Annotated in this window: 52 protein-coding genes (2 of these 52 only partly in view); 12 read left to right on the forward strand and 40 right to left on the reverse strand. The window is 71.5% G+C overall.

Features of this window, described 5'->3' with window-relative positions; translation table 11 throughout:
- From B0I32_RS48710 to B0I32_RS48755, 10 genes are all read right to left on the reverse strand, one after another.
- A protein-coding gene (locus B0I32_RS48710; protein ID WP_106251430.1) for an ABC-F family ATP-binding cassette domain-containing protein crosses the window boundary here: on the reverse strand, nucleotides 1–592 show its beginning. The gene continues 1,007 nt to the left of window position 1, outside the view; the window shows 592 of its 1,599 coding nt (coding positions 1–592); its start codon is at nucleotides 590–592; the stop codon falls past the left edge of the window.
- Between the two features lie 112 nt (nucleotides 593–704).
- Nucleotides 705–3,284 (reverse strand): exo-rhamnogalacturonan lyase family protein, encoded by a 2,580-nt coding sequence (locus tag B0I32_RS48715; protein WP_106251432.1) that lies wholly within the window; start codon nucleotides 3,282–3,284, stop codon nucleotides 705–707.
- On the reverse strand, nucleotides 3,281–3,889 hold the full coding sequence (locus B0I32_RS48720) for a rhamnogalacturonan acetylesterase (protein WP_245956627.1): 609 nt from the start codon (nucleotides 3,887–3,889) through the stop codon (nucleotides 3,281–3,283). The genes B0I32_RS48715 and B0I32_RS48720 overlap by 4 nt, the downstream gene beginning before the upstream one ends.
- Nucleotides 3,890–3,891: 2 nt before the next feature.
- The gene (locus B0I32_RS48725; protein WP_245956628.1) at nucleotides 3,892–4,806 is read right to left on the reverse strand and encodes a carbohydrate ABC transporter permease; all 915 of its coding nucleotides are present in this window, start codon (nucleotides 4,804–4,806) and stop codon (nucleotides 3,892–3,894) included.
- A gap of 11 nt (nucleotides 4,807–4,817) precedes the next feature.
- Nucleotides 4,818–5,795, reverse strand: coding sequence for an ABC transporter permease (locus B0I32_RS48730; protein WP_106251435.1), 978 nt, complete (start codon nucleotides 5,793–5,795; stop codon nucleotides 4,818–4,820).
- A gap of 66 nt (nucleotides 5,796–5,861) precedes the next feature.
- Nucleotides 5,862–7,295, reverse strand: coding sequence for an extracellular solute-binding protein (locus B0I32_RS48735; protein WP_219912405.1), 1,434 nt, complete (start codon nucleotides 7,293–7,295; stop codon nucleotides 5,862–5,864).
- 119 nt (nucleotides 7,296–7,414) lie between these two features.
- The gene (locus tag B0I32_RS48740; RefSeq protein WP_106251439.1) at nucleotides 7,415–8,044 is read right to left on the reverse strand and encodes a YesL family protein; all 630 of its coding nucleotides are present in this window, start codon (nucleotides 8,042–8,044) and stop codon (nucleotides 7,415–7,417) included.
- Between the two features lie 123 nt (nucleotides 8,045–8,167).
- Nucleotides 8,168–8,824, reverse strand: coding sequence for a DUF1961 family protein (locus tag B0I32_RS48745; RefSeq protein ID WP_219912406.1), 657 nt, complete (start codon nucleotides 8,822–8,824; stop codon nucleotides 8,168–8,170).
- A gap of 1,238 nt (nucleotides 8,825–10,062) precedes the next feature.
- Entirely contained in the window at nucleotides 10,063–11,076 is a 1,014-nt protein-coding gene (locus tag B0I32_RS48750) for a LacI family DNA-binding transcriptional regulator (protein ID WP_106251440.1), read from the reverse strand.
- A gap of 164 nt (nucleotides 11,077–11,240) precedes the next feature.
- On the reverse strand, nucleotides 11,241–11,822 hold the full coding sequence (locus B0I32_RS48755; RefSeq protein ID WP_106251442.1) for a TetR/AcrR family transcriptional regulator: 582 nt from the start codon (nucleotides 11,820–11,822) through the stop codon (nucleotides 11,241–11,243).
- An 89-nt stretch (nucleotides 11,823–11,911) separates the two neighbouring features.
- Between B0I32_RS48755 and B0I32_RS48760 the strand changes: the two genes are divergently transcribed.
- Nucleotides 11,912–12,730, forward strand: coding sequence for an NmrA family NAD(P)-binding protein (locus tag B0I32_RS48760; protein WP_106251444.1), 819 nt, complete (start codon nucleotides 11,912–11,914; stop codon nucleotides 12,728–12,730).
- Between the two features lie 219 nt (nucleotides 12,731–12,949).
- On the opposite strand, the gene B0I32_RS48765 is transcribed toward B0I32_RS48760, so the two are convergent.
- The gene (locus B0I32_RS48765; RefSeq protein ID WP_245956629.1) at nucleotides 12,950–13,570 is read right to left on the reverse strand and encodes an acVLRF1 family peptidyl-tRNA hydrolase; all 621 of its coding nucleotides are present in this window, start codon (nucleotides 13,568–13,570) and stop codon (nucleotides 12,950–12,952) included.
- Between the two features lie 473 nt (nucleotides 13,571–14,043).
- Between B0I32_RS48765 and B0I32_RS48770 the strand changes: the two genes are divergently transcribed.
- The 3 genes from B0I32_RS48770 (at nucleotide 14,044) to B0I32_RS48780 (ending at nucleotide 17,227) form a co-directional block, all read left to right on the forward strand.
- Nucleotides 14,044–15,111, forward strand: a complete 1,068-nt coding sequence (locus tag B0I32_RS48770) for an EAL domain-containing protein (protein ID WP_245956630.1) — start codon at nucleotides 14,044–14,046, stop codon at nucleotides 15,109–15,111.
- Between the two features lie 77 nt (nucleotides 15,112–15,188).
- Entirely contained in the window at nucleotides 15,189–16,475 is a 1,287-nt protein-coding gene (locus B0I32_RS48775; protein ID WP_106251447.1) for an aminotransferase class V-fold PLP-dependent enzyme, read from the forward strand.
- Nucleotides 16,472–17,227, forward strand: coding sequence for an endonuclease/exonuclease/phosphatase family protein (locus B0I32_RS48780; protein WP_106251449.1), 756 nt, complete (start codon nucleotides 16,472–16,474; stop codon nucleotides 17,225–17,227). Before B0I32_RS48775 ends, B0I32_RS48780 begins: the two co-directional genes overlap by 4 nt.
- 152 nt (nucleotides 17,228–17,379) lie before the next feature.
- On the opposite strand, the gene B0I32_RS48785 is transcribed toward B0I32_RS48780, so the two are convergent.
- The 16 genes from B0I32_RS48785 to B0I32_RS48860 all read right to left on the reverse strand — a co-directional run bounded on the left by B0I32_RS48785 (nucleotide 17,380) and on the right by B0I32_RS48860 (nucleotide 32,318).
- Complete coding sequence (locus B0I32_RS48785) at nucleotides 17,380–17,985, reverse strand: response regulator transcription factor (RefSeq protein WP_106251574.1); 606 nt, start codon at nucleotides 17,983–17,985, stop codon at nucleotides 17,380–17,382.
- Nucleotides 17,986–18,022: 37 nt separating this feature from the next.
- Nucleotides 18,023–19,249, reverse strand: a complete 1,227-nt coding sequence (locus tag B0I32_RS48790) for a sensor histidine kinase (RefSeq protein WP_106251450.1) — start codon at nucleotides 19,247–19,249, stop codon at nucleotides 18,023–18,025.
- Entirely contained in the window at nucleotides 19,246–19,980 is a 735-nt protein-coding gene (locus B0I32_RS48795; RefSeq protein WP_106251452.1) for an ABC transporter permease, read from the reverse strand. Before B0I32_RS48795 ends, B0I32_RS48790 begins: the two co-directional genes overlap by 4 nt.
- Nucleotides 19,977–20,876 carry an ABC transporter ATP-binding protein gene (locus B0I32_RS48800; protein ID WP_106251454.1) on the reverse strand — a complete coding sequence of 300 codons (900 nt, stop codon included), beginning with the start codon at nucleotides 20,874–20,876 and terminating at the stop codon, nucleotides 19,977–19,979. Before B0I32_RS48800 ends, B0I32_RS48795 begins: the two co-directional genes overlap by 4 nt.
- 98 nt (nucleotides 20,877–20,974) lie before the next feature.
- Nucleotides 20,975–21,820: an ATP phosphoribosyltransferase gene (gene hisG / locus B0I32_RS48805; RefSeq protein ID WP_106251456.1), complete on the reverse strand. Its 846-nt coding sequence runs from the start codon at nucleotides 21,818–21,820 to the stop codon at nucleotides 20,975–20,977.
- Nucleotides 21,821–21,878: 58 nt separating this feature from the next.
- The gene (locus tag B0I32_RS48810; protein ID WP_020547470.1) at nucleotides 21,879–22,142 is read right to left on the reverse strand and encodes a phosphoribosyl-ATP diphosphatase; all 264 of its coding nucleotides are present in this window, start codon (nucleotides 22,140–22,142) and stop codon (nucleotides 21,879–21,881) included.
- Nucleotides 22,143–22,395: 253 nt separating this feature from the next.
- Nucleotides 22,396–24,276 carry a DEAD/DEAH box helicase gene (locus B0I32_RS48815; protein ID WP_106251576.1) on the reverse strand — a complete coding sequence of 627 codons (1,881 nt, stop codon included), beginning with the start codon at nucleotides 24,274–24,276 and terminating at the stop codon, nucleotides 22,396–22,398.
- 305 nt (nucleotides 24,277–24,581) lie between these two features.
- Nucleotides 24,582–24,941, reverse strand: a complete 360-nt coding sequence (locus B0I32_RS48820) for a metal-sulfur cluster assembly factor (protein WP_106251458.1) — start codon at nucleotides 24,939–24,941, stop codon at nucleotides 24,582–24,584.
- Nucleotides 24,938–25,378, reverse strand: coding sequence for a Fe-S cluster assembly sulfur transfer protein SufU (sufU, locus tag B0I32_RS48825; RefSeq protein ID WP_106251460.1), 441 nt, complete (start codon nucleotides 25,376–25,378; stop codon nucleotides 24,938–24,940). Before sufU ends, B0I32_RS48820 begins: the two co-directional genes overlap by 4 nt.
- Before the next feature lie 2 nt (nucleotides 25,379–25,380).
- Entirely contained in the window at nucleotides 25,381–26,637 is a 1,257-nt protein-coding gene (locus B0I32_RS48830) for a cysteine desulfurase (RefSeq protein WP_106251461.1), read from the reverse strand.
- Nucleotides 26,634–27,380 (reverse strand): Fe-S cluster assembly ATPase SufC, encoded by a 747-nt coding sequence (gene sufC / locus B0I32_RS48835; RefSeq protein ID WP_106251463.1) that lies wholly within the window; start codon nucleotides 27,378–27,380, stop codon nucleotides 26,634–26,636. The genes B0I32_RS48830 and sufC overlap by 4 nt, the downstream gene beginning before the upstream one ends.
- A 4-nt stretch (nucleotides 27,381–27,384) precedes the next feature.
- Nucleotides 27,385–27,708 carry a Rieske (2Fe-2S) protein gene (locus tag B0I32_RS48840; RefSeq protein WP_106251464.1) on the reverse strand — a complete coding sequence of 108 codons (324 nt, stop codon included), beginning with the start codon at nucleotides 27,706–27,708 and terminating at the stop codon, nucleotides 27,385–27,387.
- Nucleotides 27,705–28,874, reverse strand: coding sequence for a Fe-S cluster assembly protein SufD (sufD, locus tag B0I32_RS48845; RefSeq protein ID WP_106251466.1), 1,170 nt, complete (start codon nucleotides 28,872–28,874; stop codon nucleotides 27,705–27,707). Before sufD ends, B0I32_RS48840 begins: the two co-directional genes overlap by 4 nt.
- Nucleotides 28,874–30,286: a Fe-S cluster assembly protein SufB gene (gene sufB, locus B0I32_RS48850; protein WP_106251468.1), complete on the reverse strand. Its 1,413-nt coding sequence runs from the start codon at nucleotides 30,284–30,286 to the stop codon at nucleotides 28,874–28,876. Before sufB ends, sufD begins: the two co-directional genes overlap by 1 nt.
- Nucleotides 30,283–30,981 (reverse strand): helix-turn-helix transcriptional regulator, encoded by a 699-nt coding sequence (locus B0I32_RS48855; RefSeq protein ID WP_106251470.1) that lies wholly within the window; start codon nucleotides 30,979–30,981, stop codon nucleotides 30,283–30,285. The genes sufB and B0I32_RS48855 overlap by 4 nt, the downstream gene beginning before the upstream one ends.
- A gap of 92 nt (nucleotides 30,982–31,073) precedes the next feature.
- A complete protein-coding gene (locus tag B0I32_RS48860) occupies nucleotides 31,074–32,318 on the reverse strand; it encodes a multidrug effflux MFS transporter (protein ID WP_106251472.1) in 1,245 nt (414 codons plus the stop codon).
- Between the two features lie 190 nt (nucleotides 32,319–32,508).
- Between B0I32_RS48860 and B0I32_RS48865 the strand changes: the two genes are divergently transcribed.
- A complete protein-coding gene (locus B0I32_RS48865; protein ID WP_106251474.1) occupies nucleotides 32,509–33,417 on the forward strand; it encodes an ABC transporter ATP-binding protein in 909 nt (302 codons plus the stop codon).
- 91 nt (nucleotides 33,418–33,508) lie between these two features.
- A complete protein-coding gene (locus B0I32_RS48870) occupies nucleotides 33,509–34,276 on the forward strand; it encodes an ABC transporter permease (protein ID WP_106251475.1) in 768 nt (255 codons plus the stop codon).
- A gap of 71 nt (nucleotides 34,277–34,347) precedes the next feature.
- On the opposite strand, the gene B0I32_RS48875 is transcribed toward B0I32_RS48870, so the two are convergent.
- The gene (locus B0I32_RS48875; protein ID WP_106251477.1) at nucleotides 34,348–35,553 is read right to left on the reverse strand and encodes an MFS transporter; all 1,206 of its coding nucleotides are present in this window, start codon (nucleotides 35,551–35,553) and stop codon (nucleotides 34,348–34,350) included.
- Between the two features lie 124 nt (nucleotides 35,554–35,677).
- Between B0I32_RS48875 and B0I32_RS48880 the strand changes: the two genes are divergently transcribed.
- Nucleotides 35,678–36,598 (forward strand): EamA family transporter, encoded by a 921-nt coding sequence (locus B0I32_RS48880; protein WP_106251479.1) that lies wholly within the window; start codon nucleotides 35,678–35,680, stop codon nucleotides 36,596–36,598.
- A 304-nt stretch (nucleotides 36,599–36,902) separates the two neighbouring features.
- Here B0I32_RS48880 and B0I32_RS48885 read toward each other — a convergent pair whose 3' ends face one another.
- The 8 genes from B0I32_RS48885 to B0I32_RS48920 form a co-directional block, all read right to left on the reverse strand.
- Nucleotides 36,903–37,571, reverse strand: a complete 669-nt coding sequence (locus B0I32_RS48885; RefSeq protein ID WP_106251480.1) for a GntR family transcriptional regulator — start codon at nucleotides 37,569–37,571, stop codon at nucleotides 36,903–36,905.
- Between the two features lie 34 nt (nucleotides 37,572–37,605).
- Nucleotides 37,606–38,658 (reverse strand): ornithine cyclodeaminase family protein, encoded by a 1,053-nt coding sequence (locus B0I32_RS48890; protein ID WP_106251482.1) that lies wholly within the window; start codon nucleotides 38,656–38,658, stop codon nucleotides 37,606–37,608.
- Nucleotides 38,655–39,680 (reverse strand): proline racemase family protein, encoded by a 1,026-nt coding sequence (locus B0I32_RS48895; protein ID WP_106251483.1) that lies wholly within the window; start codon nucleotides 39,678–39,680, stop codon nucleotides 38,655–38,657. Before B0I32_RS48895 ends, B0I32_RS48890 begins: the two co-directional genes overlap by 4 nt.
- Before the next feature lie 13 nt (nucleotides 39,681–39,693).
- Nucleotides 39,694–40,695, reverse strand: a complete 1,002-nt coding sequence (locus tag B0I32_RS48900) for a proline racemase family protein (RefSeq protein ID WP_106251485.1) — start codon at nucleotides 40,693–40,695, stop codon at nucleotides 39,694–39,696.
- The gene (locus tag B0I32_RS48905; RefSeq protein ID WP_106251578.1) at nucleotides 40,692–41,585 is read right to left on the reverse strand and encodes a dihydrodipicolinate synthase family protein; all 894 of its coding nucleotides are present in this window, start codon (nucleotides 41,583–41,585) and stop codon (nucleotides 40,692–40,694) included. Before B0I32_RS48905 ends, B0I32_RS48900 begins: the two co-directional genes overlap by 4 nt.
- Nucleotides 41,586–41,610: 25 nt before the next feature.
- A complete protein-coding gene (locus B0I32_RS48910) occupies nucleotides 41,611–43,371 on the reverse strand; it encodes an FAD/NAD(P)-dependent oxidoreductase (protein ID WP_106251486.1) in 1,761 nt (586 codons plus the stop codon).
- 143 nt (nucleotides 43,372–43,514) lie between these two features.
- Nucleotides 43,515–43,757, reverse strand: coding sequence for a (2Fe-2S)-binding protein (locus B0I32_RS48915; RefSeq protein WP_219912407.1), 243 nt, complete (start codon nucleotides 43,755–43,757; stop codon nucleotides 43,515–43,517).
- Between the two features lie 88 nt (nucleotides 43,758–43,845).
- The gene (locus B0I32_RS48920) at nucleotides 43,846–45,072 is read right to left on the reverse strand and encodes an NAD(P)/FAD-dependent oxidoreductase (protein ID WP_106251490.1); all 1,227 of its coding nucleotides are present in this window, start codon (nucleotides 45,070–45,072) and stop codon (nucleotides 43,846–43,848) included.
- 97 nt (nucleotides 45,073–45,169) lie between these two features.
- On the opposite strand from B0I32_RS48920, the gene B0I32_RS48925 reads away from it, so the two are divergent.
- On the forward strand, nucleotides 45,170–46,165 hold the full coding sequence (locus tag B0I32_RS48925; RefSeq protein WP_106251580.1) for a COX15/CtaA family protein: 996 nt from the start codon (nucleotides 45,170–45,172) through the stop codon (nucleotides 46,163–46,165).
- 101 nt (nucleotides 46,166–46,266) lie between these two features.
- Here the strand turns inward: B0I32_RS48925 and B0I32_RS48930 are convergent, their stop codons facing one another.
- From B0I32_RS48930 to B0I32_RS48945, 4 genes are all read right to left on the reverse strand, one after another.
- Nucleotides 46,267–47,466 (reverse strand): PrsW family intramembrane metalloprotease, encoded by a 1,200-nt coding sequence (locus tag B0I32_RS48930; RefSeq protein WP_106251492.1) that lies wholly within the window; start codon nucleotides 47,464–47,466, stop codon nucleotides 46,267–46,269.
- A complete protein-coding gene (locus tag B0I32_RS48935; RefSeq protein ID WP_106251494.1) occupies nucleotides 47,453–48,454 on the reverse strand; it encodes a cation diffusion facilitator family transporter in 1,002 nt (333 codons plus the stop codon). The genes B0I32_RS48930 and B0I32_RS48935 overlap by 14 nt, the downstream gene beginning before the upstream one ends.
- On the reverse strand, nucleotides 48,451–48,834 hold the full coding sequence (locus tag B0I32_RS48940; protein WP_106251496.1) for an ArsR/SmtB family transcription factor: 384 nt from the start codon (nucleotides 48,832–48,834) through the stop codon (nucleotides 48,451–48,453). Before B0I32_RS48940 ends, B0I32_RS48935 begins: the two co-directional genes overlap by 4 nt.
- 64 nt (nucleotides 48,835–48,898) lie before the next feature.
- Nucleotides 48,899–49,843 carry a heme o synthase gene (locus B0I32_RS48945; RefSeq protein ID WP_106251497.1) on the reverse strand — a complete coding sequence of 315 codons (945 nt, stop codon included), beginning with the start codon at nucleotides 49,841–49,843 and terminating at the stop codon, nucleotides 48,899–48,901.
- A 384-nt stretch (nucleotides 49,844–50,227) separates the two neighbouring features.
- Here B0I32_RS48945 and tkt point away from each other — a divergent pair, with 384 nt between their 5' ends.
- From tkt to zwf, 4 genes are all read left to right on the forward strand, one after another.
- Entirely contained in the window at nucleotides 50,228–52,258 is a 2,031-nt protein-coding gene (tkt, locus tag B0I32_RS48950) for a transketolase (protein WP_245956634.1), read from the forward strand.
- A gap of 8 nt (nucleotides 52,259–52,266) precedes the next feature.
- Nucleotides 52,267–53,358, forward strand: coding sequence for a transaldolase (tal, locus tag B0I32_RS48955; protein WP_106251501.1), 1,092 nt, complete (start codon nucleotides 52,267–52,269; stop codon nucleotides 53,356–53,358).
- On the forward strand, nucleotides 53,358–54,971 hold the full coding sequence (locus B0I32_RS48960; protein ID WP_106251582.1) for a glucose-6-phosphate isomerase: 1,614 nt from the start codon (nucleotides 53,358–53,360) through the stop codon (nucleotides 54,969–54,971). Before tal ends, B0I32_RS48960 begins: the two co-directional genes overlap by 1 nt.
- Before the next feature lie 73 nt (nucleotides 54,972–55,044).
- Nucleotides 55,045–56,008 carry the 5' portion of a glucose-6-phosphate dehydrogenase gene (gene zwf, locus B0I32_RS48965; protein WP_106251583.1) on the forward strand. It continues 566 nt past the right edge of the window, so the window shows 964 of its 1,530 coding nt (coding positions 1–964); the start codon lies at nucleotides 55,045–55,047; the stop codon falls past the right edge of the window.

Here is a 56,008-nt window from a genome sequence, read left to right on the forward strand (position 1 = left end):
GAAGCCAGCCGATTGAGTCCGCATCTAGGTGGTTTGTCGGCTCGTCGAGAAGGAGAGTTTCCGCTCCGCTGAAAAGAATTCGCGCCAATTCCACGCGCCTGCGCTGACCGCCGGAAAGCGTTTGCAAGGGCTGCCCGAGCACTCGGTCGGGCAGGCCGAGACTGGAGGCGATGGAGGCCGCCTCCGACTCCGCCGCGTAGCCGCCCAGCACGTGCATCTGATCTTCGAGCCGGCCGTAGCGCCGCACGGCCTTCTCCCGGGTGCGCTCGTCGGCGGAGGACATGCCCACCTCCGCCTCGCGCAGCTTGCGGATGACCTCGTCGAGCCCGCGCGCGGACAGGATCCGGTCGCGGGCCAGCACCTGGAGGTCGCCGGTGCGCGGGTCCTGGGGCAGGTAGCCGACGCTGCCGGTGGTGGTGACGCTGCCCGCGGCGGGCAGGCCCTCGCCCGCCAGCACCTTGGTCAGCGTCGTCTTGCCCGCGCCGTTGCGGCCGACGAGCCCGATCTTGTCACCGGGGTTGACCCGGAAGGTGGCTTTCTCGATGAGCAGGCGCGCGCCCGCGCGCAGCTCGATATCATTCGCAATGATCATGGTGACCGGTACACTCCCGAGCTAGGAAACGAGGATTGGGCGTGCGACGCCGGTCAATCGGGAGCATGCATACCGATCAGTGTAGGGCCCCTGGAAGGGGCCCCACCTCTCCTTAACGTGCCGTGAGGTGCTTGCCGATCAGCACCAGGTTGTGGATGGCGGCCAGTCCGTACTGCGCGGCGCTGTTGGTGCTGACGAACGGCGCCTCGTGCACCGGGTGCGGCACCCGCGGCCCGTCCACCAGGGTCAGCTCCCAGTTCTCCTGGTGTTGCAGCGGGTTGCGGTTGAGCTGGTCGCCCTCCCCCAGGCGGAACTTGCGCCACGCCCAGGCGGCCAGCTCGGCGTCGTCGGTGCGCGCCGCCGCGTACGCCGTCAGCCGGCTGTGCGCCTGGATCAGCGAGATGCCGCTCAGCCGCCGCCCGGTCTCCGCCTCCTGCTGCTCCGGCGGGGCGAGGTAGAGGCGGCAGTACTCCAGCCAGGCCCGCTCGAACCCGGGAACGTCCAGGTCGAGCGCGATCAGCTCCGCGCACATCTCCGGCAGCCCGAACAGCGACGACAGATGCGAGATCGAGATCTGGTCACGGCTCGTGTCGAACCGGCCGGTGTCCAGATCCAGCCGCCCCTCGCCGGTGAGGAAGCGGCGCGGCATCGCCCCGATGCCGGCCATCGTGCCGAGCAGCCGGTCCCTGGCCCGCTCGTCCCCGTGCCGCTCCCACCGGGTCAGCCAGGCCGCCGCCAGCGAGCCCCAGTCGGTGCCGAGCCCGACGGACAGCGCCGAGCGGTCCGGGGTGTAGACGTCCTCGCGCACCTTGCGCAGCGGGTCGATGGCCAGGAACGTCTCCTCGGGGACGCTGAGCTCGTCCATGAGGTCGCCGGTGCGCTCGTCGGCCGTCAGGTAGTAGTAGAAGCGCCGGTAGGCGGCGTTGGAGATGCGCAGCTGCTTGCAGCTGCAGCCCCAGTGCTGCACGTTGTGCCGGCTGCCCAGGCCCTTCCACCGGCCGAGGTGATAGACGTCCACCTCGCCGGTGTGGCGGCACATGGCCTCGGCGAAGCGGAAGACGTCGGCCCGTCCCGTGCGCAGATACTGCAGCCACAGCCACAGGTCGGGCGACAGCTCCGAGTTGTCCCAGGCGTAGCCGCCGACGTCGTAACGCCAGGTGTGCCGGTCGGAGTCGTAGGTGTGCATGACGTCGCCGTAGTCCCAGAACCCGTACCAGCGGCGCTGCTCGCGTTCGCGTTCGTACAGGTCGAACAGGAAGTCCAGCCGGTCCTCGATCTCGGCGTGCGCGGGCGTGGAGCGGTCGGGCAGGCCCCACACGCCGAACACGTCCGCCTCTCGCACGCGCTCGGGGCTCGCGGCGAGCAGCGCGGGCGCGTTCACGGCGGCGGCGTGCGCGGCCAGCTCGTCCGCCGTGGGTGTGGCGTCGTGGGCGCGCAGGCTCAGCTCGTGCGTACGCGCGATGCCCCGCGGATCGCCGAACCCCGGCTCGTAGTCCTCGTACGTGATCTCCAGCCCTTCGAGCTGCTCCTCGAAGGTGTCCTGGCCCATGCCGTCGTGGTAGAAGCGCAGGTCCATGGCCGGGGCTGACGGCGACCAGAGCCAGATCGTGACGGTGGCCACGTCGGTGGCCGCGTTCCTGACGTCCAGGCGGGTGGGGTGCAGCCGCCAGAAGTCGCGCAGCCCGAAGCCGAGGCCGCCGCTGACACCGCCGACGTAGCCGTACCCGGCCGAGCGGGTGCCGGCCGGGATCGTCACCCAGCCGTGCCCCTCCTTGGTGCGCTTGCGCAGCGTGTAGCCGTCGGCGGAGCTCTGGTCGAGGGTGTAGTCGCCCCAGGTGGGGATGAGGTGCAGCCGCCTGGCGACCTCGGGGTCCAGCTCGCCGGCCGGGCGGCCCTCGACCTGGGCGCGGCGCGCGGCCTCGCCGGGGTCGCGGCGCAGGCCGGTCAGCCCGCGTACGGCCTCGGTCAGGAAGCCGTCGCTCCCGGCCAGGCGCACGTGCCGGTCGTGCGGCTCGTCGCGCATGACGACGTCCGCGCTGAGGCCGAGCCCGGCCAGGAAGTCGCGCTCGGGGTCGCCGTCCCAGACGAAGGTGTGCAGGATCCGCACCTGTTCGGCGCCGGCGTAGAAGTAGAGCCGGACGGTGAAGGGCAGCCAGTCGCCGTGCCGGCCCTCCAGCCGGACCACGGCGCGCAGCGGGCCGTCCTGCTCGACGGTGACGCTCTCGACGACGCCGGCGGACCGTTCCCTGGCGACGTGGCCGTCCTCCTCGGGGGTGGGCTCACTCTGGCGCAGGCTGACCAGGCGCACGTTCCTGGCGATCTCGCGGCTCCCGCGCGAGATCGAGCGGGCGACCGTGCCGCCGCCGATCGTCCAGGTGACGACGCCGGTGCCGACGATCAGGTCGCCGTCCCGCCGGGTCACGGTGACGGCGTTCTCGCCAAGATCAGCGGCCTGTGCGGCGGGTTCAAGCCGGTAGTGCTCGGAGTGCGGTCCCGCGCCGGCGGCGTGGGCGGACCACTTGACCGAGCCGTCGGGCCAGGTGGCGGTGACCCAGCTCTGCACGGGCACCGGGCGCCCCTCGGCGTCCGACAGCGCGAACGGCGTGTCCCGCTCGACCGCGCCGCGTGGCCACGGGACGCCCCAGGTCACTCCTTGGTCTCCGGGACGGTCCAGCCAGCGCAGTACGGTCATGCGAGTTCCTTCAATCGCTCGGCGACGATCGCGGCCACCTCGTCGGCGCCGCGGAAGCAGAAGTGGGTGTCGTCGGCCACGCCCTCGGGGTAGAGCGGGTGCGCCCCCGGCGGGAAGTGGGTGAACAGGGCCTTCGAGCCCTCGGGGCCGAGCCGTTCGTACAGCTCGGTGGTGGCGGCGGTCAGGTCGATCAGCGGCACGCCCCCGGCGGCGGCCAGCGCGCGCACCTGATCCGGGTAGCCGCCGTGCGTCGGGACCAGCCGCGCGCCGTCGAACCTGCGCCGCTGCACCGGCGTGCACAGCACCGCGAGCGCGCCCGCCGCGCGCGCCTCCCCGACGAAGGCGCGCAGGTTGTCGCGGTAGGGCAGCTCCGGCTCCTTCTGGTCGTTGTGCCCGAACTGGAGCACGACGACGTCGCCGGGGACGATCTCGCGCACGAGCGCCGCCCAGAGCCCCTCCGCCCGGTGGCTTGCCGTGGTGGCGCCGCCCTTGGCGAAGTTGCGGACGGGAACGCCGACGTACGCCCCGAGCTGCGCGCCCCACCCGGACATCGGCGCCTCGTGCGCCGGGCAGGACGCGACCGTCGAGTCCCCGGCCAGCAGCACGGTCACTCCTTGACGCCCCCGATCAGCACGCCCTTGGCGAAGTGCTTCTGCAGGAACGGGTAGAAGAACAGGATCGGCAGCGTCGCGATGACGACGACCGCGAACTTCAGTCCCTGCTCGGGCGGCACCCAGGTCCGGTCCATCTGGGAGAGCGCCGCCGCGGCGTCGGTGTTGGTGAGCTGGCGGACGAGGATCTGCAGCGTCCACTTGTTCGGGTCGCTGAGGTAGAGCAGCGGCGACATGTAGTCGTTCCAGATCGCCACCGCGTAGAACAGCGAGAACGTCGCGATGATCGGCTTCGACAGCGGCAGCACGATCTTGAAGAAGACGCCCATCTCGTTGCAGCCGTCGATCCGCGCCGCCTCCTCCAGCGCCTGCGGCAGCTCCTGGAAGAAGCTCTTGACGATGATCAGGTAGAACGGGTTGATCGCCAGCGGCAGGATCAGCGCCCAGTAGCTGTCGAGCAGCCCGAGGTCGCGCACCACCAGGTAGGTGGGGATCATGCCGCCGGAGAAGACCATCGTGAAGATGACCAGGTTGAGCACCAGCGTGCGGCCCGGCAGGTACCGCTTGGCCAGGGGGTAGGCCATGGTGAAGGTCAGCAGCACCTGCACCACCATGCCGACCGCCGTCACGACCACGGTCGTGACCAGGGCGCGGACGAAGGTGGGGGTGGCGAAGATGTACTCGTACGCCTCCGTGACGATCTTGTGCGGCCACAGGAAGAACGGCCGGGTGGAGATCTCGGCCTCGTTGGCGAGCGAGCCGGCCAGCACGTACAGCAGGGGCAGCACCGTGATCAGCGCCAGCGCGACGAGCACGATGACGTTGAGCGCGTCGAACACGCGGCTGCCGAGCGAGCCGTTGTTGTCGACCTTGAGCTTGGCCGGCTTCTTGGTCTCGGTCATGGTGGACATGTCCGGCCTCCTCAGAACAGTCCCCGCTGGCCGAGACGCTTGGCCAGCCAGTTGGAGCCGAAGATCAGGATGACGCCGGCCACGCCCTTGAACAGGCCGACGGCGGTGGAGTAGCTGATCGCGCCGTTCTGGATGCCGGCGTAGTAGACGTAGGTGTCGAACACGTCGGCCACCGAGCGGTTCAGCGACGTGGTCATCAGCCAGATCTGCTCGAAGCCGGTGTCCAGCAGGTTGCCCGAGGCCAGGATCGCCATGACGACGACCGTCGGGCGGATCGCGGGCAGCGTCACGTGCCAGAGCTGGCGGAAGCGGCCCGCGCCGTCCATGCGGGCGGCCTCGTACAGGTTGGGGTCGACCCCGGCCAGCGCGGCCAGGTAGATGATCGTGCCCCAGCCGGTCATCTTCCACAGCTGCTGCAGGATGATCAGCGGCCGGAACCACTCCTCCTGCGCCATGTAGTCGATCTTCGCGGTGTCGCCCAGGAGGTCGCGCATCCAGCCGGACAGCACGCCGAAGTCCGCCGCGAACAGCACGTACGTCAGCGACGCGACGATCGTCCAGGACAGGAAGTGCGGGATGTAGATGAGCGACTGGATCGAGCGCTTGAGGATGTTCAGGCGCAGCTCGTTCAGCAGCAGCGCGACGATGATCGGCGCGGGGAAGACGACGACGATGTGCAGCAGCGCCAGGAAGAGCGTGTTGAACATCAGCCGGCCGAAGTCGGGTCCTGCGAACAGCTCCTCGAAGTGCTTCAGGCCGACCCAGGGGCTGCCCGAATAGCCGAGGAACGGCACGAAGTCCTGGAAGGCGATGGTCACGCCGTACATCGGCAGGTACTTGAAGAGGACGAAGTACGCCAGGCCCGGCACGAGCATCAGGTAGAGCCAGCGGTAGCGCAGCACCGCCGTGCGCAGCGGGACCTTGTCGGCCCGGCGCTTCTTCGCCTTGGGCGCCGCCTTCGAGGGAGGCGTCGCCAGGTCGGTGGCCACAGCGGCCTCCTTTCGTATGAGGGGCCCGGCGGATGTGCCCGGGCCCCTCAGGCGAGCGGTCGGTGACTACTTGGGCAGTTTGCTGAGCAGGTCGTTGATCTCGGCCACGATCTGCGTCCCGCCGCCGTCGTACCAGCGCTTGATCTCGCCCTTGAGCTGCTCCTCCGTGATGGCGCCCGACAGGAACTTCACCCGGGCGTCGGAGACGATCGTGTCGATCTGCGGGCCCCGCTGGACCTGCGTGGGGGCCACGACGGGCAGCGCCACGTTGTGCACGGCCGTCTTGAGGTCCTCCTCCATCAGCTCCTTCTGCAGTGCGACCATGTTCCGGTACGGCTCACCCGGCGGGACCCGCTGGTAGGCGATGCCGCCGATGTCGACCGTGCCCTTCGTGCTGAGCTGGATGAAGGCGTCGTCCACGTTGTCCTGGACGGTCACCACCGCGGGGTCGTCCTCGTTGATCAGCGTGGCGGTGTCGCCGTTGTCGACCTTGAAGTTGCGGCCCTCGATGCCGTTCTGGAGCAGGACCTGGCCCTCCTTGGTGGCCAGCTTGTCCAGCGTCTTCAGCACGTTGTCCAGCTCGGCCTCGGTCCGCACGCTCTGCTTGGAGATCGCCAGCGAGTCGGCGTAGCCGGTGAACGGGTAGGAGTACTTCTGACCGTCGGCCTTGGCCAGGTTGCCGACCATGGCGACCTTGTCGCCGTAGTTCTTGTCACCCTCCTCCCTGAACAGGTCGAGGACCTGGCGGGAGCGGATGTTGACGTCGATGATCATGCCGCCCTTGCCCTGGTGGAACGGCTCGTTCCACTTGGCCGAGTCGAGGGTGGCGAAGTCGGGGTTGACCATGCCCTCGTCGACCATCTTCTTCAGCCACCTGTTGGCCTCGAGGAACTCCGGCGTGTCGAACCCGGGCACGACCTTGCCATTACGCTCGCCGTAGCCGTTGGGGGCGCCGAACCAGGTCTCGATCACGTCGTACGGGCTGGCGCTGGCGTAGTTGCCCGGCCACTTCGGGATGATCAGGCCGTAGGTGTCCTTCTTGCCGTTGCCGTCGGGGTCCTTCTCCGTGAACGCCTTGGCGACCTGGTAGAAGTCCTCGATCGTCTTCGGCTCCTCCAGCCCGACCTTCTTCAGCCAGTCCTTGCGGATGACGATCGCCGAGCGCAGCAGGGGCCGCATCCGGTAGAGGCCGTAGATCTTGCCGTTGATGGAGGAGTTGAGCGCCGTGCGCGCGTCGGCCGGCTTCAGGTTCGGGTACTTGTCCAGCTTGTCGGTCAGGTCCCAGAACGCCCCCGCCTCCGCCGACTTGACGAACGCCGGCAGGTGCGGGTCGACCACCACGACCTGCGGGATGTTGTCCGAGGCCAGGGTGACGTTGATCTTCTCGGTGTACTCGGCGTTGGGGACCCAGGTGACCTTGATCTTCTTGCCGAGGAACTTCTCGATGGCCTGCTGCATCTCGCCGGTCGGCTCGGGAGCCGTGCCGAACAGCTTCGACATGAACGTGATCGTGTTCGGATCGGACTGAGGCGCGTCGCCACCGCCCGAGCAGGCCGAGGCGGTGAGAGCGGCCGTTAGCGTTAACACACCGGCAAGAAGCCGACGGCGACGGGATGCGCTCATGAGTTCCCTTTCGAATGCAGGCGCGCCTCGTTCTCCTCGAAGAAGCGCAGGCAGAGCCACGTATTGAGATAGATCCACGCGCCGAAGCTGATCATCGGCGCCAGGATCGGCGCCACCGAGGTCGCGAAGGCGATGGCTGAGAGCGCTAGCAGCAACAGCACGGACGAAGCCGGACGCATCAGCGCTAGCTGCGCCGCCTTGGGCCAGTAGGCCCGCAGCGGCAGGTCGTAGTGCGCGTAGAGCGGCCCCACGTACGCCCCCACACCCGCCAGTGCGATGAGGGCCACGAAGGTCGCGATCCTCGGCGCCCCCATGCCGGGCCCGAGGGCGGAGAAGTAGAGGTAGTTGCCGATCAGCACGACGGCGGCCACCGCCCCCGGCAGGACCAGCAACGAGGCCCGGGCGAACTCCCGCCGGTAGACGGTCCAGAATTCTCGCCAAACATGAAACGTTTCATTACGAGCATGCCGCCGGGCCAGCGTGTAGCCGGCCACGGTGGCGGGCCCGACCCCCAGAACCACACCTCCCGCGAGCGTGAAGGCAAGCCAGGCGAGGTTCAGCCGGACCGCCCAGATGAGCTCTGAGCAGGCAGCTTGAAACCTGATCGACATGGCGGGATGGTTCATCCGGCACCACCTTCTCGTGGCATGTGCACGGATACGGGGGTGGAGTATTGCACCGTGGTTCCTGCCCAGTTACAAGCGAGTGAACGGCGGTTGGTGCGAAATTAGTGTTGAATCGACTCAAAGTCAATGACGGGACACGCGGAGATTTGCGTACTCTCCGATCAGCGGAGCCATCTGCCTGAACCCGATCTTGCCTCCTGCCAGGGCGGAACCGCCGATAGAGCCGTCGTCCCGCCACCGGAACGAGACCAAATCGTTGATTGCGAAGCTCACCGCTCCCCCCTTGACCTCCAGCCGCACCGCATAGGGCCCGTCGGCGTCCAGCACCCCCGGCAACGGATCCGGCCCCTGGGCGACCAGGTGGAACCCGTGACTCTTGCGCAGGTTGCAGGTGTGCAGGGCCCGCTCGGAGGCCCACATGCGGCGGAAGTAGGACACGTGGTAGGCGTCGATGTCGCCGTGGTGGTACTGCTCGTAGGGGCCGTCGCGCACGCTCAGGCCCGGATCGAACAGATCCTCACCGTTCCGGCCCCGGGCGTGGAAGAACATGATCGCCAGCCCCGGCTCCCTGACCGGCCAGAACTCCCACTCGATCCGCACACCGTCGGGAAACTCCTCAGGACACCACAGCACCAGATTCGCCGCCTGCCCCTCGGCCGCCGCCCGCCGGCTCTCGAGCCGCATCCGCCCCTGCGGAAACGACACCGCCCCGTCCCCCTCCATCCGGAACCCGGCGAGGTCGTCGGGGGTGGCGAGGGGGTTGCGGTAGATCTCACCCACGTCAGCTCCTCCTGCTCGACTGTGCCGCCGAACGTAGTACACCCACCCGGCTGCGCGCTTCCGGGAGAGAACGGCCGAGCTGGCACGGCAAGGACTGCCCCGCCCTGCGGGTCCGTGCCGGCGTGTTGCGCATCTGCCCAGGTGAACGGGCACCCTGGCCGCCGCCCGCATTGCGCCGGGCCCCTCCGTACACCTCCTCGCCGCCGCGGCGCGCCAAGTGTGCGAAGAGGCGGACGTGCTCGGGACGGACGTGCTCGGGACGGACGTGCTCGGGACGGACGTGCTCGGGACGGACGTGCTCGGGACGGACGTGCCAGGGGGTGTGGGGACCGGCGGTGTGCCGGGGCCGCGAGACGGACGGATGCGCTCGGAACGGACGTGCTCGGAATGCACGTGCCGGGGAGTGTGGGGACCGGCGGTGTGCCGGGGCCGCGAGACGGACGGATGCGCCGGGGGATGCGTGCCAGGGGGTGTGTGCCGACGGTCTGCGCGCTGGGGGTGTGCCAGGGCAGCGAGACGGACGGACGTACCGAGGAAGCGACCAAGCCTTCCCACGCTTCGACCCACCCGTCCCCAGCCAGCACGCCACCACGCCAGCCGTTCCCCCACGCCAGCACACTCTCCGCACCCCCACCTCTTCCCGCACCCTTGGCGCGCCGCGTCGGCGGAAAGGCGTACGGAGGGGCCCGGCGCAACACGAACGGCGACCAGCCCACCCGCCATCCCTGACCCCGCACCCCTGAGCACGCCCGCCCTTCCGCACCCCCTCAGCATCCCCGACCCCCACCCATGTCCCTGGCGCGCCGCATCGGCGAGACGATGGACGGAGGGGCCCGGCGCAACGCGTACGGCGACCAGTACACCCCTTCACCTGCGCAAACATGTGACCCAACACCACGCTGCAGACGACATGGAGCGAGGGAGCTCTGGGCACACCAGCCCATCCCTCACCGCCCCAGCACACCCTCGACACGCCCAGCCTCCCCGCCCCCTGCCCGGCCGTCTTTGCCCACGCCGGCACGCCACCACGCCAGACGTCCCCACACCTCACCGCACCCGCAGCACACCCACCCCCTCCACGCCCTTGGCGCGCCGCGTCGGCGGGAAGGTGGACGGAGGGGCCCGGCGCAACGCGTACGGCGACCGACACACCTCGTTCACCCGGGCGAACATGCACCCATGGCATCGGGCAACTGGGACAGAACGCAGAGGGCCGACACCCCGACAGCGCTCCAAGGTCAGCGGCGGTAGGCGCTGGATTCTCGGATCACCAGGTCGGGCTGGAAGATGACCTGCCGATGCCGGTGCTGTTCCGGCTCGGCCACCTCCTCCAGCAGCAGGTCGATCGCCGTACGCCCAAGGAGCTCCCGCGGCTGGCGCACCGACGACAGCGGTACGGCCGCCGCGGCGGCGAAGTCGATGTCGTCGTACCCGATGATGGCCAGGTCCTCGGGCACGCGCAGCCCGTGGGACGCCATCGCCTGTAAGAAGCCGAGCGCCATCATGTCGTTGGCGCAGAAGGCGGCGGTCGGGCGTTCGTCGGCGGGCAGGGCGGCGACGCGTTCGCCGATCGCGCGGCCCTCGGCCACGGTCAGGGTGGGCGCGGTGGAGGTGAGCAGCTCGACGGCGCCGCCGGCGGCGGCGACGGCGCTGGTCACGCCCGCGTGCCGGTCGGCCACCTGTTTGATGGACGGCGGCCCGCCCACGAACATGATCCGCCGGTGCCCGCGTTCGATGAGGTGCGCGCCGGCGATCTGCCCGCCGAGCCGGTCGTCGACGGCCACCGAGCACTGGAGCCCGGTCGCGGGGCTGTCGACCAGCACCACGGGGGTGCCGCGGGCGATCAGCTCCTCCAGCCAGGGGGTCTCCATCTCGACCGGGGTGATCAGTATGCCCATCACTCGTTGCTGTTCGAGCTGGTCGAGGTGGCGTCGTTCGCGGCCGGGGTCGCCAGCGCTGTTGCAGAGCACCACCATGGTGTCGTGGTCGTCGGCCACCGCTTCGGCGCCCTGGGCCACGTCCACGAAGAACGGGTTGGACACGTCGAGCACGACGAGCCCGACCGTCCTGCTGCGGCCCACCCGCAGGTGGCGGGCCACCTCGTTGCGGACGAACCCGAGTTTCTTGATCGCTTCGAAGACGCGTTCCCGCGTGGCCGGGGACACGATCTCCGGGCGGTTGAGCACATTGCTCACCGTGCCCACTGAGACGCGCGCCAGCTGCGCGACCTCCTTGATGTTCCTGGTCGCCATCGATCCTCACGAGGCCGTGCTGCTGAAAATGCGGGATCCGCCGCCCGGGACGCCGGAAGGAGCGCCGGAAGGGGGCAGGACACGCTGGATACGGCGTACCGCAGACGGCGGTTCACCGGGACTTCGGCTCATCATAGCGGCATTCAAGATTTTTTTGAATCGTCTCAACGACTCGGTGCGGGGGTGGCCGCTCCGGCCTTCATCCCGTCGAGCATCAGCCGCAGGTAGCGGCCCGGGTCGGCGGCCACCGGCGCGGGCAGGTCCTCGGGGTGGCAGGTGAAGACGTTCAGCAGGTGGATCAGATCCTGTACGCCGACGTCCCGGCGCATCGTCCCCTCGGCCTGCGCCCGGCGTACGACCTGGTCGAACCGCTCCTCCCACCGCGCCCGTACCCGCGCGAACTCGGCACGCCGCGCGATCACCTCGTCCGGCAGCACGGCCAGCGCGGTGGAGAGCGCAGCCCGGCCCGGCTCCGCGACCCAGCAGACGAAGTCCCAGATCGCGCTCCAGGCGTCGGCGGAGCCGCGGTCGGCGGCGTCGAGCGCGTCCGCCATCGTGTGGATGTAGTGGTCGCCGACCGCCGCGATCAGCGCGTCGCGGTCGGGGAAGCGCCGGTAGAGCGTGCCGACGCCGACGCCGGCGCGTTTGGCGATGGCCTCCATGGGCGCGCCGACGCCGCGCTCGGCCACGACTTCGGCCGCCGCCTCGACGATCTTGCCCAGGTTGCGCCTGGCGTCCGCGCGCACGTACGACCTCCAAGTGGACGATCAGATTCCGGTTAGTGTACCGTCCGCATAACCGGAATACGAGATTCCACTTATGCGGAGGTTCCCTGATGATCGTGGTCACCGGCGCGACCGGCTCCATCGGGCGCGCGCTCCTCACGGGGCTGAGCGGCCACGAGGTGCTGTCGGCCGTCCGCCGCCCCGCCGACGACCTCGGCAGTCCGTACGCGCTCGCCGACCTCGACGACCCCGCGACTATCGGCGCGCTGCTCTCGCCCGGCGACCGGCTCTTCCTCAACAGCTCCCTCTGGCCCGGCGTCGTGGACGCCCACCGCGCCGTCATCGACCTGGCCGCCGAAGCGGGCGTCGCGCAGATCGTCACGGTGTCGGTACGGGACGCCGCCCCCGGCGGCAGGCTCGGCCTGGGCATGCACGGCCTGATCGACGCCCACCTCAGGCAGTCCGGGGTGCCGTGGGCCGTCCTCCAGCCGAGCGGCTTCATGCAGAACCTGCCGGGGGACTTCGCCGGCGGCACCATGTACGGCGCGTACGGTCCCGGCCGGATCAGCTACGTCGACGCCCGCGACATCGCCGATGTGGCCGCCGCCCTGCTGACCTCGCCCGTCGGCCCCGGCCGCGCGTACGTGCTGACCGGCCCCGAGGCCCTGTCGCACGCCGAGATCGCCGCCGAGGTCGGCAAGGCTCTGGGCCGTACGGCACGGTACGTGGACCTGTCCGTCCCTGAACTGGCCGCCCGCCTGGAGCGCCAGGGCCTGCCGCAGCCGCTCGCGCTCGACCTGGCCGAGTTGCAGGCGCAGACCGGCGACGGCAGCTGGGCGCCGGTCACGACGACGGTCCGGGACGTGACCGGCCGAGCCCCGCGCACCCTGGCCGACTTCCTCGCCGACCATGCCGCCGCCTTCTCCTGAGCTCCCGTACGAGCTGGGCTTTTCCTGAACCCGCGCACGAGCTGGGCTTCTCTGGACCCCGCCTACGAGGACGGCGACCATCGGTTCTCACCCGGTTGCACGTTTGCCCAGGCGCACGGGCAGGCGAGTCACCGTACGCGTTGCGCCGGGCCCCTTCGTACATCTTCCCACCGACGCGGCGCGCCAAGGGTGGAAGGGGTGGGTGCGCTGAGGAGACCGTCACGCGGGGTCGACGACGCGGATGCGTACCGCACGGAACAAAGCGGGTGTATCGCGCAGGACGGTCAACCGGGGATCGGGCACCACCAGGAACGGCTCCCGCTCCAGCGCCAGCAGCGGCGCAAGCCGCCGGTCCGGCCTCAAGGCATCCACCGCCCTGCGGTCGCCGCCGAACATCACCCCGTCCAGCAGCTCCAGGTGCGGGGTCAGCACCCGGACCGCCGTCTCCACCGCGTCGTCGTACGCCTGGGCCGCCTGGTTGCGCCGCCGCCTGGCGAAGCGCTGCTGCGACCACCCGCCCGCCGCCGTACGTCCCTGCACCAGCCGCGAGCCGACCTTGGAGGCCACCAGCGCGCCGCCCTGGAAGACGCCCGCCGCGTAGCCGCCGAGCCGCACCAGGAACACCCCGACCCGCCGCTCGGCGCGAGCGTGCGTGACGAGGCGGGTGACGTGCGGCGGGCCGGGCGGCGTCATGGGCGGGAAGGGCACCTGCAGCTCGGCCACCGCGCCGTCGGCGGCCACCAACCGCACCGCCCGTTCGTCACCGGTCGCGGAGAAGGGCCCGTGCCGCCCGGCGAACCCGTCGATCCACGGATGCAGACGCTCCGGCGGCACTGTCACCCACCGACCGCCACCCCTCGCCGGACGCGCGCTCATCCCCGAACCTTAGCCAACGCCTTCACGCACTAGTCGACGAGCGTCTCTCACACGCGCTCGCAAGAGACGCCCACGGCACGCTCCCGTGACCTAACCCGTGACGGCCCTCATCGCACGCCCCCGCGCCTTGGAGCTCGTGACCGGCGCTCGTCACACGCACCCGCGCCACAAGACCGTGACGGACACCGTCGCACTCACCCGCACAAAGAGACCTGACACGCGTCGCACGCACCATGGACCGTGACGGACACCGTCGCGCTTACCCGCGCAAGGAGACCCGACGGGCGTCGCACGCGCCACGGACCATGACGGACGCTCGTACGCACGCGCCCGCGCGAGACGCCGTGCCCGGCGACCGCCGACCATCACCCGTCCCGGGGCCGGTGGCAGGCCGCCGTAGCGGGAACCCTAACCGAAATGTCGGTTAATTCTGTTTCGTGAGCCTTCTGGTACGCGAGCGACGGGAGCACCATCTGTACGTGTCCTCCCTGCTCACCAGTCCCCTGGTGGACCTCGATACCGGTGCCGTCATCGCGCACCCCGCCACCGTGGACCCCACCGGCTCGCTCAGGGCGGCGCCCCTGCCCATGATCATCGAGCTGCCGGTACGCACGGTGCTGCCGGGCGCCGGCACGCTGGCTCCCCTGCACGAGGCGCTGAGAAGGGCGGGCCGGCATCCGCGCGAGGCCATCCTCCTGCTCACCGGAACGTGCCAGGAGCAGGACAGGCCGCTGCTCAAGGTGGGTCTCGACGGCCTTCGTACGATCGGCTACCTGCTCGGCCTCGCCGGCGTGGGCTCAGCGGGCCCGGCGCTCGACCTGGTCGCGGAGACGGCCCCGTACGTGCTGGCCCTCGATCCCGACGTGGTGGCGCGCGTCCCGGCGGATCACCGGGCGACCGCGGTGGTGCGGGCGGTGGCGTCGCTGGCGCGCGACGTCGGCGCGCACGTGCTGGCGCCGGACGTGCGGCGCGAGGCACAGGTGGCGGTGCTCCGCGGCCTGGGCGTACGGCTCGCGCACGGCCCCCTGCTCGCGCCAGGCCCAGACGGCAAGGTACGCGTGCCGCTACCGGTCGCGGACGAGTCGCCCGCCACCGTCATGCTCGGCCCTCGCGTGCAGGAGATGCTGCTGCCGGCCGTGACCCTGCCCGCTGAGGCGAAGGCGGAGGAGGCGGTGGCGGCCTTCGGGCACGAGCCGACGATCACCAGCGTCATCCTGGTGGACGAGTTCCAGCGGCCCAAGGGCAGTCTGGACCGCAGCCGGTTCCTGCTGTCGTTCGCGGCCCGGTACGGCCACGCCCTGCACGGCTCGAAGCCCGCTCAGCGCCTGGCCGACCCGCCGCGTACGGTCCCGCGCACCACCCCGGCGATAGCGGCCATGCAGGCGGCCGGCCGGGACGCGGCCCGCGTCTACGACGACCTGGTGGTCACCGACGAGCTGAACCGCTGCCTCGGCATCGTCCGCGTCTCGGACCTGATCAGACAGGTGAGCGCGATCCGCGCCTGACGATCTCCACCACTCCCGTGCCGTGCGACCGCGATCCGCGGCTGACAAGGGCGGGGCGGCCGGGATAGGAAGTAATCATGCTGAACAGACGGACCCTGCTCGGCGCCGGAGTGTTGTCCGGGGTCGCGGCGTGCACGGCGGACTCCCCCAAGCCGAGACCGGCCGCCACGGCCTTCGACCCGGCCGACTGGGCGTCCGTCAGAGCCCAGTTCGCCCTCGACCCGGCCGCCGCGCACTTCGCCGCGTTCGTGCTGGCGCCCGCCCCGGCGCCGGTCCGGCAGGCGATCGCGACGCACCGCGACGCCCTGGACGCCGACCCCGAGTACACCCCGCCCGGCGGCGAGTTCCCCGACACGACGGTACGCGAGGCCGCCGCCCGCTACCTGGGCGCCGAACCGGGCGGGATCGCGCTGACCGACAGCACCACGATGGGCCTCGGCCTGCTCTACTCCGGTCTCGGCCTGCGCCCCGGCCAGGACGTGCTGACCACCGAGCACGACTTCCTGGCCACCCACGAGGGCCTGCGCCTGATGGCCGCGCGCACGGGCGCGAAGATCCGCAAGGTCGAACTGTACGAGGACCCGGCCCGTGCCTCGGCCGACCGCATGGTGTCGGCGATCAAGGAAGGGCTGGGCCCGCGCACCCGTGTGGTGGCGATCACCTGGGTGCATTCGAGCACGGGCGTGCGCGTGCCGGTGCGGGCCGTCGCCGACATGCTGGCCGAGGTGAACCGGGGCCGCGACGAGCACGACCGGGTGCTGCTGTGCGTGGACGGGGTGCATGGGTTCGGCGCCATGGCCGACGGCGTGGCGGATCTGGGCTGTGACTTCCTGGCCAGCGGTACGCACAAGTGGCTGTTCGGGCCGCGCGGCACGGGCATCGTGTGGGGCCGCGACTGGGAGCCGGTGGCCCCGATCGTGCCCAGCTTCAGCGCGGCGGCGTTCAACGCCTGGCAACTGGGCGGCGAGCCGACGGCCAGCACGGCGGATCTGGTCACGCCCGGCGGCTACAAGGCGTTCGAGCACCGGTGGGCGATGCCGCAGGCGTTCGCGTTCATGATGGGGATCGGCAAGGACCGCGTCCAGCAGCGCACCCAGGAGCTGGCCACCAGGCTGAAGGCCGGGCTGGCCGGGATCTCCCACGTCACGCTGGCCACGCCGCAGGCGCCGGAGCTGTCGGCGGGGCTGGTCTGCTGCGCGATCACCGGCATGCAGCCGCTCCAGGCGGTGGAACGGCTGCGCGCGAAGAAGGTGCTCACCAGCGTGACCCCGTACAGCCACTCGCTGCTGCGTTTCGGCACGAGCATCGTGACGACGCCCGAGCAGGTCGATCTGGCGATCAAGGCGGTGGAGGAGCTGGTATGAACGAGGCCGAGCCGTACGGGCCGCTGATCGGCACCCACGTCCGGGTGCTGACCTGGAACGTGTGGGGCAAGTCCGGCCCGTACGCGCGCCGGGCGAAGGTGATCGAGAAGGTGGTGCGCGAACACGACCCCGACGTGGTCACGCTGCAGGAGTGGGCAGGCCAGACACTCGGCTACGAACACGTGACCGCGGAGGGGGCCGCGTGTGCGGTGTTGTCGCGCTGGCCGATCACGCGGCGGGAGGAGGGCCGCCTGCCGGGCGGTGACCTCCCCGGCAGCGCGCTGTTCTGCGAGCTGGCCGGCCCGCGCGGCCCGTTACAGGTCTTCAGCGTCATCATCGGCGCGTACCGGCTGGACGAGTCGGGGGCGCGGCAGGAGCAGGTACGGGCGCTGACCGCGTTCGTCGGCGAGGTCGCCTCACGCCGGCGTCCCGCGCTGGTCTGCGGCGACTTCAACGCCGGGCCCGACAGCGACGAGATCAGGATGCTGACCGGCCGCACCGTGCCGCCGACCCCCGGCGTGGTCTTCTACGACGCGTGGGAGGTGGCCGGCGACGGCGGCCCGGGTCACACCTGGTCCGACGCCAACCCATGGGCGCGGCCCGGCCTGTATCCGCCACGCCGCTTCGACTACGTCCTCAGCGCCTGGCCGCGAGCCGGCGGCGCGGGACATCCGGTGCGCTGCGAGGTCGTGGGCAACGGCCCGTACCCGGGCTCCGACCACTACGCCGTCCTGGCCGAACTCCGCTACTGACCAGACGCGCAACCACCGCATCCGCTGCGCTGCGAGGTCGTGGACGACGGCCCGGACCCGAGCACACAGCCACTCCACCCATGCACATCGCCCACCAACCCCACCGACCCCCACCCCTCATCGGCCGCGCAGCCGCCATTCGGTCGCGGAGGTCAGAGCCAGCCCTGGGTTCTGGCTCGTTGGACGGCCTCGATGCGGTTGCGGGCCCGGGTCTTCTGGATCGCCGCGGACAGGTAGTTGCGGACCGTGCCCTCCGACAGGTGCAGCCGGGCCGCGATGTCGACGATCGTCGAGCCGTCGGCCGCCGCGGCCAGCACGTCGCGCTCGCGCGGCGACAGCGGGTTGGGCCCGGCGCTGAGTGCGGCCGCGGCCAGTCCGGGATCGATCACCCGCTCCCCCGCGTGCACCCGCCGGATGGCCGCCGCCAGCTCCCTGGCCGGACTGTCCTTGACCAGGAACGCCACCGCCCCGGCCTCCATGGCGGTGCGCAGGTAGCCGGGCCGTCCGAAGGTGGTCAGGATCATCACCCGGCACGCCGGCACCCGTTCGGTGATCTTCGCGCAGGCGGTGAGCCCGTCGGCGCCGGGCATCTCGATGTCGAGCAGCGCGACGTCGGGCCGCACCTTGACCGCGACGGCCAGCGCCTCGTCACCGTCCGCGGCCTCGCCGGCGACCTCGATGTCGGGCTCCAGACCCAGGAGCGAGGCCAGCGCACCACGGATCATGCCCTGATCCTCGGCCAGCAGCACCCGGATCATGCGCCCGCCTTCGTCACGGCCGGAATCCGTACCCACGTCACGCGTCCGCCCCGGCCGGGATCCGTACGCGGAGCGCGTGGCCACCGGCCGGCTCGGGGCCGGCCATGACCGTGCCCCCCGCGCTCGTCACCCGCTCGGACAGCCCGCTCAGGCCGCTCCCCGGCGTGTAGGGGCCGGTGCCGTCCTTCCCGTCGTCCACGATCTCCAGCATGGCGTGCGTGCCCCCGTACGTCAGCCTGATCTCGCACCGGGTGGCCCGCGCGTGCCGTACGACGTTGGTGGTGCCCTCGCGCACGATCCAGCCGAGCAGCCCGTCGAGCGGTTCGGCGGGCGGTTCGGCGGGCGGTTCGGCGGGCGGTTCGGCGGGCGGTTCGGCCGGCGTGCCCACGCCCAGGCTCGTGTCCCGGGTTTCGGTGCCGGGCAGCCGGCCCGTGGTGCGGACCTCCGCGCGTACGCCGGCCGCCGCCAGCACGGTCCTCGCGTTGTCGAGCTCTTCGGCCAGGCTGCGCTGCCGGTAGCCGGTGACCGCCTCGCGCACCTCGACCAGCGCCTTCCTGGCGACCGACTCGATGTCCCCGATCTCCTGGAGCACCCGCGGCGACCGTTCGGCCAGCCGCCCGGCCAGCTCGCTCTTGAGCACGATCAGCGACAGGCTGTGCCCGAGCAGGTCGTGCAGGTCGCGGGCGATGCGCAGCCGCTCCTCGGCGGCGGCCAGCCGGGCCACCTCGTCCTGGGCGCGATGCAGCTCGACGGTCAGCGTTCTGGTGTTGCGGACGCTGATGAACAGCACGCCGAGGGTCACTACCTGCATGCCGAGGACGATGACGGTCTCGGGCGTGCTGCCGGTGATGAACCCCGCGGCCAGGATCGTCAGCAGGCTCAGCGCCATGCCCCCGAGCGCCCACAGGGCCGGCAGCGCGAACCCGTACAGCACGACGCTGTAGACCGGCAGGCTCATCCAGGAGCCGGCGAAGACGAGCGCGCCGGTCATCCCGAGCACGGTGGTGAGCGCGAGCAGCGGATAGGTCCAGCGGCTGCGCTCCAGGAAGCTCCTGGAGCTGAGCACCGTGCCCAGGAACGACGCGACGAACGCGACGAGCAGCAACCCCGCCCAGACGGCCCGCGCTCCGGTGAGCGCGCCGGTGACGATCTCCGCGATCGGGAAGACCAGGTAGACCATCCCGGCGGACGTGCCCAGCAGCCGCCTCCCGCGCGAGGCGCCCCCGTCGGCCCGCCCGAAGGTGATCCTGTCGGCGAAGCTCACCCTCGTACGGTAGCGCGCCGGTAGAGGTAGGCCGCCGCCCCGCCCAGGACGACCGCCCACCCGGCCACGACCAGCACGTCCATCGCGTCCACCCCGTGCCCGCCGGCCAGGCTCCACCCGAGGCTCGCGTAGTGGAAGGAGGGCGTGAGCTCGGCGACGGTCTTCATCGTGGCGCCGAAGATCTCCGGCGGGAACCACAGCCCTCCGGCGATGGCCAGGGCGAACATGCACACCATCGAGGCCGGCTGGGCCGCGTCGGCGGACAGCGCCGAGCCGAGGGCGAGCCCCAGCGCGATGAACGGCACGGTGCCCAGCCACATGGCCGGCAGCAGCGCCACCCACCGGCCGGGCGGCAGCGACACGCCCTGCTGCACCACCGCCGCCACGCTCACCAGCAGCAGCGAGGGCAGGACGAGCGCCAGCGCGGTGCTGATCTTGGCCACGATGACGGCCCAGGACGGCAGCGGGGTGATCTGGAGCTGGCGCAGCCAGCCGGACTGCCGCTCGGTGGCCAGCGGCACGGCCGAGCTCATCATGGACGAGGCCAGCGCGCCGTAGGCGGCCATCGACACCATGAGGATCACGTTGTAGCCGAGCCCGGAGCCGGCGGTCTCGTCGCCGTAGATGTTGGCGTTGATCAGGTACAGCGCGACGGGGAAGGCGACCACGAAGACGAGGTAGCGCCGGTTGCGCAGCATGCGCACGATGTCGGCCCTGGCGAAGTGGATCATCGGGACTCCCGGGTGAGCTGGAGGAAGGCGGCTTCGAGGTCGGCGCCGGTGAGGGTGAGGCCGCGTACGTCGAGCGCGGTGCCCCGATACAGCCCGTCGAGGGTGGCGTCGGGGTCGGAGGTGTGCAGGGTGGCCGTGCCGCCGGCGACCTCCACGGCGGTGACGCCGGGCAGCCGGTCCAGGCCGGCCGCGGGCTGCTCGCCGAGGACGAAGCTGACGGCCTGGCCGCCGGCGTCGGCCTTGATCTGGGCGGCGGTGCCGTCGGCGGCCAGCCGTCCCCTGGCGATGACGATCACCCGGTCGGAGTGCTCGTCGGCCTCCTCCATCTGGTGGGTGGCGAACAGCACGGTCCTGCCGCCGGCCGCGTAGTCGTGCATGCTCGCCCAGAACCGCAGCCTGGACTCCACGTCCATGGCCGCGGTGGGCTCGTCGAGCAGCAGGATTCTGGGCGCGCCCGCGACGGCCAGGGCGAACCTGACCCGCTGGGCCTGCCCGCCGGACAGCCTGCCGGCCCGCCGCCCGGCCAGCTCGGTCAGGTCGGCGAGGCTGAGCAGCTCGTCGAGGGCGAGCGGGTCGGGGTAGAGCCGGCGGACGAGGTCGATGAGCTCCTTGACGGTCAGCTCGGGGATGAGCGCGCCGTTCTGCAGCATGGCCCCCATCTGGCCGGCCCTGACCGCCTCGGCCGGAGTGCCGCCGTGTACGCGGACCGCGCCCGACGAGGGCAGCAGGAGACCGAGCAGCAGGTTGATGGAGGTCGACTTGCCGGCGCCGTTGGGCCCCAGCAGGGCCACCGTCGTGCCGGGCTCGATGCTGAGCGAGAGGTCGTCGACGGCGAGCACGGCCCCGTAGTGCTTGCTGACGTGATCGAACTCGACCGCGTTGGAGGTGGATCGCATACCTCGAACGCTATGGCGGGGCGGGCGGCCGGCATCAGTGCGATCCCTCCGCCGTTGACCATGACATTTGTCAGATCACCCGCCCCGCCGGAGCGTTGTCAGAGGCGGCAGGCGTAGATGTCGGTGACCAGGATGGCGCGCCCGCCGATGTCCCAGAGCTTGTCCATCACCTGCTGGTGGCCCTTGCGCCGGACCATGGCCCGCACCGCGACCCAGCCCTCACGGTGCAGCGGCGAGACGGTGGGCCCCTCCATGCCGGGGGTGAGCGCGATGGCCTCCTCGATGCGCTCGGCCCGGATGTCGTAGTCCATCATCACGTAGTCGCGGGCGTGCACGACGCCCTGGAAGCGGCGTACGAGCTGCTCGACGCCCTGGGTGTCGGGCACGCCCTGCCGCCTGATCAGCACCGCCTCCGAGCGCATGATCGGCTCGCCGAAGACCTCCAGGCCGACGTTGCGCAGCGTGGTGCCGGTCTCGACCACGTCGGCCACGGCGTCGGCGACGCCGAGCCGGATGGCGGTCTCGACGGCTCCGTCGAGCTTGATGACGCGGGCGTCGACGCCCTGGTCGGAGAGGTATTTCTCGAGCAGTCCCGCGTAGGAGGTGGCGATGCTCCGGCCGTTGAGGTCGGCCACCGACGTCATCGCGCCGGCCGTGGTGGCCAGCCGGAACGTGGAGTCGCCGAAGCCGAGCGGCATGATCTCCTCGACCGGGGCGCCGGAGTCGACCAGCATGTCGCGGCCGGTGATGCCCACGTCGAGGGTGCCCTCGCCGACGTAGACGGCGATGTCGCGGGGGCGCAGGAAGAACAGCTCGCAGCCGTTGGCCTCGTCGACCAGGACGAGTTCCTTGCTGTCGCGGCGCGAGCGGTAGCCCGCCTCTTTCAGCATGCTCTGGGCGGCCTCGCTGAGCGCGCCCTTGTTGGGTACTGCCAGACGCAGCATGTCAGGTCCTTACGTGTCTCGCTTCCGTCATCTCCCGGGTGCCGGGCGCCTGGGCGCCCTAGAGATGCTTGTAGACCTGGTCGAGGCCGATGCCCTTGGCGATCATGAGCACCTGAACGTGGTAGAGGAGTTGCGAGATCTCCTCGGCGGCCCTGTCGTCTGACTCGTGCTCGGCCGCCATCCAGCTCTCGGCGGCCTCCTCGACGACCTTCTTGCCGATGGCATGGACGCCGGCGTCGAGCGCGGCCACGGTGCCCGAGCCCGCGGGCCGGGTCCGGGCCTTCTCGGACAGCTCGGCGAACAGCTCTTCGAAGGTCTTCATGATCTCTCTCGTCGGTCGGCTGCGTGCCTGATAAGCCTAGTCTGCGTCATGGGGTGACGCCGCCCCGCGTCCGCCACGCGAGACGCCACAAGACGACGGTGCGAGACGACGTGCGAGACGGTGGGCGAGACGGTGGGGATGACAGGGGGACGACGCGAGCACCCGGCCGGAAACGGCACTGCCCGCCGCACCTGAGAAAGGCACAGCGGGCAGTGTCGTGAAATGTCGCGGTATGTCGCGGTGTCAGGCGCGGTCAGCGCTCGAAGCGACGCCCCGAGTTACGGCGGAAACCACCGTTGCCACGGTCGTCCGGACGCCCGCCGCCACCGCCGGAGCGGTAGCCGTCACGCGGCGCGCGGTCGTCGGAGCGCACCCCGCGCTCGCGGTCGGCCGAGAACGGCCGGCCACGGTCGGAGGCGTAACGGCCGCCCCGGTCGTCGGACCGGTAGCCGCCACCGCCGCTGCGCTGCCCGCGGTCGTCCTGCCGGAACGGGCGGTCGTCGGAGCGGTAGCCGCCCCGAGCGGGCCGGCTGTCACGGCGGCGGTCGTCGCCGATCGGGCGCTGCTCCTGCGTACGCCCGAACGGCCGCTCACCCTCGCCGTGCCGGCGCGGACGCCGGTCGTCGCCGGAGGTGAAGGGACGCTCGTCGTCGTGCCGGCGCGGACGCCGGTCGTCACCGGACGCGAACGGGCGGTCGCCGTCCTCGTGCCGGCGCGGACGGCGGTCGTCGCCGGAGCCGGGGCCGAACGAGCGCTCGCCGTCGTCGTGCCGGCGCGGGCGGCGCTCACCGTCGAAATCCCGGCGGCCCCGCCCCCTGCCCCTGCGCTCGGACGAGCCGCCCTCGCGGCGCGGGCGCAGCGGCTTGCGGACGTCGGGCTCCCACACGGGAACGGCCTCGCCGCTCGGCGTGCGGGACCCGGTCACCTCGGCGAGGCGAGGGTGGCCGGGCGTGGCCTTGAGCCGGAACGGGTGGATCCCGGCGCGGCGGGTGAGGGCGTCGGTCGAACGGCGCTCGTTGGGCAGCACCAGCGTGACGACCGTGCCCTTCTCGCCGGCGCGGGCCGTGCGGCCGCCCCGGTGCAGGTAGCTCTTGTGGTCCTGCGGCGGGTCCACGTGCAGCACCAGGCTGATGTTGTCCACGTGGATGCCGCGGGCCGCGACGTCGGTGCAGACGAGCACGTTGACGGAGCCCTCACGGAACTCGGCGAGGATGCGGGTGCGCTGGTTCTGGCGCTTGCCGCCGTGCAGGCCGCCCGCCTTGACGCCGACCCTGGCCAGTTGCTTGCACAGCCGGTCCACGCCGTGCTGGGTGCGGACGAAGATGATCGTACGGCCCTCGCGGTTGGCGATCTCGGCCGTGACGTCGAACTTGTCGTCGCGCGACACCTGCATCACGTGGTGCTCCATGGTGTCGACCGGCGAGGTCGCCGGGGCCACGGAGTGGGTGATCGGGTCCTTGAGGAAGCGCTGCACCAGCTTGTCGACGTCGCCGTCGAGCGTGGCCGAGAACAGCAGCCGCTGGCCGTCGGCCGGGGTCTGCGCGAGCAGGTCGGTGACGACGGGGAAGAAGCCGAGGTCGCACATGTGGTCGGCCTCGTCGAGGACGCTGACCTCGACGTCGCCGAGCGAGCACTCACCCTGGCGGATGAGGTCGCCCAGGCGGCCGGGGGTGGCGATCACGATGTCGACGCCGCGGCGCAGCGCCTCGATCTGCTTGCCCATGGACATGCCGCCGACGATGACCTTCATACGCAGCCCGAGGCCGCGCCCGAGGGGCTCGAGAGCGTCGTGCACCTGGAGGGCGAGCTCGCGGGTGGGCACGAGGATCATCGCGTGCGGACGCCCGGGGGCGGGCCGCACACCGGCGATGCGCGCCATGGTGGGCAGGCCGAAGGCGAGGGTCTTGCCCGAGCCGGTCTGGCCGCGCCCGAGGACGTCGTGGCCGGCGAGCACGTCGGGGATCGTCGCGCTCTGAATGGGGAACGGGCTGTCGAAGCCCAGCTTGGCCAGTCCGTTGAGGAGCGGCTTGGGCAGGCCCAGCAGCTCGAACTCGGACGGGCCCGGCCCAGCGTTGGTCTCGGCGTTCGTCTCAGGGGAGGTTTCGCCGATCGTGGGCATGACAGCGTCAAGCATGGTCACGAAATTCGTGCCTTTCCGTCGAAGTGGCGCGTCACTTCTGCGAAAGGACGAGCCGGGACGTGCGGCTCCTGGCCGCACACGTTCAGGGCGCCCGCCATGAGGGCGGGATGAAAATGAGGGGGCACACCCGGCACCGGCCGCAGGCGATGCGTGACGCGCGATGAGACGTCAGGTGTTCCTGTTTTCCAACGCCGGGGATATTATCGGATATTCCCCGGCCAGGGGCACGGACTTTCCGGAACCCGCTATGGCACGCTGAAACGGCTGACGATTTACGCCAGCCGTGACAGCGGAAAAGATCAGACGTTGAAGCCTAGCATACGCAGTTGCTCGCGCCCCTCGTCGGTGATCTTGTCAGGGCCCCACGGCGGCAGCCAGACCCAGTTGATCTTCACATCCGAGACCATGCCGTCGAGCGCCGAGTGGGCCTGGTCCTCGATGACGTCGGTCAGCGGGCAGGCCGCGCTGGTCAGCGTCATGTCGATGGTGGCCACGGGCTGCCCGCCGTCGGACGGGTCGAGGTTGAGCCCGTAGATCAGGCCCAGGTCGACGACGTTGATGCCGAGCTCGGGGTCGACGACGTCCTTGAGCGCCTCCATGACCTCTTCGGCGGTCGCGTCACCGTCGTAGCCGGTCGGGGTCTCCACAGGCTTGCTCATTCGGCAGCACTCCTCACAACAGCGTCCTTGTACGCCATCCACGAAAGCAACGCACATTTAACACGCGCCGGGAACTTGGCCACGCCCGCGAACGCGACCGCGTCGCCGAGGACCTCCTCGTCGGCCTCGACCTTCCCCCGGCCCTGCATGAGCCGGGTGAACTCGTCGACCACGGAGAGCGTCTCGGCGACCGTGGCGCCGGTGGCCAGCTCGTGCAGCACCGACGCGGCGGCCTGGCTGATCGAGCAGCCCTGACCTTCGTAGGAGACGTCCAGAACCTTGCCCGCGTCGCCCACCTTGACCCTGAGCGTGATCTCGTCGCCGCACGTCGGGTTCACGTGGTGAACCTCGGCGTCGTACGGCTCACGAAGCCCGCGCCCCTGCGGGTGCTTGTAGTGCTCCAGGATCAGCTCCTGGTACATCGACTCGCCGATCATGGCTATGCGAACACCTTCTGAACGTGATGGAGGCCGCGCACCAGGGCGTCGATCTCGCCCGTGGTGTTGTACAGGTAGAACGACGCCCGCGTGGTCGCGGGTATTCCGAAGCGCAGGTGCAGCGGGCGCGCGCAGTGGTGCCCGACGCGTACGGCGACCCCGAACTGGTCGTCCAGGATCTGCCCGACGTCGTGCGGGTGGATGCCCTCCAGCGTGAACGACACCGTGCCCCCGCGCCCTTCGAGCGTCTCGGGGCCGATGACGCGCAGGGTGGGCACCTCGCGCAGGGCGTCGAGCGCGTAGGCCGTCAGCGTGCGCTCGTGCGCCTCGACGGCCTCCATGCCGACCTCGGTGAGGTAGTCGACCGCCGCGCCGAGCCCGATGGCCTCGACGATCGGCGGCGTGCCCGCCTCGAACTTGTGCGGGATCGGCGCGTACGTCGAGCGGTCCATCCAGACCGCCTCGATCATCTCGCCCCCGCCCAGGAACGGCGGCATGGCCTCCAGCAGCTCGCCGCGCCCCCACAGCACGCCGATGCCGGAGGGGCCGACCATCTTGTGGCCGGTGAAGGCCACGAAGTCGGCGCCCAGCGCGGTCACGTCGACCGGGTGGTGCGGCACGGACTGGGAGGCGTCGAGCGCGACCAGCGCGCCTGCCTCACGGGCCCGCGCGGCCACCTCGGCCACCGGGTTGACGGTGCCCAGCACGTTGGACTGGTGCGCGATCGAGACGATCTTCGTCCGCTCGGTGATGAGCTCGGGCGTGTAGTCGAGCCGCCCGTCGTCGGTGACGCCGAACCACTTCAGCGTCGCGCCGGTGCGCTGCGCGAGCAGCTGCCACGGCACGATGTTGGAGTGGTGCTCCATCTCGGAGATGACGATCTCGTCACCGGGGCCGAGGGTGAAGCGCGGATCGGTGTTGACCGGGTTGCCGAAGGAGTAGGCGAGCAGGTTGAGCGCCTCGGAGGCGTTCTTGGTGAAGATCACCTCGTCGCGCGACGGCGCCCCGACGAAGCCCGCGATCTTGTCGCGGGCGTTCTCGTAGGCGTCGGTCGACTCGGCGCCGAGCACGTGCATGGCGCGCCCGACGTTGCTGTAGTGCAGCGCCAGGTGCTCCCGCATGGTCTCGATGACCTGGTTGGGCTTCTGTGAGGAGTTGCCCGAGTCGAGATAGACGAGCGGACGCCCGTCGGGCAGCTCGCGGGAGAAGATCGGGAAGTCTTCCCTGATCTTCTCCACATCGAAGCTGTGTGAAGTCATGCAGACGCCTTCGTGTACTGCTCGTAGCCCTCGGCCTCGAGCTTGTCGGCCAGTTCGGGCCCGCCCTGCTCGACGATCCGGCCGGCCGCGAAGACGTGCACGAAGTCGGGCTTCACGTAGCGCAGGATGCGGGTGTAGTGCGTGATCAGCAGCACGCCGGTGTCGCCGGAGGCGCGGAAGCGGTTGATGCCCTCGGAGACCACGCGCAGCGCGTCGACGTCGAGGCCGGAGTCGGTCTCGTCGAGCACCGCGATCTTCGGCTTGAGCAGCTCCATCTGGAGGATCTCGTGGCGCTTCTTCTCGCCGCCGGAGAAGCCCTCGTTGAGGTTGCGCTGGGCGAAGGCGGGGTCGATGGACAGGGCGTCCATGCCGCCCTTGAGGTCCTTGGCGAACTCGCGCAGCTTGGGCGCCTCGCCGCGGACGGCGGTGACGGCCGAGCGCAGGAAGTTCGACACGGACACGCCGGGGACCTCGACGGGGTACTGCATGGCCAGGAACAGACCGGCGCGGGCCCGCTCGTCGACGGACAGCTCCAGCAGGTCGACGCCGTCGAGCAGCACCTGGCCGCCGGTGACGGTGTACTTCGGGTGGCCGGCGATGGCGTAGGCGAGGGTCGACTTGCCCGAGCCGTTGGGGCCCATGATGGCGTGGGTCTGCCCGGCCTGGACGGTCAGGTTGACGCCGCGCAGGATTTCCTTGTCCTCGACGGCGACCTGCAGGTCACGAATCTCTAGGGTGGACATGTGCTTAGGACTCCTTCGAGAGCGAGACGAGCACGTCATCGCCGTCGATCTTGACTGTGTAGACGTTCACGGGCTGGGTCGCGGGCGGCCCGGTGGGCTTGCCGGTCTGGATGTCGAAGCACGAGCCGTGCAGCCAGCACTCCAGGGTGCCGTCGTAGACCTCCCCCTCGCTGAGCTTGACCTCGGCGTGGGAGCAGACGTCGTGCAGGGCGAAGACCTCTTCGCCCCTGCGGACCAGCGCCACCGGCGTCTCGTCCGCGCCGACCTCGACACCGAGGACGCCCCCTTCGGGGATGTCCTCGACCTTGCACACCTTCTCGAAGCTCATCGAACGGTCTCCGCGACGGGCTCGGCCGCCTCGGCGACGGACTCGGCGGTGTTGAGCTCCGCCTCCAGGGCGTTCATGACGCGCTCGCGGATCTCGTCGATCTGGATCTTCTCGATGAGCTGGCCGAGGAAGCCCCGCACGACCAGGCGGCGGGCCTCGTCGTAGGGGATGCCGCGGGCCTGGAGGTAGAAGATGTGCTCGTCGTCGAGCCGGCCGGAGGCGGAGGCGTGCCCCGCTCCGGCGACCTCGCCGGTGAGGATCTCCAGGTTGGGCACCGAGTCGGCGCGGGCGCCGTCGGTGAGGATGAGGTTGCGGTTGAGCTCGTACGTGTCGGTGCCCTCGGCCTCGACCCTGATGATCACGTCGCCGATCCAGACGGCGTGCGCCCGGTCGCCCTGGAGGGCGCCGCGGTAGTCGACGTTGCTCTTGCAGTTGGGCTGCGAGTGGTCGACCAGGAGGCGGTGCTCCAGGTGCTGGCCGGCGTCGACGAAGTAGACGCCCGACATGTCGGCGTCGCCGCCGGGGGCGGTGTAGGTGACGCTGGGCGACAGGCGGACGAGGTCGCCGCCGAACGTCACCACGAAGCTGCGGAACGTCGCGTCCTTGGCCAGCGAGGCGTGGTGGGAGGAGACGTGCACGGCGTCGTCGTCCCAGTCCTGGAGGCTGACGACCCTGAGGCTGGCGCCGTCGCCGACGACGAACTCGATGTTGTCGGCGTAGACGGCGCTGCCCTTGTGGTCGAGCACGAGCACGGCCTCGGCCATCGGCTCGACCTTGACCACGATGTGGCCGTAGGCGGCGCCGTCGCCGGTGCCGGTCAGCGTGAGCACGGTGGGCTTGGAGGTGACGGCCTCGCGCGGCACCGTGATCACGGTGGCCTTCTCGAAGCTGTTCCACGCCTGGGCGCTGACCCGGTCGGCCGGCATGAACGACTTGCCCACGCGGGCGTCGTCGCGGCCGACCGTCTCGACGGTGACCTCGGGTGCGGCCTCGACGTCGACCCGGACGTGCCCGGCGGCCTCGGCCTTGCCGTTGTGCAGGCCCTTCAGGCGGGCCAGCGGCGTGAAGCGCCACGCCTCCTCGCGCCCGGTCGGGACGTCGAAGTCGGCCAGGTCGTAGGACGCCTTCTCGTGCAGGGTCGACAGGGGCTTCTCGTTCAGGCCCATCAGCCGACGGCTCCTTCCATCTGCAGCTCGATCAGCCGGTTGAGCTCGAGCGCGTACTCCATGGGCAGCTCACGCGCGATCGGCTCGACGAAGCCGCGCACGATCATCGCCATCGCCTCGTCCTCGTCGAGGCCGCGGCTCATGAGGTAGAAGAGCTGGTCCTCGCTGACCTTGGAGACCGTGGCCTCGTGACCCATCGAGACGTCGTCCTCGCGGACGTCGACGTAGGGGTAGGTGTCGGAGCGGCTGATCTGGTCGACCAGCAGCGCGTCGCACTTGACGGTGCTGGCGCTGCCGTGGGCGCCCTCCTCGATCTGCACGAGACCGCGGTAGGAGGTGCGGCCGCCGCCGCGCGCCACCGACTTGGAGATGACGCTGGAGCTGGTGTTGGGCGCCAGGTGCACCATCTTGGAGCCGGCGTCCTGGTGCTGGCCCTCGCCGGCGAACGCGACGCTCAGGGTCTCGCCCTTGGCGTGCTCGCCCATGAGGTAGACGGCCGGGTACTTCATCGTGACCTTGGAGCCGATGTTGCCGTCGATCCACTCCATGGTCGCGCCCTCGTAGGCGACGGCGCGCTTGGTGACCAGGTTGTAGACGTTGTTGGACCAGTTCTGAATGGTCGTGTAACGGCAGCGGGCGTTCTTCTTCACGATGATCTCGACGACCGCGCTGTGCAGCGAGTCGGAGGAGTAGATCGGCGCGGTGCAGCCCTCGACGTAATGCACGTAGCTGTTCTCGTCGACGATGATCAGCGTCCGCTCGAACTGGCCCATGTTCTCGGTGTTGATCCGGAAGTAGGCCTGCAGCGGGATCTCGACCTCGACGTTCGGCGGCACGTAGATGAACGAGCCACCGGACCACACGGAGGTGTTGAGCGCGGCGAACTTGTTGTCGCCCACCGGGATCACCGAGCCGAAGTACTCCTTGAAGAGCTCCTCGTGCTCCTTCAGGCCCGTGTCGGTGTCGACGAAGATGACGCCCTTCTCCTCAAGGTCCTCACGGATCTTGTGGTAGACGACCTCCGACTCGTACTGGGCGGCGACGCCGGCGATGAGGCGCTGCTTCTCCGCCTCGGGGATGCCGAGCTTGTCGTAGGTGTTCTTGATGTCGGCGGGCAGCTCGTCCCAGGAAGCGGCCTGCTTCTCGGTCGAGCGCACGAAGTACTTGATGTTGTCGAAGTCGATGGCGGTGAGGTCGGAACCCCAGGTCGGCAGCGGCTTCCTGTCGAACAGGCGGAGGCCCTTCAGGCGAAGGTCGAGCATCCATTCCGGCTCGTTCTTGAGTCCGGAGATGTTGCGGACGACCTCCTCGGACAGGCCTCGCTTGGCCGCCGCGCCCGCGGCATCCGGGTCGGCCCAGCCGAACTTGTAATTCCCGAGGCCTTCCAGCTCCGGGCGGTCGGTGACAGTCACCTTCCGGTCTCCTTGCTCTTGTCTCTATGTGCGGAATCGCTCAGCGACTGCGGCGACACGTGCGTCGTGCACACCCCGTCGCCGTGGGCGATCGTGGCCAGGCGCTGCACCGGCGTGCCGAGCAGCTGCGCGAACGCCTCCGTCTCGGCCTCACACAGCTGCGGGAACTCCGCGGCCGCGTGCGCCACCGGGCAGTGGTGCTGGCAGAGCTGGTCGCCGCCGGACTTGGCCTTGCTGGCCGAGGCGGCATACCCCTCCGCCGACAGCGCCTGCGCCAGCACCTGCACGCGCTGGTCCGCCGGCACCGCCCGCATGGCCGGCTCCAGCCGCTCCAGCAGGCTCGACACCTGCTCGCGGGCGAAGTCGGCCACGGCTTGCTCTCCCATGCGCTCGGCCAGGAAACGCAGCGCGCTCCCGGCCAGGTCGTCATAGGCGTGCTCGAAAGCACTCCGCCCCGCGTCGGTGATCGCGAACAGCTTGGCGGGCCGTCCGCGCCCGCGTTGCCCGCGGGGGCGTACCGTACGAGGCTCGATCATCCCGTCGGCCAGCAGCGCGTCGAGGTGACGCCGGACGGCGGCGGGCGTGAGCCCGAGCCGCTCGCCGAGTGCCGCGGCCGCGACGGGACCATGCTCAAGAATCAGCCTGGCGACGCGGGCGCGGGTGCCGCGCTCGTGGCCTGGCTCCATCGTGGGCATGTTTTTCACAACATCAGTGTGCCGTAATTCCTTCCCGCTTTCCAAACGGATCCGAGCAGGGGCGGGAATGGAATTTGTCACGCAGGGTAGCCTTACCTAACTTTTGCCCGGCTCAGGAAGGTGAACGTGAGCACCGAGCACAGGATGAGCCCGAGCATGACACACGCCATGGGCACGGCGGTGCCGGATCCGGCAAGTCCGACCAGCGGGGCCGCGGCGGCGCCCAGCGCGAACTGCAGCACCCCCGTCAGGGCCGAGGCGCTGCCCGCGACGTGCGCGGGCTGGGAGCCCAGGGCCAGCGCGCCGGTGCCGGGCAGGGTCAGGCCCTGGCCCAGCATGAGGACGAAGAGCCCGGCCACGATGCCCCACAGGCCGAGACCCGCCAGCGCGGCGGCCATCAGCAGGACCGCGCCGGTCAGGCCGACGCCGAGCCCGACGCGGACCAGCAGGACGGGCGGCACCCGTCCCGACAGGCGGCCGCCGAGCTGGGCGGTGCCGGTCAGGGCCAGGGCGTTGAGGCCGAAGATGAGCGAGTACTGCTGGGGCGTGGCGCCGTACACCTCCTGGAGCACGAACGGCGAGCCCGAGATGTAGCCGAACATGGCGCCGAACGCCAGCCCGCCGGTGAGGGCGTAGCCCATGAACGTGCGGTCGCGCAGCAGTTGCCAGAACGTGCGCGCGGTGTGCGCGAGCCCGCCGCTCTCCCGCGCGGCGGGGGGCAGCGTCTCGCGTACGCCCGACAACACCGCCAGCAGCAGCACGACCCCCGCGATGCTGAGCGCGACGAACACGCCCCGCCACGAGGTGAACGCGAGCAGCTGCGCCCCGGCGATCGGGGCCAGGATCGGTGCCAGGCCGCTGACGAGCATCAGCGTGGCGAAGATGCGGGCGATGGCGGCCCCGTCGTACAGGTCGCGCACGACGGCCCGCACGATGACCAGCGCGGCGCCGCCCAGCATGCCCTGGAGCAGGCGGAAGGCGATGAGCATCGGCACCGAGGGGGCGAACGCGCACAGCAGCGAGGCGAGCATGAACCCGGCCACGCCCACCATCAGCGGCACCCGCCGCCCGCGCACGTCGCTGAGGGGACCGGCGATGATCTGCCCCACGGAGACGCCGATGAGGCAGGCGGTGAGCGTGAGCTGGACCTGCGCGGGCGCGCTGAGCATCTCGGAGGTGATGGCCGGCAACGCGGGGAGGTACATGTCGATGGAGAGCGGCCCGATCGCCGACAGCGCTCCGAGGATCAGCAGCAGCAGGCCGCGGCGGCGCTTGTGCTCCCCCTCGACGGTGGAGACGGTGGACATGGCTGCGGGCGTGGCTTCTGCCACGGACATGCGTGAACCCCTTTCCCTCGCAGACCTGTGGCCCACGAGGGCCGAGGGATCCAACCCCGTTCCGGTCCTCCTAATTCCCGGTTATCAGATATTTCCGGATCTGCCGTGCTCGGCGGGAGATGACGCCCGGCCCATGCGGTCATGCTCACCTGACGCCGGAACCGTCGGACGGAGTCCCTAAACTCGTGGCATGGACTCCCCAGCCGTCGAGATCGTCGACCTGGTCAAACGCTACGGCGGCAGCACCGCCGTCGACGGCCTCACGCTGCGGGCCGAACGCGGAGCGGTCACCGCGGTGCTCGGCCCCAACGGCGCGGGCAAGACGTCCACGGTGGAGATCTGCGAGGGCTTCCGCACCGCCGACGCGGGCACGGTCAGAGTGCTCGGCCTGTCCCCCACGCGGCCCGAGCTGCGCGCGCGGGTGGGCGTGATGCTGCAGGCGGGCGGCGTGCCCCCGGCGATGCGCTGCGCCGAGTGGCTGCGGCTGGTCTCGCGCTTCTACGCCGGCCCGCTCGACACCGCGGCGCTGCTGGCCCGGCTGGGCCTCACCGACCACGCCCGCACCCCCTACCGGCGGCTGTCCGGCGGTCAGCAGCAGCGGCTCTCGCTGGCGGCGGCCGTCGTCGGCCGGCCCGAGCTGGTCTTCCTCGACGAGCCGACGGCGGGCCTCGACCCGCAGGCCAGGCACGCCTGCTGGGAGCTGGTGGCCGAGCTGCGCCAGGCGGGCGTGTCGGTGGTGCTGACCACGCACCACATGGACGAGGCCGAGCGCCTGGCCGACCACGTGGTGATCATCGACAGGGGGCGCGTGGTGGCCGAGGGCAGCCCCGCCTCGCTGACCGGGGCCGAGCGCCAGCTCCGGTTCAGGGCCAGGCCGGGGCTGGGCCTGGAAGAGCTGCTCAACGCGCTGCCCGCGGGCAGCGCGGCCAAGGAGTCGCCCTCCGGCCACTACATCATCGAGGGTCAGGTGGGGCCCGAGCTGCTGGCCACGGTGACGGCCTGGTGCGCGGCCGAGGGCGTCACCGCCGACGACCTGCGCATCGAACGGCGCACCCTCGAAGACGTCTTCCTCGAACTGACCGGCAGGGAGCTGCGATGACCACGCCGGGCCGGTCCCTGCCACCCACCCGCCGGGGAGCCGCGATGACCACGCTCGACCGGTTCCTGCCATCTACCCGCCGGGAGTCGCGATGACCACGCTGGACCTCACGCCCGCGCCCGGCGCGGCGCCGTTCGGGCGCATGGTGCTGGCGCAGGCGGGCGCGGAGATCCGCGCGATGCTGCGCAACGGCGAGCAGCTCCTGCTGACCCTGGTCATCCCCGTGCTGCTGCTGACCGGCTTCTCGCTGGCGCCGCTGATCGACGTCGGCGGCGGGCGGCGGGCCGACTTCCTGGTCCCCGGCGTGCTGGCGCTGGCGGTCATGTCCACCGCCTTCACCGGGCAGGCCATCGCGACCGGGTTCGAGCGCCGTTACGGCGTGCTCAAGCGGCTGGGCGCCACACCGCTGTCCAGGAGCGGGCTCATGCTCGCCAAGACGACGGCGGTCGTCGGCGTGGAGGCGGTCCAGGCGGTCATCATCGTGGCCGTGGGGCTGGCGCTGGGCTGGCGGCCGCAGGGATCGTTCCTGGCCGCCGCGCTGCTGATCGTGCTGGGCACGGCGGCCTTCAGCGGGCTGGGGCTGCTCATGGCGGGCACCCTGCGCGCCGAGGCCACGCTGGCCGGCGCCAACCTGGTCTACCTGGTGCTGCTGGGGGCGGGCGGGGTGATGTTCCCGCTGACGAAGTTCCCCGAGGGGCTGCGGCCGGTCCTGGAGGCGCTGCCCATCTCCGCGCTCACCGGCGGGCTGCGCGCCGTGCTCTCCCAGGGCGCCGCGCTTCCGCTCGCCTCCGTGGTCGTGCTGGTCGTGTGGGCGGCGCTGTCCCTGGCGCTGGTCTCCCGCACCTTCCGCTGGGAGTGAGCCGGCCCGCTGGCGCGACCCGGCCGCTCGGGTACGCGGGCGCTCGGGTACGCGGGCGCCGGCGGTGCGGGCTACTCGGGCTGGGGTTCCGGGCGGGCGGCGCGCAGGGCGCCGTAGCGGCGGCGGCCGAGCGCGGCCGCGGCGGTCAGCGGGATCGCCGCTACCGCGGCCAGGCCGAACAGCAGCGCGTAGCGCCCGTCCTCGGCCAGCGGCCCGGCCGCCCACGAGGCGACCGCGCTGCCCACGAACAGGGAACAGGCGAAGAACGCGATCGTCGTCCCCCTGGCCTCGGGCACGACCGAGGTGGCCCAGGTCTGCAACGAGGAGTGCAGGAACGACCAGCCGCCGCCCAGCAGCAGCGCGGTGACGGCCACGGACGGCACGCTGACGTTCACCGTCACGATCGCGAAGCCCACGCAGAGCTGCGCGCCGCCCACGACCATCAGCAGCGGTACGGGCCAGCGGCCGGACAGGTGCTTGACCAGCTTGGCGAAGGCCCACAGGCCCAGCCCGTACGCGGTGATGGCCAGGCCGGCCACGGCAGCGGCGAGGCCGGTGTGCTGCAGCGCGGGAGCCAGGAACGGCATGGCGCCGAGCATGATCGCCCCCTCGGTGAAGGCGAGCGCGAACACCAGCAGCGCCCACCGCTGCCGCAGCACCGCCCCCAGGTAGCCGCCCACGCCCCGGCCGTCGTTCCCTTCGTGGCGGGGCGGCTCGGGCAGCGCGCGCAGCGCGACCGCGCAGATCAGCGCGAAGACGGCGGGCACGGTGAAGGCCACCCGCCAGTTCACCAGACCGGCGACGACCCCGCCGAGCCCGGTGGCCAGCGCGGTGCCGAGCGCGGCCGCGGCCATGAGGTCGGTGAGCGCCCGCTGGCGCACCTCGGCGCGTACGGTGTCGCCCACGTACGTCAGCCCCGTCGGGATGACCGCGCCGAAGCAGGCGCCGGTCACGACCCTGGCCACCACGAGCGTCGCCAGCACGGGCATCAGCGCCGAGACCGCCCCGGCCACGGCGGCGCCGAACAGCGCCCAGCGCATGACCCGCACGCGTCCGAGCCGGTCGGACAGCAGCCCCCACAGCGGCTGGGTCAGCCCGTACGCGAGGTAGTAGCCGCTCGCGGCGGCCACCGCGCCCGACAGGGAGACGCCGAGATCGTCGGCGATGAGCACGAGCATCGGGCTCACCGCGAAGCGGTCGAAGCTGCTGATGAACGCGGCCACCGACAGGGGCAGGGGCGGGCGGACGAGACTCACGGGAGGAGCGGGGGTCGTCATGGGTCCACGGTTCGTTGGCCTGGATGAATGACCCGATCAACAGTAGTACAGCCGCAAAACGGGAATGTCGGCGGGCCCGAGTAAGCTCTGACGGTTGCCCCCTCGCATCCGCCAGAGGAGTCCTGTGACCGCCTTCGCCCTCGACGACCCGTACGACCGCGGCTCCGGCCTGCCCAGGCCGGGCAGCCTGCTGCGCAGCGCGGCCGACTCCATCCCGCCCAGCGGGCTGGTGGTGCTGGCGATCTTCTCCGTGCAGCTGGGCGCCGGGTTCGCCAAGGAGCTGTTCGCGGCGCTGCCGCCGAGCGCGGTGGTGTTCCTGCGCATCACGGCGGGGGCGCTCATCATGGGGGCGTTCGCCAGACCCAGGCTGAAGGGGCTGGCGTGGCGCGACTGGGCGGTGGGCCTCGGCTTCGGCCTGACGCTGGCCCTGATGAACCTGTCCTTCTACGAGGCCCTGTCGCGGCTGCCCATGGGGATCGCGGTGGCCATCGAGTTCCTCGGGCCGCTGGGTGTGGCGGTCGCGGCGTCGCGGCGGCGGGTCGACCTGGTGTGGGTCGGCCTGGCGGCGGCCGGGGTCGCGCTGCTGGCCCCGTGGGGCGGGTCGGCCACGGTGCAGTGGGCCGGCATCGGGTTCGCCGTGCTGGCCGCCCTGGGGTGGGCCGCCTACATCCTGCTGTCGGCCGCCGCCGGGCGGCGTTTCCCCGGCACGACCGGGCTCTCGTTCGCGATGATCGTCTCGGCGGTGGTGATCGCCCCGGTCGGGGCCACGACCGGCGGTGCCGAGCTGCTGCGGCCCGAGCTGCTGCTGATCGGGCTGGGCGTGGGGCTGCTGTCGTCGGTGATCCCCTACTCGCTGGAGTTGCAGGCGCTGCGGCGGATGCCCAAGCACGTGTTCGGCATCCTGATGAGCCTCGAACCGGCCGTGGCGGCGCTAATCGGGGTGCTGCTGCTGAGCGAGCTGCTGCACGTGCAGCAGTGGGCGGCGATCATCTGCATCGTGGCCGCCAGCCTCGGCTCGACGCGGGCCGCCCGGCGGGTGAAATAGCGCGGGACGGCCGGAAAGCGCGGCCGCCGCGCGCCCGTTGGATGGGGTCCCGGGCGCGCGGCGGAGGGCTCGGCCTCGGTGGGCGGGGTGTGCCGAGCCCGCGAAGGTCAGCGGAGTGCGGGTGTCCGCTTGACCAGGCGGATGCCACCACCGGAGCGGCATGGTGGCCGGTCCGACGGGGACGAGATGGCGAGCCGACGGCGATCGCGCTGAGGCGTTTGCCCGGTCGGCCCGCAAATGAGATTACCGCCTGAGGGGAGCGTCTGATCCCCGAATGTCGGAACTCGCGCCGCCCGGCCGGCGGTCAGTGCTCGGCCCAGATGCCCCTGACATGTCCGATGTGCTCGGCCATGAGGGTGCCGACCGCCTCGCTGTCGCCGCGGCTGAGCGCGTCGAGCAGTTCGAGGTGCTCCCTGGCCGAGCCGCCCAGCGTGCCGCGTTCCGACAACTGCGACAGGCCGTAGAGCCTGGCCCTGTTGCGCAGGTCGCGCACCACCGACACCAGGTGGGCGTTGCCGCACAGCGACAGCAGCTCGACGTGGAAGCGCAGGTCGGCGTCCACGTACGCGAGCAGGTCGCCGCGTTCGCTGGCCGCGACGATCTCCTCGGCGATGGGCCGCAGCCGCTCGAACTCCTCCGCCCGCGAGCTGTCGGCCAGCCTGGCCACCGTGGGCACCTCGATGAGCTGGCGGATCTCGGTGAGCTCGTCGAGGTCGCGGTCGGACAGCTCGGTGACCCGGAAGCCCTTGTTGCGCACCGCCTCGACCAGGCCCTCCTTGGCCAGGTCGAGCATCGCCTCACGGACGGGCGTGGCCGAGACGCCGAACTGGGCGGCCAGCACCGGCGCCGAGTAGACGACCCCCGGCCGCATCTCCCCCGTGATCAGCGCCGCCCGCAGCGCGTGCGCGACCTGCTCGCGCAGGCTCTGCCGCTCCCCCACCATCGGCAGGTCGAGCCGGTCCTCGGCAGCCATCCGCCCATCCTCTCTGTTCACGCCGCGTAAGCGTCTACGTCCACGCCTCGTATGCGGCAGCCGCGACCACGAGGTCCTCCCACGCCATGCCCGTGCTCTTGAACACGCGCGGCCCCGGGCCGATGATCACCTGTCCGGTGATCAGGTCGGCGAGGTTTCCGGCGAGATGGCGGGAGGAGATCGTACCCCGGCTCATCGGGATGATGACGTCTCCGGCCTCCTCCAGGGCGGCCGCCCTGGCCTCGACGACCACGGTGGCCCGCGCGACGAGGTCGCCGTCGAGCTCGCGGGCGCCGGGCTCGTGCGAGCCGACCGCGACGACGGTGGCGCCGTCGCGGGTGAGCTTACCGGGGAACAGCGGTCGCCTCGCGGTGGTGCAGCAGGCGACGAGATCGGCCTGCGCCAGCGCTTCCGCCAGCCCCTCCGTCAGCGGCCGCGCCACCTGCTCGTCCGGCCCTGACCTGCCGTCTTCGGTCGCTTGAGCGGACGTCGTGGGGCTGGGGCTTGTGCGGCCCGCGGGAGTTGTGGGGTCGTTCGCGGGGTTGGTGAGGGCGCGCGCGGTCAGGCCCAGGGCGCGGCAGCGGGCGGCCAGCGCCTCCGCCCGTCCGGCGTCCCGCCCGACCACGGTGACGTCCTTGACCGGCCGCACCTCCCGCAGTGCCAGCACGTGCCCGTACGCCTGCGGCCCGCTGCCGAACACCACCAGCCGCCGCGCCCCCGGCTCCGCCAGGTGCCGCACGGCCAGGGCGGAGACGGCGGGCGTGCGCAGCGAGGTGAGCGCGATCCCGTCCATGGCCGCCAGCGGGGTCAGGGTGTCGCCGTCGAACAGCAGGTACGTCCCCTGGATGCGGGGCAGCCCGCGCTCCGGGTTCGCGGGCGCGATGCTGACCGCCTTGACGCCGGCGTACCGGCGGGTGGCGGCGGGCATGAGCAGCAGTTGCCCGGCGGGCACGTCCACGACCGGCCGCTGCGGCGTGGCCTCGGGGTCGAGGCCGGCGCGCAGCGCCTCCTCCAGGACGGTGACGGCCCGTCCCATCGGCACCAGCCGCTCCAGGGTGGCCGCGTCCAGGTACGGCAGGCCGCTCATCGCAGCGTGAACCCGGTTGGGAACGGATCGGCGGGGTCGAGCTCGAAGGTGTGCCGCCCCGTCCGGTACGCCATGCCGTCGATCTCCACGACCACTCCTCGATCGGTCTCCTCCGCGACACGCGCGGTGAAGACGCTGCCCACGATGCTCAGGTGGATGAGCTCGCCCGTCTTGCCCTCGTCGTGCAGCAGGGCCATCCTGGCCGCGGTGCCCGAGCCGCAGGGCGAGCGGTCCACCTCACCGTCGGCGAACACGGTGACGTTCCGCTGCCGCCTGACCCCGCCATCGCCACCGCCACCGCCATCGCCACCATCGTCGGGCAGCTCGTCGTGGAAGATCACCCCGTACACGCCGGACAGCCGCTCGTCGTCCGGATGCCTGGCGGCCGGATGAGCGGCGAGCTCCGCCTTGATCCGGCGGGCGTGGCCGATGAGGGCGTCCAGGTGGTGGGGCTCGACCGACAGCCCGACGGCCGAGGCGGGCAGGGAGGCGTAGATGGCGCCGCCGTACGCGACGTCCACGGTGGTCCCGGCCACGGGCACGCCGCGGGCGACGACGTACGAGGGCACGTTGACGAAGGTCACGGACTCGACCCGGCCGCCCGACGTGCGCACCCGGGCCTTGACCCGGCCCGACGGCACGTCGACGACCACCTCGGTCACGCTGTCGGGGGCGGCCTCGACCAGGCCCTCCCGCACGGCGTACACGCCGAGTGCGATCGTGCCGTGCCCGCAGGCGGTGGAGAAGCCGTCCTTGTGCCAGAACAGCGCGCCGAACCGCGCGCCCGGGTCGTCCGGCGGGACCAGGAAGCAGCCGTACATGTCGGCGTGCCCGCGCGGCTCGTGACACAGCAGCCGCCGCACGTCGTCGAGCTCGGCCATCGCCGTGCTCCGGCGCGCGAGCACGTCGGAGCCGGCGATCTCCGGCACCCCGCCGGTCACGATCCGGAACGGCTCACCGGCCGTGTGGTAGTCGACCGTCGTGATCGGCCCGGTGATCGGCCCGGTGATCGGCGTGCTCATCAGGGCCGCCCCCTCACAGCTCGAATCCGGCGGGGAACGGGTCACGCGGGTCGAGGAAGTACTGGGCGGTGCCGGTGATCCAGGCCCGCCCGGTGATCGAGGGCAGGACGGCGGGCCGCCCGCCCACCTCGGTCTCCTCCAGTACCCGGCCGATGAACCGGGTGCCGATGAACGACTCGTTCACGAAGTCGCGGCCGATCGGCAGCTCGCCGCGGGCGTGCAGCTGCGCCATGCGGGCGCTGGTGCCGGTGCCGCAGGGCGAGCGGTCGAACCAGCCGGGGTGGATGGCCATGGCGTGCCGCGAGTGGTGCGCGTCGGAGCCGGGCGCGGTGAAGTAGACGTGGTGGCAGCCGCGGATGCGGTCGTCCTCGCGGTGGACGGGCTCGTCGGCGGCGTTGATCGCCTCCATGGTGGCCAGGCCGGCCGCGATGATCTCGTTCTTGGCCTTGCGGTCGAACGGCAGGCCGTAGCGGTCCAGGTCGACGACGGCGTAGAAGTTGCCGCCGTACGCGAGGTCGTACGGGATCTCCCCGAACCCCGGCACGCTCACCGAGGCGTCCAGCCGGTCGCAGTAGGAGGGCACGTTGCGCAGCGTCACGGACATGGCCATGCCGTCCTCGACCTCGACGTCCACCTCGACGAGCCCGGCGGGCACCTCCAGGCGCACGGTCGTGACCGGCTCGACGACCTCGACCATGCCGGTCTCCACCAGCACGGTCGCCACGCCGATGGTGCCGTGGCCGCACATCGGCAGCAGCCCCGACACCTCGATGAACAGCACGCCGTAGTCCGCGTCCGGCCTGGTCGGCGGCTGCAGGATGGCGCCGCTCATGGCCGAGTGGCCGCGCGGCTCGGTCATCAGCAGGGTGCGGATGTGATCGAGGTGGTCGCGGAAGTACACGCGCCGCTCGGCCATGCTCTTGCCCGGGATCACGCCGATGCCGCCGGTGACGACGCGGGTCGGCATGCCCTCGGTGTGGGAGTCGACGGCGTGGAAAACGCGCTTGGTCCTCATCGCAGCCCTTCTGCCAGTGCCTTCTCGGTCGCCGCCCGCACGATAGCCTCCTGCTCGCCGCTCAGCGGCTGCCGGGGCTGCCGGCACGGGCCGCCGTGCCGGCCGGCGACGTCCATGGACAGCTTGATGGCCTGGACGAACTCGGTCTTGGAGTCCCAGCGCAGCAGCGGGTGCAGGGCCCGGTAGAGCGGCAGCGCCGTCTCCAGGTCGCCGGCGACCGCGGCGCGGTAGAGCGCGACGCTGGAGGCGGGCAGCGCGTTGGGGTAGCCGGCGATCCAGCCCACCGCTCCGGCCAGGGCCAGTTCGAGCAGCACGTCGTCGGAGCCGATCAGCAGGTCGAGGCCGGGTACCAGCTCGGCGATCTCGTACGCGCGGCGTACGTCCCCGGTGAACTCCTTGACCGCCACGATCAGCCCCTCCTCGTGCAGCCTGGCCAGCAGCGCCGGGGTGAGGTCCACCTTGGTGTCGTGGGGGTTGTTGTAGGCCACGACCGGCACGCCCGCCTTGGCGACCTCCCGGTAGTGCTCGACGACCGAGCGCTCGTCGGCGCGGTAGGCGTTCGGCGGCAGCAGCAGCACCGAGCCGCAGCCGGCCTCGCCCGCCTGCTCGGCCCAGCGGCGCGACTCGGCGGCGCCGTACGCGCCCGCCCCGGCCATGACGGCCGGCCCGCCGACGACCTCGACCGCGGTCTCGATCACCTTCGTGCGCTCCTGCGGGGTGAGCGTCTGGTACTCGCCGAGCGACCCGTTCGGCACGACACCGTCACAGCCGTTGGCGACCAGCCACCGGCAGTGCTCGGCGTAGGCGTCGTAGTCGACCGACCGGTCCTCGCGCAGGGGCAGCGCGGTGGCCACCATGACGCCGTGCCAGGGCTTGCTGCGGTTGTCCATCGGGAAGTCCTCCATGTCGCGGGGGTCAGTGAGCGGAGTGTTCGCCGGCGCCGCCATGGCGCCCGCCGTCGTGAGGCCGGCCGTCGCGGGGCCCGCCGTCGTGTGGGCCGTCGTCGTGTGGGCCGTCGCCGTGTGGGCCGTCGCCGTGTGGGCCGTCGCCGTGTGGGCCGTCGCCGTGTGGGCCGCCGGTGCCGAGGCCGTCGCTTCGGGGGCCGTCGCTTCGGGGGCCGTCGCTTCGGGGGCCGTCGCCGTCGGGGCCGGGGTGCGGGGTGCCGGGGGCCTCGATCGTGGCGAGCGCGCCGAGGGTGACGGGCTGGGCGACGGGGCGGCGGGGCGGCTGGGGCGGCTCGCCGGCCAGGCAGGAGACGGCGTAGCCACAGATGCGGCCCTGGCACCACCCCATGCCGGGACGGGCCAGGAGCTTGATCGAACGCGCGTCGGTGGCACCGAGCCGCTGCGCCTCGCGTACACGCGCCAGCGGCACCTCCTCACACCGGCACACGATCGTGTCGTCCCGCAACCACCCCTGCCAGCCGGGCCGGACGGGATAGGCCCGCTGCAACGCCTCCCCGAAAGCCCGCCACCGCTCCCTACGCCGAGCAAGCACACCGTCCGGACCCCGGCGACCCGAACCCGCACCCCGGGCCCCGACACCACGACCCGGACCGGCGTCCCCGGAGACGGCACCACGGCCCAGACCCACATCCTCGGCGCTGACACCACGGCCCAGGCTGAGCCTCGCGTCCTCGGCGATGGCGCGGCCCGCGAGGCGGCCCTCCAGTTCGGCCAGCCGCCATCCGCCCACACCTACGGGTTCGCCGGCGGCCCACACACCGGGGACGCTCGTGCGCAGCGTCGCGTCCACGGCCAGTACGGGGCTGCCGTCCACGTCGTGCCTGGTCGCGCAGCCGAGCTGGGTCCCGAGCTCGATCTGCGGGACGAACCCGTAGCCGACGGCCAGGGCGTCGCAGCGGACGACGCGGGTGGCGAGAACGTTCCAGCCGGCGTCGAGGCGGGCCACGGTCACGGCCTCCACCTCGGTGTCCCCGTGGGCGGCGATCACCGCCTGACGGGTGCGGTACGGCACCCGGTGCCGGGCCAGCGCGGCCGCGTACCCCGCCGCCTCGCCGGCCTTGCCCAGGGCGAGCAGCGGATGCCGGGCCAGCCCGAGCCCGCCGTTGGCCTCGTACACACCGAGCACCCGCGCCCCCGCCCCGGCCAGCGCGGTGGCCACCGGCAGCAGGAAGGGCCCGGTGCCGGAGACGACGACCCGCCGCCCCGCCAGAACCCCGCCCCCCTTGAGCAACGCCTGCGCACCACCGGCGGTGAGCACCCCAGGCAGATCCCAGCCCGGGAACGGCAACGGCCGGTCATGCGCCCCGGTGGCGATCAACAACCGCCGCCCCCGCAACACCACGGCCCGCTCCCCGCCGGCACCCACGCCGCCGGAGCTCGCCGGATGGGGTGATGGGGCCGGTGCGCTGGTCAGGCAGTGGACGGTCAGGCTGCCGTCCGGGTCGCGGGAGACGTTCCAGACCTGGTGCCGTGACAGCACGTCGGCGCGGGCGGTGAGGGCGTCGGCCTGCCGCAGGAACCGGGCGAGCCCGGCCCCCGGCTCGGGCCCTTCCTTGGGCACGGGTGCGTGCCGGAAGTACTGGCCGCCGAGCCGCGGCCCGGAGTCCACCAGTGCCACGCTCAGCCCGGCCAGCGCCGCCGTCAGCGCGCCCGCCACACCGGCGGGCCCGCCGCCGACCACCACGAGGTCGTACGTCACGGAATCGGTCACACGGTCAGTCACAGGGCCGCTCACAGGGCCGCTCACAGGGCCGGTCACAGGGCCGGTCACAGGGCCGGTCACAGGGCCGGTCACAGGGCCGGTCACAGGGTTGGTCGCGCTCCCAGTCTCAGGGCCGGTCGCGGGGTCGTGCGTCACGCCGTCGTCACCTCGTCTCCCGGTGCGGCCTCCAGCAGGCACGCCCGTTCAGGCGCCCGCCCGTTGACCGAGATCAGGCAGTCGAAGCAGACCCCGATCCCGCAGAACAGCCCGCGCGGCCGCCCGCCGAACCGGGTGGTGCGCCACGACTTCACGCCGGCCGCGTGCAGCGCCGCGCCGATCGTCTGGCCCGGCACGACGGGAACGCTGCGCCCGTCGACGGTGATGTGAAAGGTCACACGTCCTCCCCTGGAACGTGGCGGGTCACATTGGGCTCCTCCGCCGGGGCAGGGCAGGCCACGATTGCCTCCGCCGGGGTGAGGGGGGTCACGAAGTCTCCTCGGTGAAGCGGTCCGGGCGGAAGGGGGTCAGGTCCAGGTCGGGCTGTTCGCCGGTGAGCAGCTGGGCCAGGAGGTGTCCGGTGGCCGGGGCGAGCCCGATGCCGGCCCCCTCGTGCCCGCACGCGTGGTACAGCCCGGGCACGCGCGGATCGGCCCCGATGACGGGCAGGTGGTCGGGGCAGTACGGCCGGAAGCCGCAGTACGACCTGATGGCCCGGACCTCGCGCAGCGCGGGGAAGAGCGCGACGGCCTGGGCGGCCAGCCGCGACAGGACGGGCACCGACGTCGTCCGGTCGAACCCGACCCGCTCCCTGCTGGCCCCGATGAGCACGGTCCCCGCGGGCGTGCCCTCCACGACGGCCGAGGTCTCCAGGCCGGCGGAGTCGCTGGCCACGTTCGTCACGTAGGCGGCGGTGTAGACCTTGTGCCGGATGAGCGGCTCACGCAGCGGCTCGGTGACGAGGATGAACCCACGCCTGGGCAGGATCGGCAGGTGAGCGCCCGCGAGCGCGGCGATCTGCCCGCCCCAGGTGCCGGCCGCGTTCACGACGGCGTCACCGAGGACGTCTCCCTGAGAGGTGCGCACACCCGTCACCCGCTCACCGGAGCGAAGGAAGCCGGTGACCTCGACACCGAGACGCAGCCGCACGGTGCCATGCCCGTTGTCGCGCCCGTGGCCGCGCTCGTTGTCGCGGCCGTAGTCGTCCCCGTAGCCGTGCCCGTTGCCGTGCCCGTTGCCGTGCCCGTAGTCGTCGGCGCCGCGCCGGAGCAGGGTGGCGGCGGCCAGCATGGGCTGCACCTGCGCGTCCTGCGGGTAGTAGACGCCGCCGGCCAGCCCCCCGGCCAGGTGCGGCTCATGGTCGCGCAACTCGGACGCCCCCACGAGCGCGTACTCCACGCCCTGCTCGGCGGCCAGCCCGGTGAGCTGCCGCTGCACGTCCTCGGTCTCGGCGACGACCAGCCCGCCCTTGGCCTCGAACTCGAACCCGCCCGGCTCGGCGAGCGTGCGCCACAGCCGGTTCGACAGCACGGCCAGCTCCAGCTCGGGCCCCGGTTCCTTGTCGGACACCAGGATGTTGCCCTCGCCCGAGCCCGTCGTGCCGCCCGCCACGGGCCCGCGGTCGACCACGGTCACGTCGAGGCCCGCGCGCGCGGCGTAGTAGGCGCAGGCCGCGCCCACGACTCCGGCGCCGACGACGATCACGTCGGACATCACCACCTCCTCTCAGTAATATGTCACATACCTTGAGGTCTTGAGAAGCCTGTTCCCGGTGGCGGGACCGGTGGGCCCGGCCCCTACCATCGATGACGTGAAGCTACCCACGGACAACTCCAACCTCTTCGTGCGTTTCCTGCTGTCCTTCTGGGCACCCACGACTCGCTCGCTGCGCGGTTGGGCGCTGGCGTCCGTGGTGGTCAACGCGGGGATCACGGTGACCGGGGCGGGCGTGCGCGTCACCGCCTCCGGGCTCGGCTGCCCGACCTGGCCGAGGTGCACGCCCGACAGCTTCGTGCCGGTGGCGCACCCCGAGGTGTCGCCGCTCAACATGGCCGTGGAGTTCGGCAACCGGCTGCTGACCTTCCTGGTGCTCGCGGTCGGCGTCGCGTGCGTGCTGGCCGCGCTGCGGCTGGCCCCGCGCCGGGTCTCGCTGGTACGCCTGGCCTGGCTGCAGCCGGCCGGCATCGTGGCCCAGGCGCTGTGGGGCGGGCTGGTCGTCAACACGATGCTCAACCCGTTCACCGTCGGCACCCACTACCTGATCTCCAGCGGCCTGATCGCCGTCTGCTGGCTGCTGTACGCGCGCGCGGGCGAGGGCGACGGCCCCCTGCGCCGGGTGACCCACCGCGACATCCGCAGGCTCGGTCACGTGCTGCTGGCCGCGGCGTTCGCGCTGCTCGTGGCCGGGGTCGTGGTCAGCGGCACGGGGCCGCACTCGGGCGACGAGATGGCCTCGCGCTTCGACCTCGACATCGAGGCCGTGGCCCGCTTCCACGCCGACCTGGCCTACCTGGTGGTGGGGCTGACGTTCGCGCTGCTGTTCGCCCTGCACGTGACCAACGCGCCGAGGCCCGCCAGGCGGGCGGCGCTGGCGCTGCTCGGGGTGGAGCTGCTGCAGGGCGTGATCGGCTACACCCAGTGGTTCCTGGCCGTGCCGGCCGCGCTGGTGCTGCTGCACGTCCTGGGCTCGACGCTGGTCTGGATCGCCGCCCTGCGGGTCGTCACCTCGCTGCGTGTCCGCGACGGCGAGCCCGCCCCGGTCAGCCCCTCCCCCACCGAGGCCACCGAGGCGACCGCCGCCGTCTGAGGTGATGTGCGGGGATATGCGGTGGTACGTCCGCCACTCCCCCACCCCGCGCGACGCCCGTTTCGCGAAATAAGTCCGCCCCGCTCGTGCCCCGCCCCCGGTCAGCCCGGCGCGCCAGGGGCGCCGGGCGCGTAGCCGGGCGGGGGTGAGCCGCGAGCCACCGACCTGGTGTGCATCGAGGGCACGGGGAAGTCGGCCCGCGCCGTGCTCATGCACTCCAGCAGCGCCCGCTGCTCCTCGTGGAAGTCGTGCTCGTCGACCATGTGCCGGGCCGCCCGCTCGTGCAGCAGCCCCAGCTCGGTGGCGGCGAGCTGGTAGTCGCGCATCGCGCGCACCCCCCGCTTGCCGCCGTAGGCGCGGGCCCACTGCCGGGCCTGGCGGCGCCGGGAGAAGGCCGAGAGCATGTAGACGTCGGCCTGGGTGACGAGCTTGGTCGGCTCGTACGGCGGCAGATACCGCTGGATGAGCGCCACGATGCGCCGCCGGTCCTTGAAGACCACGCCGATGAGCACGACCAGGACGACCAGCAGCACCAGATAGGCCACGACGAGCCCGGGGAAGCCGCCGTAGGAGGCCAGGCCGTTCCACAGCCCGTGCAGGATCATCGCCCCCGACCAGCCGGCCAGCACGTAGCTCACCCGCTCGGGCCCGCTCCGCTGGGCCGCGTACGCCACGCCGACCCCGATCATCGAGGTGAACAGCGGATGCGCCAGCGGCGACAGGATGCCGCGCAGCACCACCGTGACGGCCAGCCCCTTGACGCCGGAGGTGGACAGCGCGCCGAGGTAGTAGCTGACGTTCTCGCTCATGGCGAAGCCGAGGCCGACCATGCTGGCGTAGATGACGCCGTCGGTCGGCCCGTCCAGCTCGGCCCGGCGGAACCTGAGCAGGCCCAGCAGCACCAGGCCCTTCATCGTCTCCTCCACCACGGGCGCGCCGAACGTGGCCGCGATGTTGCGCGCGCTGGCCTCCGACAGCTGGGCGGTGTCGATGATGTAGTGCAGGTTGAGCGAGTTGATCACACCGGCGACGAGCACTGCGACGCCCGCGCCCCACGCGAAGGCGAAGATCAGGTTGCTGCGCGGCTCCGGCTCCATCCGGTCCAGCGCCAGCACCGCCGCGAGCAGCAGCGGAACCGGCGCCAGGGCGAGGGCGAGGGCGATGAAGAACTGCACCGGAGCGCCGTTGAAGACGTCGAAGGAGAACGAGACCAGAGCGCAGATGCCGGTGAGGACCAGCCCGATGATCAACGCGAACGACGGGCGGTCCTTCAACACCCAGCGTGGATCACGGGTCGCCATACGGTGACCTTAACGGATCAGAGTGCCGGGGTCCGTGCGGGTCCTCGCAGTGCCGGTCGAGGCCGGGAATCCCGTGGTCGACCTGGAGTGTCGTGTGCCCGATCGCGAACCGTTCGTGCAGCAGGTCCGCGAGCCGGGTGCGCACCCGGTGGCAGTCGGAGCCCCTGGCCACGATCACGTGGGCCGACAGGGTCGGATAGCCACTCGTCACCGTCCAGACATGCAGGTCGTGGATCTCCTCCACGTCCGCGTCGGCGGCCAGCACCCGGCCGATCTCGTCGGGGTCCAGGTCGCTGGGCGCGGCCTGGAGCAGCACCCGGCCGGAGTCGCGCAGCAGCCCCCACCCTGCCTTGAGCATGAGGGCGGCCACGACCAGGGCGGCGATCGTGTCGGCCTGGCGGAAGCCGGTCAGCCAGACCACGAGGCCGGCCACGGCGGTGGCGATGAAGGCGTACATGTCGTTGAGCACGTGCTGGAAGGCGCCCTCGACGTTGAGGCTGCGCCGGTTCGCCCTGGACAGCAGCCAGGCGGCCAGCGCGTTGACCGCGATGCCCGCGACGGCGGTGACGACCACGATCGGGCCGTGCACCTCGGGCGGCTCCAGCAGCCTGCGCACGCCCTCGTAGACGAAGTACGCCACCAGCAGCAGCAGCGTCACCCCGTTGATCTGTGCGGAGAGGATCTCGGCCCGCTTGTAGCCGAAGGTGTAGGCCCCCTTCGCCGGCCTGGCGGCGATGCGCATCGCGATCAGGGCCAGCGCGATGGCGCTGGCGTCGGTGAGCATGTGGGCGGCGTCGGAGATCAGCGCGATCGAGTTGGCGACCACACCGGCGACCACCTCGACCGCCATGTAGCCGAGGATCAGCGCCAGCGCGCCGAGGAGGTAACGCCGGTCGGCGTCCGCGCTCAGCGCATGGCCGTGCCCATGACCGTGCCCATGACTGTGCCCGCCCCCGCGGGTCTGATCGGGCCCGTGATCGCCGCTCATCCGGTCTCCTTCAGATGCTCCCGGCTCAGGTCGAGGAGCATGCGGACGTGAGCGTCCGCCAACCGGTAGTAGATCATGCGCCCGGCTCTGCGGCTGGCCACGATGCCGGCCGTGCGCAGCAGGCGCAGCGCGTGGGAGACGGCGGTGTCGGTCACCTCGACGGCGTCGGCCAGGTCGCACACGCACAGCTCCCCCGCCTCCAGCAGCGCGTACAGCAGCCGGGCCCGCGTGGGGTCGCCGAGCAGGCGGAACAGCTCGGCCAGCCGGGTGGCCTCGTCAGGCGTCACGAGCCGGTCCCTGGTGGCCGCGACCCTGGCCGCGTCCGGCTCCGGCACGACGCACCCGTCCAGCGCCGCCACAACACCTGAAGAGCTATTCATATGTGCATGATACGAAAGAGGAAAAGCCCGGCGCAACGGCCGGGCGGTGGGCAGGACGAGAGGCTCAGGCCAGCAGCGGATCGATCGCCACGGCCAGGAACAGCAGCGCCAGGTAGGCATTGGACCAGTGGAAGAAGCGCATCGGCCGCAGGTCGACGCCCGTCTTGCCGGCGTTGAGCCGGGCGAGCAGGCGGTGCACCTCCCACAGGCACATCGCGCCCAGCACGGCGGCCACGATCGCGTAGAACGGCGTGGTGCCCGCCACCGGCCACAGCGCCAGCGAGCACAGCACGGTGGCCCAGGTGTAGGCGATGGACTCCAGCACGACCCGCCGCTCGGTGGCCACCACCGGCAACATCGGCACCTTGGCCGCCGCGTAGTCCTCCTTGTAGCGCATGGCCAGCGTCCAGGTGTGCGGCGGCGTCCAGAAGAACACCACGCCGAAGAGCACCAGCGGCGCCCAGTCGAGCCGCTCGGTGATGCCGGCCCAGCCGATCATCACCGGCATGCAGCCCGCGATGCCGCCCCACACGATGTTCTGGGCCGTGCGCCGCTTGAGGATCATCGAGTAGACCAGCACGTAGAACAGGATCGCCGCGAGCGACAGCACCGCGGCCAGCCAGTTGGTGGTCGCCCAGAGGCCGATGGTGGACAGCACGCCCAGCACGATGCCGAAGATCAGCGCGCCGCGGGGCGAGACCTGGTGCCTGGCCAGCGGCCTGCGGCGGGTGCGGCGCATCTTCTGGTCGATGTCGCGGTCCACGTAGCAGTTGAGCGCGTTGGCGCTGCCCGCCGACAGGGTGCCGAAGACCATGACCGCGATCGACGTCCACAGCGGCGGCAGGCCGCCCGCGGCGAGGAACATCACCGGCAGCGTCGTGATCAGCAGCAACTCGATGATCCGCGGCTTGGTGAGCGCGATGTAGGCCTTGATGGTCATGCCTATCGAGCGCGGCGCCTCCACCTGCGGTGAAGGGGCCGTCGCCTGCCTGTTGGTCAGCACCGTCAAGGCGCTTCCAGCCTGTGCGGAGTCAACGCGTAACCTCTGATAAGAGCGGATCCATGGGCGGGCGCCGTGACGCCCCTGCGAACAACCAAACTGTAGTCGCAGGGTCGGCCGGTCCGGCCAATGGGGGGCTTGCGCCGTACATGGACACGCGCGGGTGGAATGGGAATCGATCGCCATCTCCACTCGGTTAGGGTCCCGTGTAGGCGCGGGCCGCACAACCAGCGGCGGGCCGCCGAAGACGGTCGGCCGCGGGGCGGGAAAGCCGACCGGCACCACCACGACAACTAGATTCCGGAGATCGAGCACTTGAGCACCGAACTCGTGCCAGCCCTTGAATGGACCGACCTGGACAAGCAGGCGGTCGACGTCGTTCGAGCCCTGGCGATGGACGCAGTGGAGAAGGCGGGCTCGGGTCATCCCGGCACCGCCATGAGCCTGGCCCCCGCCGCATACCTGCTGTTCCAGCGCGTGATGCGCCACGACCCGACCGATCCCGGCTGGATCGGCCGCGACCGTTTCGTCCTGTCGTGCGGCCATTCCAGCCTGACGCTCTACATCCAGCTCTACCTGTCCGGCTACGGGCTGACGCTCGACGACCTGCGGCGGCTGCGCCAGTGGGACAGCCTGACGCCCGGCCACCCCGAGCACGGCCACACGGCCGGCGTGGAGACGACGACGGGCCCGCTGGGCCAGGGCCTGGGCAACGCGGTCGGCATGGCGATCGCGGCCCGCCGCGAGCGCGGCCTGTTCGACCCCGACGCCGCGCAGGGCGCCTCGCCGTTCGACCACCGCATCTGGTGCTTCGTCAGCGACGGCGACATCGAGGAGGGCATCAGCCACGAGGCCAGCTCGATCGCCGGCCACCAGAAGCTGGGCAACCTCATCGTCGTCTGGGACGACAACCACATCTCCATCGAGGACGACACGCAGATCGCGAAGTCCGAGGACGTGGTCGCGCGCTACCAGGCCTACGGCTGGCACACCGAGAGCGTCGACTGGACCGTCACCGGCGACTACGCCGAGGACGTCCCGGCCCTGTACGAAGCCCTTGAGGCGGCCAAGGCCGAGACCGACCGCCCGTCGTTCATCCGGCTGCGCACGATCATCGGCTGGCCGGCGCCCAACAAGCAGAACACCGGCAAGGTCCACGGCTCCGCCCTGGGCGAGGCCGAGGTCGCCGCCACCAAGCAGGTGCTGGGCATGGACCCGGCCAAGACCTTCGACGTGCCGGCCGAGGTGCTCGACCACGTCCGCGGCGTCGCCCAGCGCGGCCGCGCCGAGCACGCCGAGTGGGAGAAGACCTACGCCGAGTGGCGCCTGGCCAACCCCGAGCGCGCCGCCGAGCTCGACCGCATCTCCCACCGGGAGCTGCCGGCCGGCTGGGCCACGGCGCTGCCGTCGTTCGAGAAGGGCTCCTCGGTCGCCACCCGCAAGGCCTCGGGCGAGGTGCTCAACGCGCTCGCGCCGGTGCTGCCCGAGCTGTGGGGCGGCTCGGCCGACCTGGCCGAGTCCAACAACACCACGATGAAGGGCGAGCCGTCCTTCATCCCCGAGGAGTTCCAGACCAAGGCGTTCCCGGGCAACCGTTACGGCCGCACGCTGCACTTCGGCATCCGTGAGCACGCCATGGGCGCCATTCTCAACGGCATCGCGCTGCACGGCGGCACCCGCCCCTACGGCGGCACGTTCCTGGTCTTCTCCGACTACATGCGTCCCTCGGTGCGCCTGGCCGCGCTGATGAAGCTGCCGGTCACGTACGTGTGGACGCACGACTCCATCGGCCTCGGCGAGGACGGCCCGACCCACCAGCCGATCGAGCACCTGTGGGCGCTGCGCGCGATCCCCGGGCTCGACGTGGTGCGCCCGGCCGACGCCAACGAGACCGCCTACGCCTGGAAGGCCGTGCTGGAGCACACCGACCGGCCCGCCGCGCTGGCGCTGACCCGGCAGAACCTGCCGGTCTACGAGGGCACGAGCGCCGACGGCGTGGCCCGCGGCGGTTACGTGCTGCGCGAGGCGTCCGACGGCCAGCCGAGGGTCATCCTCATCGCCACCGGCAGCGAGGTGGAGATCGCGGTCAACGGCCGCGACATCCTGGAGTCTCAGGGAATACCCACGCGAGTGGTGTCCATGCCGTGTGTCGAGTGGTTCAACGGGCAGGATTCCGCATACAGGCAGACGGTTCTGCCCTCGTCGATCCGGGCTCGCGTAGCGGTCGAGGCGGGCATCGCGCTCGGCTGGCACGCCTACGTCGGCGAGTGCGGTGAAGTGGTCAGTCTCGAACACTTCGGTGCCTCCGCCCCGTACAGGACTCTGTACGAGCAGTTCGGACTGACGGCGGAGCGCGTGGCGGCCGCGGCCAAGGCGAGCCTGGCCAAGCTGGGTCAGGACAAGGGCGAGACGACGGGAAACTGAGAAAGATCATGAGCGAGAACCTCAACAAGCTGTCCGGCCAGGGCGTTGCCATCTGGCTCGACGACATCAGCCGCGAGCGCCTGCGCACGGGCAACCTCGACCAGCTGATCAAGGAGAAGAACGTCGTCGGGGTGACCTCCAACCCGACGATCTTCGCCGGCGCGCTGAGCAAGGGCGACGCCTACGACACCCAGCTGCACGACCTGGCCGTACGCGGCGTCGACGTGGGTGAGGCCGTACGCGCCATCACCACCTACGACATCCGCTGGGCCGCCGACGTGCTGCGCCCGGTCTACGACGCCAGCGGCGGCGTGGACGGCCGCGTGTCGCTGGAGGTGGACCCGCGCCTGGCCCGCGAGAGCGAGAAGACGATCGCCGAGGCCCGCGCGCTGTGGTGGCTGGTCGACCGGCCCAACCTGCTGATCAAGATCCCGGCCACGCTGGAGGGGCTGCCCGCGATCACGCAGGCGATCTCCGAGGGCATCAGCGTCAACGTCACGCTGATCTTCTCCCTGGAGCGCTACCGCGCGGTCATGGACGCCTGGCTGACCGGCCTGGAGGCGGCCCAGGCCAAGGGCCTCGACCTGGCCTCGATCGAGTCGGTGGCCTCCTTCTTCGTCAGCCGCGTCGACACCGAGATCGACAAGCGGCTCGACCAGCTCGGCAAGCCGGAGCTCAAGGGCAAGGCGGGCGTGGCCAACGCGCGCCTGGCGTACGCGGCGTTCGAGGACGTCGTCAACTCCGAGCGCTGGCAGCGCCTGCGCGCCGCCGGCGCGCGCCCGCAGCGGCCGCTGTGGGCCTCGACCGGGGTCAAGAACCCCGAATACTCCGACACCCTCTACGTCGACCAGCTCGTCGCGCCCGGCACCGTCAACACGATGCCGGAGAAGACGCTCGACGCCACGGCCGACCACGCCAACGTCACCGGCGACACCGTGCGCCCCTTCTACGAGCAGGCCTGGAACACCATGGCCGCGCTGAAGGACGCCGGCGTCGACTACGACGACGTGGTGCGGGTCCTGGAGGAGGAGGGCGTGGAGAAGTTCGAGGCGTCCTGGAACGAGCTGCTCGAGAGCGTCAGCAAGAACCTGGTTCCGTGATGGAGGTCTCTTACCGCGAGGAGGGGGTGGCCTCGGCCGCCTCCTCCGCCGCGGGGCGCCTCGTCGCCGACGGCGTGCCCGCGCGGCTCGCCGCCGGCGACCCCACGTTGTGGGGTGAGGACGCCGAGGCGGAGGCGGCGGTCAGGCTCGGCTGGCTGACGCTGCCCCGCTCCTCCCGCGAGCTGCTGCCCGTCCTGGGCGAGCTCGCGGGCCGGGCCCGCGCCGCGGGCCTGACGAACGTGGTCCTGGCCGGGATGGGCGGCTCCTCGCTGGCGGCGCAGGTCATCTGCGACACCGCCGACGTGCCGCTCACGGTGCTGGACACGAGCGATCCAGGGCAGGTGCGCCGGGCGCTGGCGGAGGGGCTGGAGTCGACGGTCCTGGTGGTGTCGAGCAAGAGCGGCTCGACCGTGGAGACCGACTGCCACCTGCGGATCTACGAGCGGCTCTTCGCCGAGGCGGGCCTCGCGCCCGCCGGCCGCGTCGTGGTCGTCACCGACCCTGGCTCGCCGCTGGAGCGACGGGCCGTGGCGGCCGGTTACGACCTGGTGCTCGCCCCTCATGGCGTGGGCGGCCGCTACTCCGCGCTGTCGGCGTTCGGGCTGGTGCCCGCCGCGCTGGCGGGGGCGGACGTGGAGCGGCTGCTCGACGACGCGGAAGAGGTGCTGCCGCTGTTGTCGCTCGACAGCGGCAACCCCGGCCTCGACCTGGGCGCGGCGCTCGCCGGCGCGGCCCTGGCCGGCCGGGACAAGCTGATTCTCGAGGACCAGCTCTCGGCCATCACCGGGCTGCCCGACTGGATCGAGCAGCTCGTCGCCGAGTCCACCGGCAAGCAGGGCAGGGGGATCCTGCCTGTCGTGGCCGCCGACCCGGCCGGGACGGATGACGAGCTGGTCGTGGCGATCGAGTCCGACGTCGGCGACGTCCGCGTGGACGGGCCGCTCGGCGCGCAGTTCCTCGTCTGGGAGTACGCCGTCGCCATCGCCGGGACGCTGCTCGGCATCGACCCCTTCGACCAGCCGAACGTGGCCGAGTCGAAGGAGAACACCGCCGCCCTGCTGGCCCTGCCCGATCTGCCGACCGACGCTCCCGCGTTCGCGGACGGCCCGGTCGAGGCGTACGGGCCGGTGACGGCCAAGGACCTGCCCGGCCTGTTCGCCGAGCTGCTGGACGCGGTCCCCGATGACGGCTACCTGGCGATCACCGCCTACCTCGACCGGCTGGCGGCCTTCGACGCGCCGGTGCCCGACGGGGCCGACTTCGAGCAGATGACCGACGCCTGGATGATGGCCGACCCGGCCACGCTGCGGGCGCTGCTCGCGCTGCGCACCGAGCGGCCGGTCACGTTCGGGTGGGGGCCGCGATTCCTGCACTCGACCGGGCAATACCACAAGGGCGGCCCGCAGAACGGGGTGTTCCTGCAGATCACCGGGGCGGTGACCGAGGACGTCGCCGTGCCGGGCAGACCGTACACGCTGGGCCGGCTCCAGCTCGCGCAGGCGCTCGGCGACCTGGGGGCGCTGGAGACCCGCGGGCGTCCGGCCGTACGCCTGCACTTGACCGACCGCGCGGCCGGAGTCGCGCGTTTGCTCGCAGCCGCACAGGAGGCTTGAGATGACAGACCCGGCAGCACCCGCGGAGGAGGCCGCCACCGTGGCGGCCGCCGTCGCGGGCACCGCCACCACCATGGAGGTGGCAGCCGCCAACCCGCTGCGCGACCCGCGCGACAAGCGGCTGCCCCGGGTGGCGGGACCATGTGTGATGGTGTTGTTCGGCGTGACGGGGGACCTGGCCAAGCGCAAGCTGCTGCCGGCGATCTACGACCTGGGCAACCGGGGGCTGTTGCCGCCCGGATTCTCCCTGGTCGGGTTCGCCCGGCGGGATTGGAAGGACCAGGACTTCGCCCAGTTGACGCACGACGCCGTCAAGGCCCACGCCAGGACGCCCTTCCGCGAGGAGGTCTGGAAGCAGCTGCGTGAGGGCATCCACTTCGTTCCGGGCGAATTCTCGGACGACGGGGCGTTCGACGCGCTGGCCATGGCCTTGGCCGAGATCGACGAGACCAGGGGCACGGGCGGAAACTACGCTTTCTACCTGTCCGTGCCGCCGAAGTTCTTCCCGGTGGTGGTGGAGCAGCTCAAGCGGACCGGATTGTCCGACGCGCCCGACGGCTCGTGGCGGCGGGTGGTCATCGAGAAGCCGTTCGGTCACGACCTGCAGTCCGCGCACCAGCTGAACGAGATCACCACCTCGGCCTTCCCGGAGAGCTCGATCTTCAGGATCGACCACTACCTGGGCAAGGAGACCGTCCAGAACATCATGGCGCTGAGGTTCGCCAACAACCTCTACGAGCCCATCTGGAACCGCAGCTTCGTCGACCACGTGCAGATCACGATGGCCGAGGACATCGGCATCGGCGGCCGGGCCGGCTACTACGACGGCATCGGCGCGGCCCGCGACGTGATCCAGAACCACCTGCTCCAGTTGCTCGCCCTCGTCGCCATGGAGGACCCGACCTCCTTCGACGCCTCGGCGCTGCGGCGGGAGAAGGAGAAGGTGCTCAAGGCCGTGCGGCTGCCGGCCGACCTGGGCCTCAACACGGCCCGCGGCCAGTACTCCGCGGGCTGGCAGGGCGGCGAGAAGGTGGTCG

Source organism: Nonomuraea fuscirosea (genome assembly GCF_003001935.1).
Classification (GTDB): domain Bacteria; phylum Actinomycetota; class Actinomycetes; order Streptosporangiales; family Streptosporangiaceae; genus Nonomuraea; species Nonomuraea fuscirosea.

What these genes read in the sequence shown, in the direction of transcription:
- B0I32_RS48920 (WP_106251490.1), bottom strand. Translation starts at nt 45,072, where the DNA reads ATGTCCGACGTGATCGTCGTCGGCGCCGGAGTCGTGGGCGCGGCCTGC.
- B0I32_RS48905 (WP_106251578.1), bottom strand. Translation starts at nt 41,585, where the DNA reads ATGGACAACCGCAGCAAGCCCTGGCACGGCGTCATGGTGGCCACCGCG.
- tal (WP_106251501.1), top strand. Translation starts at nt 52,267, where the DNA reads ATGAGCGAGAACCTCAACAAGCTGTCCGGCCAGGGCGTTGCCATCTGG.
- B0I32_RS48715 (WP_106251432.1), bottom strand. Translation starts at nt 3,284, where the DNA reads ATGACCGTACTGCGCTGGCTGGACCGTCCCGGAGACCAAGGAGTGACC.
- B0I32_RS48935 (WP_106251494.1), bottom strand. Translation starts at nt 48,454, where the DNA reads ATGAGCGGCGATCACGGGCCCGATCAGACCCGCGGGGGCGGGCACAGT.
- B0I32_RS48760 (WP_106251444.1), top strand. Translation starts at nt 11,912, where the DNA reads ATGATCGTGGTCACCGGCGCGACCGGCTCCATCGGGCGCGCGCTCCTC.
- B0I32_RS48840 (WP_106251464.1), bottom strand. Translation starts at nt 27,708, where the DNA reads ATGAGCTTCGAGAAGGTGTGCAAGGTCGAGGACATCCCCGAAGGGGGC.
- B0I32_RS48855 (WP_106251470.1), bottom strand. Translation starts at nt 30,981, where the DNA reads ATGCCCACGATGGAGCCAGGCCACGAGCGCGGCACCCGCGCCCGCGTC.
- sufU (WP_106251460.1), bottom strand. Translation starts at nt 25,378, where the DNA reads ATGATCGGCGAGTCGATGTACCAGGAGCTGATCCTGGAGCACTACAAG.
- B0I32_RS48815 (WP_106251576.1), bottom strand. Translation starts at nt 24,276, where the DNA reads ATGCTTGACGCTGTCATGCCCACGATCGGCGAAACCTCCCCTGAGACG.
- sufD (WP_106251466.1), bottom strand. Translation starts at nt 28,874, where the DNA reads ATGGGCCTGAACGAGAAGCCCCTGTCGACCCTGCACGAGAAGGCGTCC.
- B0I32_RS48890 (WP_106251482.1), bottom strand. Translation starts at nt 38,658, where the DNA reads ATGAGCGGCCTGCCGTACCTGGACGCGGCCACCCTGGAGCGGCTGGTG.
- B0I32_RS48900 (WP_106251485.1), bottom strand. Translation starts at nt 40,695, where the DNA reads ATGAGGACCAAGCGCGTTTTCCACGCCGTCGACTCCCACACCGAGGGC.
- B0I32_RS48740 (WP_106251439.1), bottom strand. Translation starts at nt 8,044, where the DNA reads ATGAACCATCCCGCCATGTCGATCAGGTTTCAAGCTGCCTGCTCAGAG.
- B0I32_RS48725 (WP_245956628.1), bottom strand. Translation starts at nt 4,806, where the DNA reads ATGTCCACCATGACCGAGACCAAGAAGCCGGCCAAGCTCAAGGTCGAC.
- B0I32_RS48785 (WP_106251574.1), bottom strand. Translation starts at nt 17,985, where the DNA reads ATGATCCGGGTGCTGCTGGCCGAGGATCAGGGCATGATCCGTGGTGCG.
- B0I32_RS48870 (WP_106251475.1), top strand. Translation starts at nt 33,509, where the DNA reads ATGACCACGCTGGACCTCACGCCCGCGCCCGGCGCGGCGCCGTTCGGG.
- B0I32_RS48775 (WP_106251447.1), top strand. Translation starts at nt 15,189, where the DNA reads ATGCTGAACAGACGGACCCTGCTCGGCGCCGGAGTGTTGTCCGGGGTC.
- B0I32_RS48735 (WP_219912405.1), bottom strand. Translation starts at nt 7,295, where the DNA reads ATGTCGAAGCTGTTCGGCACGGCTCCCGAGCCGACCGGCGAGATGCAG.
- B0I32_RS48810 (WP_020547470.1), bottom strand. Translation starts at nt 22,142, where the DNA reads ATGAAGACCTTCGAAGAGCTGTTCGCCGAGCTGTCCGAGAAGGCCCGG.
- B0I32_RS48860 (WP_106251472.1), bottom strand. Translation starts at nt 32,318, where the DNA reads ATGTCCGTGGCAGAAGCCACGCCCGCAGCCATGTCCACCGTCTCCACC.
- B0I32_RS48940 (WP_106251496.1), bottom strand. Translation starts at nt 48,834, where the DNA reads ATGAATAGCTCTTCAGGTGTTGTGGCGGCGCTGGACGGGTGCGTCGTG.
- hisG (WP_106251456.1), bottom strand. Translation starts at nt 21,820, where the DNA reads ATGCTGCGTCTGGCAGTACCCAACAAGGGCGCGCTCAGCGAGGCCGCC.
- B0I32_RS48885 (WP_106251480.1), bottom strand. Translation starts at nt 37,571, where the DNA reads ATGGCTGCCGAGGACCGGCTCGACCTGCCGATGGTGGGGGAGCGGCAG.
- B0I32_RS48780 (WP_106251449.1), top strand. Translation starts at nt 16,472, where the DNA reads ATGAACGAGGCCGAGCCGTACGGGCCGCTGATCGGCACCCACGTCCGG.
- B0I32_RS48930 (WP_106251492.1), bottom strand. Translation starts at nt 47,466, where the DNA reads ATGGCGACCCGTGATCCACGCTGGGTGTTGAAGGACCGCCCGTCGTTC.
- B0I32_RS48750 (WP_106251440.1), bottom strand. Translation starts at nt 11,076, where the DNA reads ATGGCGACCAGGAACATCAAGGAGGTCGCGCAGCTGGCGCGCGTCTCA.
- B0I32_RS48800 (WP_106251454.1), bottom strand. Translation starts at nt 20,876, where the DNA reads ATGCGATCCACCTCCAACGCGGTCGAGTTCGATCACGTCAGCAAGCAC.
- B0I32_RS48865 (WP_106251474.1), top strand. Translation starts at nt 32,509, where the DNA reads ATGGACTCCCCAGCCGTCGAGATCGTCGACCTGGTCAAACGCTACGGC.
- B0I32_RS48830 (WP_106251461.1), bottom strand. Translation starts at nt 26,637, where the DNA reads ATGACTTCACACAGCTTCGATGTGGAGAAGATCAGGGAAGACTTCCCG.
- B0I32_RS48875 (WP_106251477.1), bottom strand. Translation starts at nt 35,553, where the DNA reads ATGACGACCCCCGCTCCTCCCGTGAGTCTCGTCCGCCCGCCCCTGCCC.
- tkt (WP_245956634.1), top strand. Translation starts at nt 50,228, where the DNA reads ATGGACGCAGTGGAGAAGGCGGGCTCGGGTCATCCCGGCACCGCCATG.
- sufC (WP_106251463.1), bottom strand. Translation starts at nt 27,380, where the DNA reads ATGTCCACCCTAGAGATTCGTGACCTGCAGGTCGCCGTCGAGGACAAG.
- B0I32_RS48895 (WP_106251483.1), bottom strand. Translation starts at nt 39,680, where the DNA reads ATGAGCACGCCGATCACCGGGCCGATCACCGGGCCGATCACGACGGTC.
- B0I32_RS48960 (WP_106251582.1), top strand. Translation starts at nt 53,358, where the DNA reads ATGGAGGTCTCTTACCGCGAGGAGGGGGTGGCCTCGGCCGCCTCCTCC.
- B0I32_RS48795 (WP_106251452.1), bottom strand. Translation starts at nt 19,980, where the DNA reads ATGATCCACTTCGCCAGGGCCGACATCGTGCGCATGCTGCGCAACCGG.
- B0I32_RS48820 (WP_106251458.1), bottom strand. Translation starts at nt 24,941, where the DNA reads ATGAGCAAGCCTGTGGAGACCCCGACCGGCTACGACGGTGACGCGACC.